This is a genomic window from Vibrio rhodolitus, from assembly GCF_003350325.1.
Classification (GTDB): domain Bacteria; phylum Pseudomonadota; class Gammaproteobacteria; order Enterobacterales; family Vibrionaceae; genus Vibrio; species Vibrio rhodolitus.
This window is the reverse complement of sequence record NZ_QLYZ01000004.1, coordinates 170,603-228,273: the sequence shown is the minus strand read 5'-3', so window position 1 is coordinate 228,273 and position 57,671 is coordinate 170,603. Positions and strand designations below refer to the sequence as shown.

54 protein-coding genes, 1 other RNA gene and 1 riboswitch (2 of these 56 running past the window's edge) are annotated in these 57,671 nt (G+C 45.5%); of the genes, 25 read left to right on the top strand and 30 right to left on the bottom strand.

The features are described 5' to 3' along the window. The 5 genes from DPF93_RS06325 to DPF93_RS06305 all read right to left on the bottom strand — a co-directional run. Nucleotides 1–891 carry the 5' end (the start) of a Mu transposase C-terminal domain-containing protein gene (locus DPF93_RS06325; protein ID WP_114765366.1) on the bottom strand. Its footprint begins 975 nt before the window's first position, so the window shows 891 of its 1,866 coding nt (coding positions 1–891); its start codon is at nt 889–891; its stop codon lies off the left edge, out of view. Nucleotides 892–893: 2 nt separating this feature from the next. After that, nucleotides 894–1,517, bottom strand: coding sequence for a TnsA endonuclease N-terminal domain-containing protein (locus DPF93_RS06320; protein WP_114765365.1), 624 nt, complete (start codon nt 1,515–1,517; stop codon nt 894–896). A gap of 120 nt (nt 1,518–1,637) precedes the next feature. Next, nucleotides 1,638–1,734, bottom strand: an RNA gene (ffs, locus tag DPF93_RS06315) — signal recognition particle sRNA small type. 159 nt (nt 1,735–1,893) lie between these two features. Then, nucleotides 1,894–3,921 (bottom strand): GGDEF domain-containing protein, encoded by a 2,028-nt coding sequence (locus tag DPF93_RS06310; RefSeq protein WP_114765364.1) that lies wholly within the window; start codon nt 3,919–3,921, stop codon nt 1,894–1,896. Between the two features lie 132 nt (nt 3,922–4,053). Further along, entirely contained in the window at nt 4,054–4,794 is a 741-nt protein-coding gene (locus DPF93_RS06305) for a VP0952 family biofilm-associated protein (protein ID WP_114765363.1), read from the bottom strand. A gap of 194 nt (nt 4,795–4,988) precedes the next feature. Here DPF93_RS06305 and DPF93_RS06300 point away from each other — a divergent pair, with 194 nt between their 5' ends. Beyond that, nucleotides 4,989–5,291, top strand: coding sequence for a DNA base-flipping protein (locus tag DPF93_RS06300; protein ID WP_114765362.1), 303 nt, complete (start codon nt 4,989–4,991; stop codon nt 5,289–5,291). Between the two features lie 33 nt (nt 5,292–5,324). On the opposite strand, the gene DPF93_RS06295 is transcribed toward DPF93_RS06300, so the two are convergent. Next, nucleotides 5,325–5,750, bottom strand: a complete 426-nt coding sequence (locus DPF93_RS06295; RefSeq protein ID WP_114765361.1) for a YbaY family lipoprotein — start codon at nt 5,748–5,750, stop codon at nt 5,325–5,327. Nucleotides 5,751–5,995: 245 nt separating this feature from the next. Between DPF93_RS06295 and tesB the strand changes: the two genes are divergently transcribed. Beyond that, nucleotides 5,996–6,856: an acyl-CoA thioesterase II gene (tesB, locus tag DPF93_RS06290; protein WP_114765360.1), complete on the top strand. Its 861-nt coding sequence runs from the start codon at nt 5,996–5,998 to the stop codon at nt 6,854–6,856. A gap of 179 nt (nt 6,857–7,035) precedes the next feature. After that, nucleotides 7,036–8,100 carry a PLP-dependent cysteine synthase family protein gene (locus DPF93_RS06285; protein WP_114765359.1) on the top strand — a complete coding sequence of 355 codons (1,065 nt, stop codon included), beginning with the start codon at nt 7,036–7,038 and terminating at the stop codon, nt 8,098–8,100. A gap of 74 nt (nt 8,101–8,174) precedes the next feature. Here the strand turns inward: DPF93_RS06285 and DPF93_RS06280 are convergent, their stop codons facing one another. After that, the gene (locus tag DPF93_RS06280) at nt 8,175–8,492 is read right to left on the bottom strand and encodes a DUF1244 domain-containing protein (RefSeq protein ID WP_114765358.1); all 318 of its coding nucleotides are present in this window, start codon (nt 8,490–8,492) and stop codon (nt 8,175–8,177) included. A gap of 113 nt (nt 8,493–8,605) precedes the next feature. Beyond that, nucleotides 8,606–9,481: a Tim44 domain-containing protein gene (locus DPF93_RS06275; RefSeq protein ID WP_114765357.1), complete on the bottom strand. Its 876-nt coding sequence runs from the start codon at nt 9,479–9,481 to the stop codon at nt 8,606–8,608. A 210-nt stretch (nt 9,482–9,691) separates the two neighbouring features. On the opposite strand from DPF93_RS06275, the gene DPF93_RS06270 reads away from it, so the two are divergent. The 3 genes from DPF93_RS06270 (at nt 9,692) to DPF93_RS06260 (ending at nt 13,257) form a co-directional block, all read left to right on the top strand. Beyond that, nucleotides 9,692–10,282 (top strand): TetR/AcrR family transcriptional regulator, encoded by a 591-nt coding sequence (locus tag DPF93_RS06270; RefSeq protein WP_114765356.1) that lies wholly within the window; start codon nt 9,692–9,694, stop codon nt 10,280–10,282. Nucleotides 10,283–10,297: 15 nt separating this feature from the next. Continuing rightward, nucleotides 10,298–12,172, top strand: coding sequence for an MFS transporter (locus DPF93_RS06265; RefSeq protein WP_114765355.1), 1,875 nt, complete (start codon nt 10,298–10,300; stop codon nt 12,170–12,172). A gap of 161 nt (nt 12,173–12,333) precedes the next feature. Beyond that, a complete protein-coding gene (locus DPF93_RS06260) occupies nt 12,334–13,257 on the top strand; it encodes a YeiH family protein (RefSeq protein WP_114765354.1) in 924 nt (307 codons plus the stop codon). 28 nt (nt 13,258–13,285) lie between these two features. Here the strand turns inward: DPF93_RS06260 and DPF93_RS21280 are convergent, their stop codons facing one another. From DPF93_RS21280 to DPF93_RS06230, 7 genes are all read right to left on the bottom strand, one after another. Continuing rightward, nucleotides 13,286–13,459 (bottom strand): hypothetical protein, encoded by a 174-nt coding sequence (locus DPF93_RS21280; protein ID WP_164675324.1) that lies wholly within the window; start codon nt 13,457–13,459, stop codon nt 13,286–13,288. 79 nt (nt 13,460–13,538) lie between these two features. Next, nucleotides 13,539–14,951 (bottom strand): o-succinylbenzoate--CoA ligase, encoded by a 1,413-nt coding sequence (gene menE, locus DPF93_RS06255; RefSeq protein ID WP_114765353.1) that lies wholly within the window; start codon nt 14,949–14,951, stop codon nt 13,539–13,541. Nucleotides 14,952–14,962: 11 nt separating this feature from the next. Next, nucleotides 14,963–15,949, bottom strand: coding sequence for an o-succinylbenzoate synthase (gene menC / locus DPF93_RS06250; protein ID WP_114765352.1), 987 nt, complete (start codon nt 15,947–15,949; stop codon nt 14,963–14,965). A 180-nt stretch (nt 15,950–16,129) separates the two neighbouring features. Then, on the bottom strand, nt 16,130–16,996 hold the full coding sequence (gene menB / locus DPF93_RS06245) for a 1,4-dihydroxy-2-naphthoyl-CoA synthase (protein WP_114765351.1): 867 nt from the start codon (nt 16,994–16,996) through the stop codon (nt 16,130–16,132). A 17-nt stretch (nt 16,997–17,013) separates the two neighbouring features. Continuing rightward, nucleotides 17,014–17,808, bottom strand: a complete 795-nt coding sequence (gene menH / locus DPF93_RS06240; protein WP_114765350.1) for a 2-succinyl-6-hydroxy-2,4-cyclohexadiene-1-carboxylate synthase — start codon at nt 17,806–17,808, stop codon at nt 17,014–17,016. Beyond that, a complete protein-coding gene (menD, locus tag DPF93_RS06235) occupies nt 17,795–19,510 on the bottom strand; it encodes a 2-succinyl-5-enolpyruvyl-6-hydroxy-3-cyclohexene-1-carboxylic-acid synthase (protein WP_208638770.1) in 1,716 nt (571 codons plus the stop codon). Before menD ends, menH begins: the two co-directional genes overlap by 14 nt. Further along, nucleotides 19,507–20,817: an isochorismate synthase gene (locus tag DPF93_RS06230; protein ID WP_114765348.1), complete on the bottom strand. Its 1,311-nt coding sequence runs from the start codon at nt 20,815–20,817 to the stop codon at nt 19,507–19,509. The genes menD and DPF93_RS06230 overlap by 4 nt, the downstream gene beginning before the upstream one ends. Nucleotides 20,818–21,068: 251 nt before the next feature. On the opposite strand from DPF93_RS06230, the gene DPF93_RS06225 reads away from it, so the two are divergent. Then, a complete protein-coding gene (locus DPF93_RS06225; protein ID WP_114765347.1) occupies nt 21,069–22,283 on the top strand; it encodes a pyridoxal phosphate-dependent aminotransferase in 1,215 nt (404 codons plus the stop codon). Between the two features lie 87 nt (nt 22,284–22,370). Here DPF93_RS06225 and mukB read toward each other — a convergent pair whose 3' ends face one another. Genes mukB through cmoM form a run of 4 tightly spaced genes read right to left on the bottom strand, consistent with a single transcriptional unit; the run spans nt 22,371 to nt 29,686 of the window. After that, a complete protein-coding gene (gene mukB / locus DPF93_RS06220; protein WP_114765346.1) occupies nt 22,371–26,828 on the bottom strand; it encodes a chromosome partition protein MukB in 4,458 nt (1,485 codons plus the stop codon). Further along, nucleotides 26,825–27,574, bottom strand: a complete 750-nt coding sequence (gene mukE, locus DPF93_RS06215) for a chromosome partition protein MukE (protein WP_114765345.1) — start codon at nt 27,572–27,574, stop codon at nt 26,825–26,827. Before mukE ends, mukB begins: the two co-directional genes overlap by 4 nt. Continuing rightward, a complete protein-coding gene (mukF, locus tag DPF93_RS06210) occupies nt 27,555–28,892 on the bottom strand; it encodes a chromosome partition protein MukF (RefSeq protein ID WP_114765344.1) in 1,338 nt (445 codons plus the stop codon). Before mukF ends, mukE begins: the two co-directional genes overlap by 20 nt. Nucleotides 28,893–28,894: 2 nt before the next feature. Further along, nucleotides 28,895–29,686, bottom strand: coding sequence for a tRNA uridine 5-oxyacetic acid(34) methyltransferase CmoM (gene cmoM, locus DPF93_RS06205; RefSeq protein ID WP_114765423.1), 792 nt, complete (start codon nt 29,684–29,686; stop codon nt 28,895–28,897). A 379-nt stretch (nt 29,687–30,065) separates the two neighbouring features. Between cmoM and elyC the strand changes: the two genes are divergently transcribed. Beyond that, complete coding sequence (gene elyC / locus DPF93_RS06200; RefSeq protein WP_114765343.1) at nt 30,066–30,869, top strand: envelope biogenesis factor ElyC; 804 nt, start codon at nt 30,066–30,068, stop codon at nt 30,867–30,869. 86 nt (nt 30,870–30,955) lie between these two features. Here the strand turns inward: elyC and torR are convergent, their stop codons facing one another. Beyond that, nucleotides 30,956–31,666 carry a two-component system response regulator TorR gene (gene torR, locus DPF93_RS06195; protein ID WP_114765342.1) on the bottom strand — a complete coding sequence of 237 codons (711 nt, stop codon included), beginning with the start codon at nt 31,664–31,666 and terminating at the stop codon, nt 30,956–30,958. Nucleotides 31,667–31,905: 239 nt separating this feature from the next. Here torR and torD point away from each other — a divergent pair, with 239 nt between their 5' ends. The 5 genes from torD to DPF93_RS06170 all read left to right on the top strand — a co-directional run bounded on the left by torD (nt 31,906) and on the right by DPF93_RS06170 (nt 35,870). Beyond that, on the top strand, nt 31,906–32,559 hold the full coding sequence (gene torD, locus DPF93_RS06190; RefSeq protein WP_114765341.1) for a molecular chaperone TorD: 654 nt from the start codon (nt 31,906–31,908) through the stop codon (nt 32,557–32,559). A gap of 203 nt (nt 32,560–32,762) precedes the next feature. Then, nucleotides 32,763–33,767 (top strand): HTH-type transcriptional repressor PurR, encoded by a 1,005-nt coding sequence (gene purR / locus DPF93_RS06185; protein WP_114765340.1) that lies wholly within the window; start codon nt 32,763–32,765, stop codon nt 33,765–33,767. A gap of 150 nt (nt 33,768–33,917) precedes the next feature. Beyond that, nucleotides 33,918–34,014: riboswitch (cyclic di-GMP riboswitch) on the top strand. 111 nt (nt 34,015–34,125) lie between these two features. Continuing rightward, on the top strand, nt 34,126–34,716 hold the full coding sequence (locus DPF93_RS06180) for a TfoX/Sxy family DNA transformation protein (protein WP_114765339.1): 591 nt from the start codon (nt 34,126–34,128) through the stop codon (nt 34,714–34,716). A 143-nt stretch (nt 34,717–34,859) separates the two neighbouring features. Continuing rightward, nucleotides 34,860–35,549, top strand: a complete 690-nt coding sequence (locus tag DPF93_RS06175) for a TVP38/TMEM64 family protein (RefSeq protein ID WP_114765338.1) — start codon at nt 34,860–34,862, stop codon at nt 35,547–35,549. A gap of 12 nt (nt 35,550–35,561) precedes the next feature. Then, entirely contained in the window at nt 35,562–35,870 is a 309-nt protein-coding gene (locus DPF93_RS06170; RefSeq protein ID WP_114765337.1) for a putative signal transducing protein, read from the top strand. Here the strand turns inward: DPF93_RS06170 and DPF93_RS06165 are convergent. The 4 genes from DPF93_RS06165 to topA form a co-directional block, all read right to left on the bottom strand. Continuing rightward, nucleotides 35,867–36,664 carry an alpha/beta fold hydrolase gene (locus tag DPF93_RS06165; protein WP_114765336.1) on the bottom strand — a complete coding sequence of 266 codons (798 nt, stop codon included), beginning with the start codon at nt 36,662–36,664 and terminating at the stop codon, nt 35,867–35,869. The two genes, DPF93_RS06170 and DPF93_RS06165, sit on opposite strands and share 4 nt — an antisense overlap. A gap of 168 nt (nt 36,665–36,832) precedes the next feature. Next, nucleotides 36,833–38,296: a glycogen synthase GlgA gene (gene glgA / locus DPF93_RS06160; RefSeq protein ID WP_114765335.1), complete on the bottom strand. Its 1,464-nt coding sequence runs from the start codon at nt 38,294–38,296 to the stop codon at nt 36,833–36,835. Continuing rightward, nucleotides 38,286–39,503, bottom strand: coding sequence for a glucose-1-phosphate adenylyltransferase (glgC, locus tag DPF93_RS06155; RefSeq protein ID WP_114765334.1), 1,218 nt, complete (start codon nt 39,501–39,503; stop codon nt 38,286–38,288). The genes glgA and glgC overlap by 11 nt, the downstream gene beginning before the upstream one ends. 461 nt (nt 39,504–39,964) lie before the next feature. Beyond that, nucleotides 39,965–42,586: a type I DNA topoisomerase gene (topA, locus tag DPF93_RS06150; RefSeq protein WP_114765333.1), complete on the bottom strand. Its 2,622-nt coding sequence runs from the start codon at nt 42,584–42,586 to the stop codon at nt 39,965–39,967. A 454-nt stretch (nt 42,587–43,040) separates the two neighbouring features. Between topA and DPF93_RS06145 the strand changes: the two genes are divergently transcribed. After that, entirely contained in the window at nt 43,041–43,289 is a 249-nt protein-coding gene (locus DPF93_RS06145) for a YciN family protein (protein ID WP_114765332.1), read from the top strand. Between the two features lie 348 nt (nt 43,290–43,637). Here the strand turns inward: DPF93_RS06145 and aroA are convergent, their stop codons facing one another. Further along, on the bottom strand, nt 43,638–44,921 hold the full coding sequence (gene aroA / locus DPF93_RS06140) for a 3-phosphoshikimate 1-carboxyvinyltransferase (protein WP_114765331.1): 1,284 nt from the start codon (nt 44,919–44,921) through the stop codon (nt 43,638–43,640). A gap of 157 nt (nt 44,922–45,078) precedes the next feature. Next, nucleotides 45,079–45,537, bottom strand: coding sequence for an outer membrane lipoprotein (locus DPF93_RS06135; RefSeq protein ID WP_114765330.1), 459 nt, complete (start codon nt 45,535–45,537; stop codon nt 45,079–45,081). A gap of 16 nt (nt 45,538–45,553) precedes the next feature. Here DPF93_RS06135 and aat point away from each other — a divergent pair, with 16 nt between their 5' ends. From aat to infA, 3 genes are all read left to right on the top strand, one after another. After that, a complete protein-coding gene (gene aat, locus DPF93_RS06130; RefSeq protein ID WP_114765329.1) occupies nt 45,554–46,276 on the top strand; it encodes a leucyl/phenylalanyl-tRNA--protein transferase in 723 nt (240 codons plus the stop codon). Further along, nucleotides 46,273–46,971 carry an arginyltransferase gene (locus DPF93_RS06125; RefSeq protein WP_114765328.1) on the top strand — a complete coding sequence of 233 codons (699 nt, stop codon included), beginning with the start codon at nt 46,273–46,275 and terminating at the stop codon, nt 46,969–46,971. The genes aat and DPF93_RS06125 overlap by 4 nt, the downstream gene beginning before the upstream one ends. Nucleotides 46,972–47,052: 81 nt before the next feature. Further along, entirely contained in the window at nt 47,053–47,271 is a 219-nt protein-coding gene (gene infA, locus DPF93_RS06120) for a translation initiation factor IF-1 (RefSeq protein ID WP_001040192.1), read from the top strand. A 79-nt stretch (nt 47,272–47,350) separates the two neighbouring features. Here the strand turns inward: infA and DPF93_RS06115 are convergent, their stop codons facing one another. Continuing rightward, nucleotides 47,351–47,929 carry a thymidine kinase gene (locus tag DPF93_RS06115; protein ID WP_114765327.1) on the bottom strand — a complete coding sequence of 193 codons (579 nt, stop codon included), beginning with the start codon at nt 47,927–47,929 and terminating at the stop codon, nt 47,351–47,353. Nucleotides 47,930–48,250: 321 nt separating this feature from the next. Then, nucleotides 48,251–49,633 (bottom strand): cysteine--tRNA ligase, encoded by a 1,383-nt coding sequence (gene cysS, locus DPF93_RS06110; RefSeq protein ID WP_114765326.1) that lies wholly within the window; start codon nt 49,631–49,633, stop codon nt 48,251–48,253. Between the two features lie 203 nt (nt 49,634–49,836). Here cysS and DPF93_RS06105 point away from each other — a divergent pair, with 203 nt between their 5' ends. The 4 genes from DPF93_RS06105 to DPF93_RS06090 all read left to right on the top strand — a co-directional run bounded on the left by DPF93_RS06105 (nt 49,837) and on the right by DPF93_RS06090 (nt 53,028). Next, complete coding sequence (locus DPF93_RS06105; RefSeq protein WP_114765325.1) at nt 49,837–50,331, top strand: peptidylprolyl isomerase; 495 nt, start codon at nt 49,837–49,839, stop codon at nt 50,329–50,331. 46 nt (nt 50,332–50,377) lie between these two features. Next, nucleotides 50,378–51,109 carry a UDP-2,3-diacylglucosamine diphosphatase gene (gene lpxH, locus DPF93_RS06100; RefSeq protein ID WP_114765324.1) on the top strand — a complete coding sequence of 244 codons (732 nt, stop codon included), beginning with the start codon at nt 50,378–50,380 and terminating at the stop codon, nt 51,107–51,109. 79 nt (nt 51,110–51,188) lie between these two features. Then, nucleotides 51,189–52,406, top strand: a complete 1,218-nt coding sequence (locus DPF93_RS06095) for an EAL and HDOD domain-containing protein (protein WP_114765323.1) — start codon at nt 51,189–51,191, stop codon at nt 52,404–52,406. A 130-nt stretch (nt 52,407–52,536) separates the two neighbouring features. Continuing rightward, the gene (locus DPF93_RS06090) at nt 52,537–53,028 is read left to right on the top strand and encodes a YchJ family protein (RefSeq protein ID WP_114765322.1); all 492 of its coding nucleotides are present in this window, start codon (nt 52,537–52,539) and stop codon (nt 53,026–53,028) included. An 83-nt stretch (nt 53,029–53,111) separates the two neighbouring features. On the opposite strand, the gene DPF93_RS06085 is transcribed toward DPF93_RS06090, so the two are convergent. Beyond that, a complete protein-coding gene (locus tag DPF93_RS06085) occupies nt 53,112–53,399 on the bottom strand; it encodes a YeaC family protein (protein ID WP_114765321.1) in 288 nt (95 codons plus the stop codon). Nucleotides 53,400–53,503: 104 nt separating this feature from the next. Here DPF93_RS06085 and DPF93_RS06080 point away from each other — a divergent pair, with 104 nt between their 5' ends. Next, nucleotides 53,504–54,319 carry a DUF2989 domain-containing protein gene (locus DPF93_RS06080; protein ID WP_114765320.1) on the top strand — a complete coding sequence of 272 codons (816 nt, stop codon included), beginning with the start codon at nt 53,504–53,506 and terminating at the stop codon, nt 54,317–54,319. A gap of 115 nt (nt 54,320–54,434) precedes the next feature. On the opposite strand, the gene msrB is transcribed toward DPF93_RS06080, so the two are convergent. Continuing rightward, complete coding sequence (gene msrB, locus DPF93_RS06075) at nt 54,435–54,854, bottom strand: peptide-methionine (R)-S-oxide reductase MsrB (RefSeq protein WP_114765319.1); 420 nt, start codon at nt 54,852–54,854, stop codon at nt 54,435–54,437. Between the two features lie 336 nt (nt 54,855–55,190). Here msrB and gap point away from each other — a divergent pair, with 336 nt between their 5' ends. The 3 genes from gap to rlmA form a co-directional block, all read left to right on the top strand. Beyond that, nucleotides 55,191–56,186, top strand: a complete 996-nt coding sequence (gap, locus tag DPF93_RS06070) for a type I glyceraldehyde-3-phosphate dehydrogenase (RefSeq protein ID WP_114765318.1) — start codon at nt 55,191–55,193, stop codon at nt 56,184–56,186. Nucleotides 56,187–56,333: 147 nt separating this feature from the next. Then, entirely contained in the window at nt 56,334–57,215 is an 882-nt protein-coding gene (locus DPF93_RS06065) for a D-hexose-6-phosphate mutarotase (RefSeq protein ID WP_114765317.1), read from the top strand. Between the two features lie 127 nt (nt 57,216–57,342). After that, nucleotides 57,343–57,671: the start of a 23S rRNA (guanine(745)-N(1))-methyltransferase gene (gene rlmA, locus DPF93_RS06060; RefSeq protein ID WP_114765316.1), read on the top strand. 490 nt of this gene lie beyond the right edge of the window; only the first 329 of its 819 coding nucleotides appear in the window; its start codon is at nt 57,343–57,345; its stop codon lies off the right edge, out of view.

Sequence of the window (57,671 nt, the reverse complement as noted above, 5' to 3'; positions counted from 1 at the left end):
AGGCCATTCTTTCTTAATTGACGGATACTTGTCTTTGACCCAGTTTTTATTTAGAAGAGTGTTAAGCAGAGCTTTTCGGACAGAGTCAAAACTGGGTTCTCGAAAATTCACACTCAGACCAACAATACACTTGCTGAACCTGTCGTAAAGCATTGTCAAATACGGTCGTCCTAATGGAATGTCTAATTCATCATCAATCAATATAACGGGTATTGGAGTATGGTCTATTTCTACATACTCCATCGGTTTGGTCGCCGATATTTGCTGCCCAACAGAACGAAATTTCCTATCTGCGTAACGCTTGCCATACCTTTTCACTGCAACATCATAAGCCGGTAAGCGGTTCACCCGATTATAAAACGCTCGTTCTTGAAGCATTTTAATTTTGCTACCTACAATCTCTTGATTAGCCTTTATTACTCGGCTTTTATAATACCGGTATGTTTCAGCTACGCTTAGCCGCTCGCGCGTCAGGTACTTTTTTTCAATTGCTTCATCGATAAGGGATTGAGAATCAGTGAGGGAATTTCTATTACCTTTTTCTGAATGTTTGGGAACTAAAGAGAGCCATGTCCTTCCTGATTCAAAATAGGCTTTTTGCCAGTCAGCGAGCGTTCGCCAACTAGGGGGCGATAAGTTAAGTTCTTGTTCAACGGCATTCAGCAATGGATCCAGATTCTTTTCTGTCCACCCACCTGAAATACGCTTTTCCACAAACTGTATAATTTTAAGGCGGAGAAGTACTTCTTTTTGTGTTTTTTCAGGAAGGGTATCGAACGAGGAGGGCATCGTTTCGGTTTGAAATAACTCTTCTGGTATTCGGGACTGCGATAGAGCTTCTGAACTAGAAGTCTCCATTTCATCAAAAAAACTATCAAACTCTGAAGTCATTATTAGCACCAAACATAGCTATTTAAACTGAAATCGGCGCTCCTAAAATCAGTCTGAATCTTACCTGATGACAGCCAACAAAGCGTAGAGATTAAGGTTTCATGCTCAGACAACCCAAGGTATTGAGATACGTCATACAGCTGAACTCTTTGCTTACGTTGAATATAACCTAACACGCGTTTTTGTACTGCTGTCACCGAATGGAGACCAGAGTATCGATGCAAAAGCTTAAGGTTATTGAATATCGGATTGACTCTAATTTGCTTTTCCGTGACTAAAATCAGTCGTTTATCATATTCTTCTAGCGCAATCCGTTGCTTTTCTGCAAATCTAGCTCTGAAATCAGCTTTCAGTATCTGGCTAGAATGCTTTATTTCGATAAAAGAAGAGTGTTCTTGGTGATCAAAGACAAGAAAGTCAGGAGTGTAGCGACACTTACGGCCATTGAATCGATAATGATAACCGTGTGGTTGAGAAAGGTATTTTTTTACATCAGGGTTATATTCGAGATGGAAACAAAAATCGAACTCTAAAATGGAGAGGGTGCGAACGACAGCATCATTCTTCAAGCTCATAAACTTGCAGATGTTGTGAACATGGGATGATTTTTTGGTTTGGTCGAACATAGTGCGCATCATATTTGTTGTAAACCTACAACAAAAAATAGACTATGAAGACTTATGGTGCAAAATTGAGAGCGAATCTGCAGTTTATGCGAACATAAACTGCAAACATCAAATTGGGTGGAGACCCAGCCACATCCCGGCACACAAGTCACCCGCTGCGGCTGCTTCCTTCCGGACCTGACCGAGTTCACGAGCTATTGTTGCGGGAGGACCAGGCCTCCATAGTTCATCTCTGCGCTGCAGAGAGTGAGAGGATTATCTGGTATCACTGCTGGCTTTGCAACCCTCTAACCCAATAAATATGATGTTTTTAAATCAAGTGCCTAGCATTTAATCGATTTAAGGCTAAGTTTTCAACCAGACCAAAATCAGCGAGTTAACCTTGTGCCTCTCCGGCGACCATCTCACGCTGAGATTGCATAACCTGTGTTTCAACTTCTCTTGATTTACGCTTGTTAGAGTACATCGACAGATCCGCTTGATGCATCACTTCTTCCAATGACATTAACTCGCTTCTTGGATGTGACACGCCAAAGGCAAGAGAGATTTCTAGATGAATATCATCACTGTAAGAGGCAAATTCGATTTTCTGTAAATGCAGCAATGCGTGGCTCAATTCCACCTTATCGACCGCACCAATTAGAATAAATTCATCACCACCAATACGATAACTCTTCCCTTTCCAGTAATAAGCAATATTACGTGCAATTTCTTTAAGCACTTGGTCACCAATCTCGTGCCCATAAGTATCATTGATGGGTTTAAATTGGTTTACGTCTAGATAGACCAACGTGGAGTCTGCGGGGATCCCTTTACTGTAGGCACTTTTCAACGCGCGGCGATTCTTTAAACGAGTGAGATTATCCGTCTTTGATTGATGGTTTAGGTAAAAGCTCAGCAGCAATGAGGCAATCAAAACGAGCACGATAATCGACAAGCTTAAACGCGCCAACTTTTGCTCATTTTGCAGCGTGGCTTTCCAATCAGGCAAAATATAATGTTGATTTACTATCCGCTCGACATCGAGCATTGACATCGCTTGGGTGAAAAGAGGGGCTAGCGCCGCACCAAGCTGTGTTTTAGCAAAGCCAATCGCAATGTCGGTGGAATAAAACTCGCCAATCAAATTGTCTTCAACAATTGGTAGAACACTTGTCGCTTCACGAAGTACCTTGTTAAAGCTTGAGCGGCTTATCACCAGATAATCAATCTCTCGATTTAGCAACGCTTCAATACGCTCTTCATTGCTAGAGTATGTGTGGAGTTTTTTCTGCGGCAATAGTTCGCTTAGCACTTCATGGTAAATATCATCTTTAACCACACCAATCCTTTCCACAATCAGTTCAGAAACACTGCTATAAACATTATCTTTGTACCCTTCACGCTTCACCACGATGGCTGTTGATGTGTAGTAAGGAGCACTAAAATAGGCAATGTCTTTACGCGGCTCTGATATAGCCAGCGGCGAGATAATATCGACTTTCTGTTCAATAAAGTCACTTAACATTGACTCCCATGTTTCATCTGCATGGCTAGTCAGTTGACAATTGAGTTGCAAGATATCGCACGCGGCAAAGAGCACTTCCGGCGTTACACCTGTGATTTTGCCATCATCATGATAGGTTGCGTACTGCCCTACATGCTCAATCTTAACTTTCAGTGGCACGCTACGATCAATGCCCAGTTGCGCCACCATTGTGCGTAATGCTTCACGGCGCAGTTCAAACTGATACTGCTCTACTGACTCACGCAGCGCCTTTTGTACTTGAGCAGAATGAATAAACTCTTGGTAGTCACTCAATGCTGATTGATGTTTATGCTTAGTGGCAATTAATGAGACTGGTTTGATGGAGATTTGATGGTTAAGCAACTGCGCGTCATAGCCTGCTAGTAGCATGGGTTTAAGCTGATTAATTGCATCTACCACCCCATCAACTTTGCCTTGCTCTAACAATTGACGAGCTTCGCCATGCCCAGAATATTCAAGTTGTTTAAGATGAGGATAATGTTTAGCAATTAAGTCGCCATAAATCGTACCAAGCGGCACGCCGACGCTGCTAATGTCATTTAAGGTCACGCCATCAGGGCTATATAGATAGGTATATTCAATATTGGTAGGGCTGGAAAAATCAAATCGCTCTGCTCGCTCATCGGTGTAGGTAACATTGGCAGCAAAATCACTCTCGCCCGTTTCTACCGCTGTCAGAATGTCATTAAAGCTTGAGTAATACACATACTCAACCTCGGTATCAAAGTGATCTGCTACCGAGTTAAACAGCGTTCGCGTTACGATATCGTCCGCTTCCACACCTACTCGAATTCTATCTTCAGCGAACAGAGTAAATGAGCAGCAAGACAACAGAGCAAAGAGTAATATTTTTCTCAACAATCCTAGCCTAACCATAATCCTTGATTACGTTGCATCGCAGTCACATAACCACTGCCAATAACGCGCCATAACAAATCCATGTGAACATTTCGTAAACAATTGTGTCATACCATGGCATTTACAACAAACCAATTCGTATGGTGTGACTCATATTTCTTCATTGCACTCAACACTTTGCAGGATGTAATCCGTGATCCAGGCGGTGCCTAACAAACACAACCAAACCACAAAGACTGGGTTAGGAACGTCCACTTGAGGACTTATCACCAATGCGGCAAACCCCACTGTTGGCAATGTCCAGCAAAGTAACTTACCCCATTTAAAGCTTTTGACTTTGAGCAGATTTTCTAACGTAGACATGATGCCAATTGCCGATAAGGCAAACAAAATCCCATAGGTAAATTGTGCAACCCAAAGTGGTAGCAGTAGAAGCAGTACCCACCAGCGATGCTCTTTGCCCGGCTTCCAATGACTGGCAGACCACCACATCATCACCACGGCAAAGGTTTGAAAACCTGTCATTACCGCTGAACCTTCCAGTTTGCCAGCAGTTTGTGTCGACATGATGCCAACCTGCAATGTCAAAACAATCAAAGCCGAAATGGCCACGGCAAAATGGTTGGAACGCTTAGAAAAAATAACCATCAACAGAGGGAATAAGATCCAGACACTGACAGATAGCGTGATCGGTTGATGAGGCAAGGTTAAGCCATAGATAAGCGCAGAAACAAAAAACACCGCAGAAGCAAAGCTGCGCTTTTGGATCAGCCACAATGCAGGGACAATAACAGCGACTAAGGGGATTTCCCCATCGCTCACGCCAAGGACTCGCGCGCAGACTACTGCGAGCAACGCCGCGATAAAAAATTGTAGGGTAGAAAACAACATTCCCGCTCCTTATTCCTTCCTGGAATTATCGAAATCGGTGAGCCCAGTTGTTTGGGCATATTGATTTTAATTGCAATCATTGCAAAATAGCCTCGAAGCATCCCTTTGCTTTTCGACGGCTCAAATCAAATTTTATGTTCAAGTGATCTCAGCAGATTGCTTTTAACAAGATTACTATTGATACAGGAATAAGTATGGATCAGTTTTTGGTGCAAATCTTTGCAGTAATTCACCAAATTCCTTATGGGAAAGTAACAAGTTACGGTGAAGTCGCCAAATTAGCTGGATATCCGGGTTATGCCAGACACGTAGGCAAAGCCCTCGGTAACTTACCGGAAGGCTCCAAATTGCCTTGGCACAGAGTGGTAAATAGCCAAGGAAAAATATCGCTAAAGGGACGAGATTTAGAGCGGCAAAGAGAAAAACTAATAGCTGAAGGCGTTGAATGCAGCGAGCTTGGCAAAATCAGCCTGAGAAAATACAAATGGCAGCCATAGGGCTGCCATTAATCTATTCGTCTAGATGAGCGATTAGTGGCTTACGCCAACCAGAATAAGATCACGATGCTGTGTCTTTGCTTCATCGGTAATCACTGGGTAAACCGTATCGGTGATAAAACGCAGTTTACCGTTCACTTCAATGCGCGCGCTAACCGCGTAAGTGTGACCAGGCTGAATAGTGTTGGCATCGTAGTCTAGCGTAAAGGCAAAAGGCACTTGTTTACCTTGAGTCTCCATCACTTGCTCTGCAACCAACTTAGCTGGTGCATCCGCTAGAGAAATATCTTGCAAACGCACGGTAACCACTGCGTTTTCCGGCAGCATAATACGCTCACGATAAGCAACACTACCAGTGACAGATTGCTGCATTTGCACTTGTGAACTTGGCTCACTTTGACAACCCATTAAAGCAGCTCCAAATACAACCGACGCCATTAACATCAGTGACTTTTTCATAACGCCTCACTAAGAGAATAAGAATGATATACCGCAAAATTATAGTCGTGATTATGCATAGTGTCATGATAATTCGCTTAGTGCTGACCAAATTCTAACTCTGTTATCGCGAAGTAAATTTATACTCTTTCAATTGCTTGAGACGCACGTGATTACGACTGAAAATCAGTAAACAACTTGAAGCCACCGCGCATTTCACTATACGCTAATGTTAGATTTAATTATTTCGATTGGAAAACCACTGAATGAGTAAACCACTGAACGAATTGCTGAGCTTGCTGCAACTAGAAAAATTAGAAGAAGGGTTGTTTCGCGGACAAAGTGAGAACCTCGGACTGCCGCAGGTATACGGTGGTCAAGTGATAGGACAAGCCCTCTCGGCTGCTCGCTATACCGTTGATCCTGACCGTACTGTTCACTCATTTCACAGCTATTTCCTCTACCCGGGCGATCCTGAAAAGCCAATTATCTATGATGTTGAAAACCTACGTGATGGGCGTAGTTTCAGTACTCGCCGAGTAAAAGCGATTCAAAATGGTCGCCCGATTTTCTACCTCACTGCGTCTTATCATGGTGATGCGCCAGGCTTTGAGCATCAAAACACGATGCCCAATATTCCAGGACCAGAAAACTTTGCTTCAGAGTCAGAGCTAGCGGCAAAGATTGCCCATTTCTTGCCTGAAAAACTGCAAAAGACATTCTGCGGTGAAAAGCCTATCGAAATGCGCCCGGTTACCGTGGTCAACCCTCTCAAACCAGAGAAAACTGAACCAAAGCAATACCTTTGGATCAAAGCCAACGGTGAGCTGCCAGATAATCAGCTTATTCACCAATACTTACTTGGTTACGCATCAGACTGGGGCTTTCTCGTCACCGCCCTTCACCCACATGGCGTATCGCTGTTAACTCCGAAATTGCAAGTCGCAACGATTGATCACTCAATCTGGTTCCACCGCCCATTTAAGATGGATGAGTGGCTGCTATATGTGATTGATAGCCCAACCGCAAGTAATACCCGTGGCTTGGTTCGCGGTGAAATTTACAACCGCCAAGGTGACCTTGTTGCCACTGCGGTGCAAGAAGGTGTAATGCGCTTTACTGACTAACTTTTCCCCTAGTGATCCTATTTAGCGGTGCCACTCGGCACCGCAGATAAAAAACCAACACCCAAAACAGCAGAAAGAGAAAATATTTCCCCAAAACACCACAAACACAGTAAAGAAAGAAAACAAATTCTCCCAATTTATAGCTAAATTATATTTAAAACATAATTAGGAGAAAGATAATGAGTACTCAGCGTGAATGGACCAACAATGCGATCCGTAAAATTGAAGCCGACTATCAGCGCTCAGCCGATACCCATCTAATCAAACTGGATTTGCCGTGTATTGCGGGCATTGACCTCTACCTCAAGGATGAGAGCACCCACCCAACAGGTTCACTTAAACACCGCCTTGCTCGTTCTCTGTTTCTCTATGCGTTAAGTAATGGCTGGGTTGGTCCAGAAACCACCATTATCGAATCCTCATCTGGCAGTACCGCGGTTTCTGAAGCCTATTTTGCTCGCCTACTTGGTTTGCCTTTTATCGCCGTCGTACCACAAAAAACCGCGCGTAAAAAAATAGAACAGATTGAGTTTTATGGTGGTCAAGCGCATTTCGTGGAGCGTTCCGATCAGATTTATGCTGAGTCACGCCGCTTAGCCAAAGAGCTAAATGGTCATTATATGGATCAATTCACCTATGCAGAGCGTGCGACCGACTGGCGTGGTAATAACAACATTGCAGATTCAATTTTCAACCAGATGAAGCTTGAAGATCACCCGATTCCTGAGTGGATTGTAATGAGTCCAGGCACTGGCGGCACATCTGCCACTATCGGGCGCTTTATTCGTTTCCAGCAACACAATACTAAACTTTGTGTCGTTGACCCTGAACACTCCGTGTTCTTCGATTATTACCAAACTGGCGATACCGCGCTAACATCGGATACTGGCAGCAAAATTGAAGGGATCGGACGACCTCGCGTTGAGCCAAGCTTTATCTCAGGCGTAGTGGATGAAATGCGTAAAGTGCCAGACGCAGCATCGGTTACAACCGCACAATGGCTTGAGGCGAAACTAGGGCGAAAAGTCGGCGCATCCACCGGCACTAATGTCTATGGCGCGTTACAACTTGCCTCTGAGATGAAACAACGAGGTGAAACGGGCTCTATCGTAACGCTACTTTGCGATAGTGGTGAGCGCTACCTTGATACCTACTACAACCCTACTTGGGTTGCGGAAAACATTGGTGATATTGCACCTTACCAAGCGAAGCTCGAAGAGTTTGAAGCACTCGGTTGTATCTAACTGACAACCACTTATCTCTACGCCATAAAAAATGGGTATCGCACGATACCCATTTTCACGTCTATTAATTGAGCTTACTTCTTCTGGCGCGCTTCAAAAGCGGCTAGCTGCTCTGGTGTTGCTGCTGGCTGATGGTTTTGCTTCCACTCATCGTAGGTCATGCCATACACACGCTCGCGAGCATCATCGATATCAAGCGCTAAACCTTGGTTTTCTGCTTCCGCCTTATACCATTTGCTAAAACAGTTACGGCAAAAACCCGCCAAAATCATTAGGTCGATATTCTGCACATCTTTATTTTCATCAAGATGAGTCAACAGCTTGCGAAACACTGCAGCATCGAGTTTATCTTGTTGCTCTTGTGAAAGATTTTTATATTTGAATTCAGCCACTTTACTTTCCTTATTCTTAGTATCACTGCCAAAGTATACTCTATGTTGCAGATAAAAAAACGCCCAAGCAGTTGCTCAGGCGTTTCGTCATTTCACTATGTTTATCACAAAGATTAACCTTGGATACCCACAATTAACCATGGCGCGTTTGGCACAGTCAAATCACGCTCTAGATGCCAGATATCGGTAATATCTTCTTCGATACCTTCTACCGCATCACGGTAGCGACCACTAAATTGCAAACTCAGTTGAGCTTTGCTTGCATCGTGATCTGCACGAACGATTTCTGCATCAACGTACATTACGTCAGTGTGCTGCTCACCATCTAGCTTCGCACGCTCTTCTTTTAGATCGGCAAATAGGCTTGGTGATACATACTCTTCAATTGTTTCAAGCTGGTTATGGTTCCAAGCACCTTGCAGAATACGGTAGTGCTCACGTGAACCATTAACAAATGCTGCTTGGTCAAAACCCGGTGGGTAGTTATGCGGCACATCCGTTTGCGCACCAAAACCACCGAAACCGCCTTGGTTTACGTTTTGTGGCTGCTCAAAGTTATGCACGTTTGGTTGCTCAAACTTTGGCGCTGAACCGCCGTATGCATGTTGCTGGCGCTGATGATTGATGCTGCCCTGCTTCGAGGCAAGCAATGCGCGCATAAGCTTAAAGATAACAAAAGCAATCAAGCCCATGATCAGGATATCCATGAACTGGATACCTTCAAAAGCGCCACCGAAGAATGCCGCTAATAGACCACCAGCTAACAAGCCACCAAGAATACCACCCATCAAGCCTTTCTTGCTTGATGACTGTTTCGCGCCTTGCTCTTTACCGATGGTGTTTGTGTTCTGCTGTTGCTGCTTTGGCGCTGGCGCCGTCTTGAAGCTTTTACCAAAAGACTTACCACCACCGAACTTTTTAGCTTCCGCTACAGGCGTAATGGCAACTGAGACCATTAGCAACGCCACTAGAGAAAAAAGTCGTTTCATGTGTTTCCTTTAGGGTACTGGACTGAGTATTTTACTCACTCGCACTAATTATGAGTTGAGATCTTAATCTTAGCGGTATAGAGCCAAGAAAGATAGATTCCACAACCCAAATCATGTATCAGAATATTGCAAATTTGCAGGGTCGCTTAGTTGACGCTCAAATTACTCGCCCATAGAATATCGAACAATGTTCATTTTTACCTTTTCACTATGGCTCGCAGAAACGATCATACTCGAGAACAATTGGTCGCATTAACGCTTAATGCGGTTAAAGAGTTTCTCAATGAAAGCTCTCATCACGAATTGAGCTTACGCAAAATCGCCCAAATGATTGGCTACGTGCCAAGCACTTTGGTTAATGTGTTCGGCAACTACAACTTGTTGCTGTTGCATGCTGTGGCTCAAACGCTCGATGAACTTGCCAGCGAAGCGAAAAATGTCGTAGCGAAAAGTTCTGATTCAACTGAAGCACTCTATCAGTTAGCCGACTGCTATCATGAGTTTGCCCAGCGTAACCCTTACCGCTGGCAGTTGATTTTCCAGCACAATATGAACGGCGACCCTCTTCCTGAATGGCAAAATGCCCGCATCGATAACATGACTGGCATGCTTGAAGGGCTGCTGCGTAAACTCGCGCCAGCACGCTCTGATAAAGAAGTACTAGAAGCCAGTCGTGTACTTTGGGCAGGCGTGCATGGCATTACTTTGCTCAGTGTGGATGATAAGTTCTTCGCCGCTGAGCCGATTGATGGCAAAGAACTGATTAAAAACCTTCTCTCCAACTATTTGAAGAATTGGTAAATAAAAGGAATTGTAATGCCCCATCAACCTCAGGCGTCCCTATTAAAACAACGACGTTTTCTGCCCTATTTTGTTACTCAGTTCTTCGGGGCATTCAACGACAATATATTTAAGAACGTTCTGTTGCTGTTTGTGGCTTTTGCTGGAGCAAACGCGTTACCGGTTTCCAGCAACCTGTTTATCAATTTAGCTGCTGGTCTGTTTATTCTGCCATTTTTCCTTTTTTCAGCGTCTGCTGGGGTGTTGGCAGATAAATATGAAAAGTCTTGGTTTATCCGTAAGGTCAAACTGGCGGAAATTGCAATTATGACGTTAGGTGCGATTGGCTTTATTACTCAAAGCTATCTCATCTTGCTGTTGCTTCTCTTTTTGATGGGTACCCAATCCGCCTTTTTTGGTCCGGTCAAATACGCACTGCTACCACAGCAGCTAAAACCAAATGAGCTAGTGCCTGGCAACGCGCTAGTCGAAACCGGCACTTTCCTTGCCATTCTTCTCGGCACGTTGGGCGCGGGCGTGATTGCTTCTGCTGATAACGCCAACTATGTTGCGGCTATCTGTGTGGTGCTATTTGCCGTGTTTGGCTATGCCTCAAGCCGTTATATCCCAGAAGCACCGGCGTCAGCGCCCGAGTTAAAATTTCGTTGGCAACCTATTAAGCACACCAAACAGACCCTCGCCATTGCAAAAGCCGACCGCGTTGTATTTCAATCTTTAATGGCGATCAGTTGGTTTTGGTTCCTAGGGGCTGCTTATCTAACCCAGTTTCCTAACTTCACTAAGATCCACCTTAATGGCAGTGAGAGTGCGGTGTCGTTTTTGTTGGCACTCTTTTCCGTCGGTATCGCGGTAGGCTCTCTTGCCTGTGACAAACTCTCTAATCACCGCATTGAAGTCGGCATTGTGCCGCTTGGCAGCTTTGGCATCACCATTTTTGGTTGGTTAATGGCAAGTTCAATTCCAAGTGATTTACCGCAATTTGAAAGTTTTACTCAGTTCGTTAGCTACCAAGCGTTATGGTCGGTTTTTGCTTATTTACTCCTGCTCGGCGCATCTGGCGGGGTGTTTATTGTGCCTCTTTACGCGTTAATGCAACAACGTGCCAAAGTCTCCCAGCGCGCACAGGTAGTTGCCGCACTGAATATCTACAACTCGTTATTTATGGTAGGTAGCGCAGTATTAGGTATTGTTTGCCTATCCATCCTTGAGCTTTCTATCCCACAGTTGTTTTTACTTTTGGCAGCCCTTAACTTACTTGTTGCTGGCTACCTGTTTATTCAAGTACCTATTTTTGTGGTGCGTTTTTTAGTGTGGATGATCACTCACACCATGTATCGGGTGAAACACAAAAACCTGCACCATCTGCCAGAAAAAGGCGGAGCGCTGATTGTGTGTAACCACGTCAGCTATATGGATGCCCTGCTGCTGAGCGCAGTTTGTCCACGTTTGATCCGCTTTGTGATGGAAGAAGATTATGCCAACCTGCCGCCGCTGCGCCGTTTTCTCAAACGTGCCGGAGTGATCCCTATCTCTGCCGAGCGCCGCGGTAGCATCCGCCGCGCTTTTAATGAAGTGGAGCAAGCCCTGAGCGAAGGACACATTGTGTGCATTTTCCCAGAAGGTAGATTAACCGCAGATGGCGAAATGAATGAGTTTATGCGCGGTATCGATATTGTACTGCGTCGTAGCCCAGTGCCAGTGATTCCGATGGCGATTAAGGGTTTGTGGGGCAGTTACTTTAGTCGCTATAAGGGCAGTGCATGTAAAGGTCGCCCTTCGCGCTTTTGGTCAAAAATTGAAATTGAAGCCGGAGATCCGGTTGATCCACAACAAGCCAATACCCAGCGGATGCAGCAAAAAGTAGCTGAACTGCGGGGTGACTGGCGCTGATCTGAGCCAAGCGAAGCTTAGCCAGCAATAAGTTGTTCAGTTTAATTGAACTAATGTTCAGAACATTCAAACTTACTGACCTCTATTAGTCAGCTAAAATGCCATCCTTTATGTATGCGAGACACACTCTCGTATATCTCCCTTTTTGAATTCAGTAACCAATGATCATCAATAAACGAACTTTGCCTTTTTTCCTTGCGCTCGCGGTGTGCTTAACCCCGTGGGTCACCTCACCAACTGCGCTAGTGATTGGTTTTCTGCTTGCCTCGCTAAGTCTCGTACCAGAGCAGTTTGATTTAACTAAGATCACCAAAAAACTGCTCGCCTACTCGATTGTTGGCTTGGGTTTCGGTATCCAATTTGAGCAAGCCTTAGCAGTAACCTCCAATGGCATTGGTATTATCATCACCACCATTGTTGGCACATTAGTGATCGGTTGGTGGCTAGCTAAATTACTAAAGCTTGAGCAAAAGCTAGGATATTTAATCTCGGCAGGTACCGCGATTTGTGGTGGCAGCGCTATTGCAGCAGTATCACCGGCAATCAAAGCCAAAGATGAAGATATTGGTCTCGCACTAGCAACCGTATTTGTACTCAACTCCTTAGCGCTATTTATCTTCCCTGTGATTGGGCATGCGCTGGGACTCGATCAGCAAACATTCGGCACTTGGGCGGCAATTGCGATTCATGACACCTCCTCTGTGGTTGGCGCTGCGTCGGCTTACGGTGAGGAAGCACTCACAACCGCAACCACGCTCAAACTTGCTCGCGCGCTGTGGATCATTCCTGTGGCGTTTGTCAGCGCATTTATATTCCGTAATGATTCAAAAAAAATCACTATTCCTTACTTCATCTTGTTCTACTGCGCAGCAATTGCTTTCAGTGACTTGTTGCCTCAGTTTGAAGCGGTGTATGACGTGATTTTTGATATTTCGAAACGCGCTTTGGTGATCTGTTTGTTCTTGATCGGCTGTGGGATTTCAGTAACGAAATTAAAAGCGGCAGGGCTAAAGCCTTTGATGTTTGGCGTAACACTCTGGATCACCATCTCAGTTAGCTCATTGACTTGGCTGATGTTCGCTTAAGCAGATACACAAATTAAGAGCCTGAGGCTTACAGCTCTTCAGGCTCTATGACTAATTTACTTTTCTTCTCTTTACGGTAGCGCACCACTAAGGCAACAACCGCAACAAACCCGGCTAACTCGGCCAAAGCACGATACAATCCATCGGTTTGAGTCGCGATAGCAATTTGCACGATCGCAAACACAATTAGAGCAAGCTTCATTTCTATATATCCATATAAGCAAAATCCATGGTTAATTATGAATTAGCGTTATATGGATGAGAAATTCAGTTTTGCTCTATCAAATAACCTTAAACTCAGTTTCTGCCACCACCCAATCTTTAAGATCTTTACGCGAGACTTTAATTCCGCCGCTATGCAAACTCTCAGGTAGATAAAAGTATTGCCTTGGATGTTTAAATTTCACTAAGCGCGGCGCCAACCAAGTGGCAAAGTCGAGCTGCTCAATTGAAACTGAAGTTTGCACAAAAGCAATCGGGCGAGCGCCAAACTCAGCATCTTCAATTGGTACCACCAGCGCAAGTTGCACTTGAGGATGAGAATTGAGCGCCTGTTCAATCTCCTCACAGTGGATGTTTTCACCACCGGAAATAAACTGATTATCCGCACGACCTTTAATCACCAACTCTTGCTGCTCATTCCAAATGCCAAGATCTTTACTATCAAACCAGCCATCAGCATCTTTAATAGGCTTTAGTGAACCTTGATGAAAATAACCACTCGCTAGTGTGTCGCCACCGACAAAGATACGACCGTCGCGAAGTTCCACTTTTCGCCCAGTTAACACCTTGCCCGCACTATAATGAGCATCAATGCGTTTTGCCGTTACCGTCGATGCCGCTTCAGTCATGCCGTAACCAAGCCAAGTTTCAATGCCACGCTGCGCTGCTTGCTGCGAAAGCGCAAGTGGGACATGACTGCCACCAAGTAGCACATGAGTAAGTGATAGAGCTTGCCCAGAATCAAGCAAACGGCTCAGTTGAGTAGCAACCAGAGAAGCATGTGTAACATTATCGATATCACTGAGCAAATCACCGCAGCCCACCTTCAGACAGGCGCCAGCGTATAACCAGCGATAGATAATCGCCAACCCCGAAACGTGATACATAGGCAAACTTAACAGCCACGTATCTTGCGCATTGAACTGAAACGCATCGAGCAAGCCCGCTGCTGAAGCCAAATGCTGTTGATGACTATGCGCCACCGCTTTTGGCGTACCTGTAGAGCCAGAGGTGAAGATAATAGAGGCAAGCTCAGCCGCGTCATAACCATAGCTTAAAGTTTCGCGTTGACAGTGCTTTAGCGAGTGAAGTGAAATGGTATTAATGTGTGGCACATTGGAGACTGATTGCTCATCTGCTTGCCACACAAAAGCACGCTGCCCTTCTTGATAAAGCGTGCGCAGCTTAGCTTGCAAATTCGCGCTCGGTTGCGGCATGGTAATCGCGCACACCGCGCCTAACTCCATACACGCGAGATAAAGAAACACCAGCTCAGGGGAGTTCTTAGCTACGCAAGTCAGCACATCGCCTTTACCCAAACCGTTCTGCTGCAAAAGGCGCGCATAATCTTGCACGAATTGAGATAACTGCTGCCAAGTGTAATCGCCTGTAATAGTGGTGAGCGCTAAGCAATCTGGGCTCTTATGAGCCCAGAATTGAAGTGGAGAGAGGTTATTTTTCTCTAATGGCATCGCCGTTTGCCCTACGCTTGCCAAATCAAAGCTTGGTTTGACAATTTGCGCAGCGGAAGTGGCGATTCAGGCCAAGGAGTTTCTAGCTGCTCGGTGAACAAGCCGATAGTATCAAGACCTGGCACTTCGTCAGGCAATTGCCATTTTGCTATGCGTGCTAGCTGCGTTAAACCTAAGCTCGACTCAATGCTAGAGCTTATCACCGTTTTGATGCCAAGCTCTTTAGCTCGCGCAATCAGTTCTAGACAAAGCTGTATAGAGCCAATCAAAGTCGGCTTGATAATGATGGTTTTAACGCCGTTAAAGTCATCTAGCTTGAAGTCTGGTTTACGAACGGCGTGTTGCAGTGTTTCATCCCACGCAATCGCTATACCTGTGCTGATAGCAAATGAGAAACTATCACCCGGCACTTCGCATGGCTCTTCAATAAACTCAATGCGCTGACGGAAGGATGGCGTAATGTAACTGGCGAATTTAAGCGCTTTTTCTTTAGTCCAAGCGCGGTTTGCGTCAAGACGCAGATTAAGATCTGGAATCGATTCTAAAAACAGGTTGGCAACCATGCCATCACGAATTGGCTCATACAAACCAACTTTGATTTTAGCGACTTTTTTTCCTTCCATTGCCATTAGTTTTGGCAATAGCTCGTCAGGGTCCCCACTGCAAAGTGGAGCAGAGCGATAGATCCCTTCTTGTGGCAGCCCACCTTCTAGTTCAAGTAGCGCCATTGATAAGCCAAACGCCACCGAAGGTGCCAACAGCTCATAATCTGGTTGATTACCTTGTTGCCAACTTATCAGTTGTTCAACGATTTGCGTGTAAGCCTCATCCATGGTCTCAGTGCTAAAGCCCGGTAACGGAGCGATTTCCCCTCGACCAATTCGACCACCGTCGGAGAGTTCAACAACAAACCCTTCACGTTCTTTTAGACGGTTGTCGCGCAGGATCACGCCACTGTCCATTGGTAATGCGTAGCGATACAGTTTGGCAGTTCTCATACCAATCTTTCCCTTGTGTTCTTTATTATTGTTTTATTCGTTAACTAGTTTGTCGCATCAAATTCGAGACAGACTTGAACGCCATTGCAGTGAGAGCAAGGAACAGGCGCGCAGTTTGCAAACGCAAATGAGCACCTGTGACATAGCTATCGCAATAATGGCGACCAAGTCAGTTTAGAATTATGGGTTGCGAGGAAACTTATTAAAGTCCGGACGACGCTTCTCATTGAATGCGTTACGACCTTCCTGACCTTCTTCTGTCATGTAGAACATCATGGTCGCATTGCCAGCTAGCTCTTGTAGACCCGCTTGGCCATCACAGTCCGCGTTTAGCGCTGCTTTCAAACAACGCAGTGCCATTGGGCTGTGTTGCAGGGTTTCACGACACCAACGTACAGTTTCTTTCTCAAGATCTGCTAGTGGCACTACTGTGTTTACTAGACCCATATCCAATGCTTCTTGTGCATTGTAGAAACGACATAGGAACCAAATTTCACGCGCTTTCTTCTGACCAACGATACGCGCCATGTAAGATGCGCCCCAACCGCCATCAAATGAACCTACTTTAGGTCCTGTTTGACCAAACTGTGCGTTCTCAGCAGCAATCGTTAGGTCACACATCATGTGCAGTACATGACCGCCACCAACAGCCCAACCTGCTACCGATGCGATAACTGGTTTTGGACAAGTACGGATTTGACGTTGAAAATCCAATACGTTTAGGTGGTGAGTACCGCCTTCATCACGGTAGCCGCCGTAGTCGCCACGAATCTTCTGGTCACCACCAGAACAGAATGCATCCTCACCAAGACCGGTTAAGATAATCACACCTACTTGCTCGTCGTAACGCGCGTCAGCAAGAGCATTGATCATATCTTTTACTGTTTGTGGGCGGAACGCATTGCGAACTTGTGGACGTGCAATGGTGATTTTTGCGATACCATCTTCTGATTTGTGGTACTGAATATCTTCATATTCACCGCTGCAGTCATTCCAGTTTACTGGTGCGTATAGTTCTTCTTCTGAAATACCTACTGTTTTAGCCATGGTGATTCCTGTTGTTGTTAATCACTCGCCTTCGCGAGTTTGAATTGATTTATTATTTCGACCGCAAACGCTTGTGGGTGTTCATGATGAACGTTATGCCCAGCCCCTGCGATCTGGCTGAAAGAGAGTCCGCTTTGTTTAGCTAACTCACTAAACTTGCTGTCTTTCTCGCCGCAAATATAGTGGATATCGATCCCGCTTGTATTCAGTTCAGGCAAGAGCCAAGGCTGATTGGCAAGCGATGTCGCTTCAAGCATTCGACCAACTGCAGACCCTAGATTAGCACTGCGTTTGGTAATGAGGGTTTGTCTTTGCTCATGATTTAATGAACTAAATACCGCTTGCTGATACCAATCGGCTAAAACGCATTCAATCGGCTCACTGCACAAACGCTCTGCCCATGCATGGTCATTTATTTTACGCGCTTCTCTTTCGGCAAGTTCACGCAAACCAAAGTTGCCACCTTCGATAATCGCCTTGATTAGGTTTAGTTCATGGAAATGGTGTTTGGCAATGCCATACATGGCAATTCGCCCGCCAAGAGAATAACCAATCAGGATAATCGGCTTAGTTGGCGCAAGTAGCGTTTTAATCGTCTGATTGATTTGCTGACATACTTGATCAAAGCCATCGCATTCGATGCTTTGACTGCGACCATGCCCCGGAAGGTCAATGGTCAAAATAGGGAATTGATTAAGATGCTGAATGCATGCTTGCCAATCATCACCACTGCCCAGTAAACCATGCAGAAACACCAAAACTGGCGTCTCTGCATCGTCATTCTCTAGGCGGTGATAACTATAAGCTAGCATGAAGGTTTTGGATAACCGCTTTAATCTGTTGTGACGCTTGTTCTGGAGGCGTTTGCACTTCAATGAGCAGACAGCCTTGACCATGAGTTAAATGCTGTTCGAGCGTCATTTGGTACTCTTCAAACGTAGTCGATAAGTAATACTCAAGCTTGAACTGCTGCGCGGCAGCAGCAAACTGATAGCCATGTGGCATTTGATACAAGCTCTGCTTCTGCGCTTGCGGTACAGGCAGCAAATCAAAAATAGCACCACCATCGTTATTGGTGACCACAATCACGCAAGGTGTGGTTTGCAGAGTAAACAACGCCAGCGAGTTAAGATCGTACAGTAGCGAAGTGTCACCAATATAAAGCACACTTGGCTTATCTGTGACACGCACAGTTCCGGCAGCCGTTGCCACTAGCCCATCAATGCCCGATGCGCCGCGATTGGAGTAGACTTCACTATCCACTTGACCAAACATATCCACCATACGCACAAACAAACTGTTACCAAGAAATACATTGACGTCATTAGCATGATTTACCAGTGAAGTTGCAAGCATCAGTTCTGTTAATGGCACTTTTTGACCATTAGTTTGCGTTACTTGCTGGAATTGCTTCGCTATTGACGTTAAGACTACCTCGGAAAGCGATTTGCCACCTCTTGCCCAGTTTTCACTTGGCTGGAATGGCGCTGATATGGCTTGCTCCAACCACTCGGTAATATCGCCCGCATGATGCACTTGCATCAAATGATCTTGGTTATTACGTGCAAGGCTGTCACTAACATAGTGATAGTCAACGTCTGTCTGCGCTAACCATTGGTTAAAACGCTTAGAGACAATGCGCGAGCCAATTTGCAACACCAGATCCGTTTGGTTGATCAGCTGTTTTCCAGCCTCGGTTTGCAGCCAAGTATCATAATATGCCCACTCGCTACTCACCCCTGATTGTGGGTCACACAAGACTGGCCAAGCTAATTTGTCCGCCAACTGTTTAGCCAGCTCAGCTTGGTGTTTAGAAACGCTGCCAACAATGATTAAGCCTTGTCGCCCTTGCCACTTCAACACATCAAAGGCAGGGTTTACAACCGAAAAGCGTTGCTCGGTGTAACAAACACCACTTTGTTGCCATTTAGCAATCGTGTCTAGGTAAGCTTGATAGATAGATTTCGGCTGATCAGAATAAAGCGGCTCAGGGAAAGCACAGTTAATATGCACTGCACTGCCCTCACGCGCTTGCTTGTGCATCACTTCATCAATAGAGGTAAGTAACCAACGCAGCGGCACTTGTTCTGATGGGCTTGGCAACGCAAGCTCAGCACAGACATGACTCGAATAGATGCCTTGCTGCACAATTGCTTGGTTAGCACCACAGCCAACCAACTCAACCGGGCGGTCGGCGGTAAGCACCACCAGCTTTTCACCGGTAAGCTTCGCTTCAGCAATCGCAGGTAAAAGATTCGCTACTGCCGTGCCCGACGTAACCACGACCGCAACAGGCTTTTGACTAGCTTTAGCCATGCCAAGCGCCAAAAAGCCTAATCCACGCTCATCAAAATGGGTGTGTAGCGTTAACTTGTCGTTGGCATCCGCTTCCAAAGTAAGAGGCGTAGAACGCGACCCCGGCGCAACACAAATGTGCTCAACACCAAAGCGCGTTAACTCTTCAAGCAAGGCTTGGCACCAAATACGATTTAATACAGCTTGGTTATGCATTATGACGCCACTCCCAGTGGCGGATGATCAGAGATAAGCGATAGCAGCGTCGCCATCTTCTTATCTAGCTCTTGCCATTCATGTTCAGCAATTGAACCGGGAACAATGCCAGCACCGGCATAAAGTGAAATCTCGTCATCCACGACTTGTGCACTGCGGATTGCAACACAGAACTCAGCGCGCGCTAGGCTAATAAAGCCCATTGAACCGGCGTACCAGCTGCGTTCAAAAGGCTCATGCTGCTGAATAAAGTCCATCGATTCACGACGTGGTAACCCCGCCACTGCGGCAGTTGGTTGCAGAGCACCAAGCAATTGTACGCCATTCACCCCGTCATTAAGATGAGCATGGATGCTGCGCTTTAGGTGCTGCACTTTGCGCAGACGCACTAAGCGCGCTTCTGGTTCAACTTCAACTAAGTCCGAGTATGGTTTAAGGCGGTCAATAATATCGTCAACCACATACTGGTTTTCGTTGAGGTTTTTACTATCTTGTGTGAGCCAGTTTGCTAGCGCCATATCATGGCTAGCGTTATCGCCACGTCCAATCGTGCCCGCCAGCGCCTCAGTGTAGAGATCTTTACCTTGACGGAAATACAAACGCTCTGGCGTTGAGCCAATAAAGCTATGACGAGCATTTTGCGCCAACATAAAGTGGAAACTGTGTTGGTTGTGCTGTGAACTTGATTTGAGAAGTTGCGAGGCACAGATAGGCGTATGCAGCTCTAATGTCGTGCGGCGAGCCAGCACCACTTTTTTAAACTCATCGGCTTCAATACCAGACAATACCTTTTCTACCAATGCATGCCACTCAGGCTGACTTGGCGTGTGCTCTATATGGTCAATATGGGCAGATAAAGGCAGCAGTTTAGGCACTTCGCTACGCAGCTGCTGTAAACTTTTTACGACTCTAGGTTTAGTGCCTGCGATAATATTGACAACCAAAAACCAAGTTTGGTCTTCACGAACCAACTCAATTTGCGGTAAAAAGAAGAACGACGCAGGGCAATCAGGATTTTTGGCACTTTGACCATCGAATGATTTACCACCCCAGATCCTTTGCTCACCAGAAAGGTACGCATAAGCAGGCGCTGGGTCATCAAAAGTGCGCAGTTGTCCTAACGCGACCACTTCTTCGCGTGTATCACGTGATTGCCAATAAAACTTAGGGAAAAGAGGCTGAGCTTGCAACCAATCAATGAAAGCAAAATCAGGCTTGTACTCCAGAACTTGAACCAGACGAGTCACCTCGCCTTTTGCATCCTTTACTCGTTCAATCAGTTCGGTAATGGCTTGCTGAAAATATGACAAATAAACCTCGTTCACTGGAGATTTTGAACTATACCCACGCAAGTTAACATTGCTGGGTCTAACAAATTAGTTGAGTAATGTATTTCTACCGCGAGTCCAAATCAAGGATGTCCTCAATCTTTTACAAAATCCTGTGATTACACACATACCTGACATGATTAAAAAAAGCGAGTTTTACAGATTTTAATTCTACCAAAGGTTATTTTGGTGTAATTTAGTAAAGGATTTTAATTATTTTTAGGTTTTACACAATGCAAAATATCGGGATGTCGTCAAAACTTGATAATGTCTGCTACGACATTAGGGGACCAGTACTCAAACATGCTAAGCGCATGGAGGAAGAAGGGCATAAAATACTAAAGCTGAATATTGGTAACCCTGCCCCTTTTGGTTTCGACGCCCCTGATGAAATTCTAGTTGATGTTATCCGCAATTTACCAACTTCACAGGGTTACTGTGATTCAAAAGGTATCTACTCGGCGCGTAAAGCGGTAGTTCAGCACTACCAGAAAAAAGGTATTCGCTCTCTCGACGTTGAAGATGTTTACATCGGTAACGGTGCGTCAGAGCTGATCGTAATGTCGATGCAAGCGCTACTGAACAATGGCGACGAAATGCTGGTCCCATCACCTGATTACCCGTTGTGGACAGCGTCTGTGGCGCTTTCTGGCGGTAAAGCAGTACACTACATGTGTGATGAAGAAGCCGATTGGTATCCAGACCTTGACGATATCAAACGTAAAATCACGCCAAAAACACGTGGTATTGTGTTAATCAACCCGAACAACCCAACGGGTGCGGTTTACAGCCGTGATTTCCTACTGGAAGTAATTGAAATTGCGCGCCAGCACAAACTGATCATTTTTGCTGACGAAATCTACGATAAAGTACTTTACGATGGCGCAACTCACACTTCAGTGGCAACGCTAACAGAAGATGTTCTCGTAGTAACCTTTAACGGTCTGTCTAAAGCATACCGCGTATGTGGCTTCCGTGGCGGCTGGATGTTCCTAACCGGTCCTAAACAATACGCACAAGGCTACATCGCTGGTCTTGAGATGCTCTCGTCTATGCGTCTGTGTGCCAACGTGCCGATGCAACACGCGATTCAAACTGCACTGGGTGGCTACCAAAGTATCAATGAACTTATCCTGCCTGGTGGTCGTCTGCTTGAGCAGCGTGACCGTGCATGGGAACTGATCAACCAAGTGCCTGGCGTTTCATGTGTGAAACCAAAAGGCGCGATGTACCTATTCCCGAAAATTGATACCAAGAAGTACAAAATCCACGATGACCAAAAAATGGTGTTGGACTTCCTGATCCAAGAAAAAGTACTGCTTGTGCAAGGAACGGGCTTTAACTGGCCAAAACCAGATCACTTCCGTATTGTGACATTGCCACACGTGGAAGATCTCGAAACAGCAATCGGACGTTTTGAGCGTTTCCTATCGACTTACAGTCAGTAATTGTTCTGCAACGCTAAGCTTAAATGCGGAGCGACAGATAGCAAAAAGGCACTCATTGAGTGCCTTTTTCGTTAGTGCTGATAAAGATTACAACTCTTCGATCAACTCTTGAACTTCGCTCTTAGGTTTGTATGTTTGACCAAAGCCGCGCAGACCCACAACGTGTACATGTTCGTGGTCTTTAAATACCTTACGAACCAGTTTGTAAGTAGTACCTTTCTCTGGGCTGATGTTCTCTGGCGCTGCAATAAGAAGCTGCATATCCAGACGGTCACACAGTTCGAACAGCGTCGAGATCGACTTACCATCCAGACGAGCCGCCTCATCCAAGAACAGTAGACGACAAGGCACAATGTCTTTACTGCGTAGACGACGTGACTCTTCTTCCCAGCTCTGTACAACCATCAATAGAATTGACTGACCGGTACCGATCGCTTCACCAGTTGATAGAGCGCCCGATTCCGCTTGTAGCCAGCCATCAGAACCACGGTTTACTTCTACGCTTAGCTCTAGGTAGTTACGGTAATCCAGTAGCTCTTCACCCAGAACTTGTGGTGAACGTTGACCCATATCGATATGTGGGTTCACACGTTGGAACAGCTTCGCCATCGCTTCAGAGAAGGTGTAACGCGTCGTTTCAAACAAGTCTTTATGCTGCTCTTGCTGCGCCGCTAGACCGTTAAGTAGCACTTCGTGACTTTCGCGGATCTTCACGTTTAGACGCACGCCTTTTACCTGACCGAACGAGATGTTCGACAAGCCTTGGTTTAGCATACGGATACGGTTTTGCTCGCGCTGAATCGTCTTCTTGATGATGCTTGCTACCGAATCTGAGCTGATCGCTAGACGGTTTTCACGTTGCGTTAGCTCTTCAGTTAGACGTGCTAGCTCCACTTCCATCTCTTCGATAGCTTCAACCGGATCATCGGTACGGATGATATCTTGGCGAATACGCTCACGTAGGTGTTGGTAAACAGCAATGTAGAACAGAACCTTACGCTCTGGATGCGCGGTATCTTCCGATAGGCGCAGTGAATCACGTAGGTCGTCATTGTCCGCCACAGCAAGACGCAGTGCACCCAGTGACTTATCCGACATTGAACGCAGTTCAGCCGCTGACATGTAAGCCAGTTCACGCTTGTGTAGTCGACGCTCAACGTCGTTTTCACGCGCAAGACGCAATACTGAGCACCAGCCCGCTTTTGCTGCCACGACGAAAGTACGTAGCTCGGCATAATCTTTCTGAACTTTCTTCATGCGCTTCGCCAGCGCTTTCATTTCAAGCTCAGTAGAGGTGATGGTACGCTCGTACTCACTCTTACGGCTACGTGAGGTGTGTAGGCGCTCGTTCAGCTCGTCACGACGACGTTGTGCACGCTCTGCTGCACCTTCATCAGCGGTTACACCGTACTCTTGTAGCTCTTGCTTAAACTCTTGAACCGTTTCCAGTTTCGCTTGGTGTGAGCTCTTCAATGATGCCAATACTTGGTTGTATTGGTTCATTTGGTCTTGCAACTGTTTTAGCTCATTACGGCTACGAGTACGAAGCTGTTCCGCTTGGACCAGTTTCGCTTTTAGCTGTTCACTAAGCTCACTGCTCTTACTCAATAGATCCACTGAGTCAGAGTAGGCAAAGTAGTGGCGACGCTCTACCAGATCAGACAAGGCAAAGATCTGAGTTTTTAGCGTTTGTAGCTGTTGGTCAGCCGCTTGGTATTCCGCTTCTAGCGCTTCAAATTGCTCAGGGTCAGCATCAAGCGCACCAACCACTTTCTCTAGTGACTCTAGCGCTTTGGCGTGTTGCGTTAGGAAGGCTTTCGCTTGAGAGACTTGTGCTAGTTTCTCTTCAATTTCAGCAAAACGTGCTTCTAGTGTGTCATCTTCGATAAAGCGCATGGTTGGCGCGAGTTTATCCAGCAGAGCAATCGCTTGTTTGCTACCAAATAGCTGGGCACGTTGCTGCTGCTCTTTGCCATCTAGCTCAGCAAGCAAACGCACAAACTGGTTACGCTTATCACGTACTTTTTGTAGTGCTTGCTCAGGATCCGCTTCGAACGCCACTTGAATGTGCTTAGCAACAAAGTTGTTGAACGCTTGGTACAGACGCTGCAGTTTTTGTGAATCGAATGCCGCTTTCGCATGCTCTTCCACCACTTCTTCGCGTTCGCTGCGTAGCAGTTCCAAACGTTGCTCGCGCGCTGCGCGACCAAACAATGGAATTTCCGGCAAACGTGAGTAACGCATTTGGCGATCGTTCAGGCGAACGCACACTGCGCCTTCTAGTTCTTCTGCATTGAATGAGCTGTCATCAAAGGCATCGATATCACCTTCAATGATGTACAAATCTTCTGGGCAGTCATCCAGTTCAACCAGCTTCTCTTCGATGCCAGAAAGATCAGATACCACAATCGCATGACGTGCTGGACCGTACATCGCACTGAAGTATGGCGCGTCATCAATCGTGATGTCGTCGTAAATTTCAGATAGCAGCACACCGCCTAGCGTGTCAGCCAAACCTTTTAAGCGTGAGTCATTTGAGCCACCTGGCGAGGCGAGGCGTTCGATTTCGCCGTCAAGGAAAGTGCGACGCTCAGCCAGCTTGTCTTTAGCAATCGACTGTTGCTTCTCTTGCTCAAGCACTAGCTGCATTTGGCTCATAACCGCTTGGCTATCAACCAGCTCTGCCCCACTTTGCTCACGTAAGCTTTCTAGTGCATCGTTCGCTGCAATCCAAGTTGGCGCAATGCCTTCAAGCTTAGCAATTTCTGCGGCTGCATCTTGCTCTAAACGACGCTGTTCACTGCGCTGCTCGCGTAGTTCTTCTTGCGCGTACTCAAGCGATTCGATCTGCGCACTGTGACGCTCACGCTCTTGCTCAAAGCTCAGTTCATCAGCCAATTCAACATGGTGCTGCTTTTGGTACTCTTGCACCAATTCACGCGCTTGACGCTGCTGGTTTAAGCTACGCTCAAGGTCACGGTGCTGCGCGCGCCATTGTGGCTCGTTGTCATTCAGTTGCTTCGCTTCACGACCTTGCGCAAGCGCACTTTTCGCTTGCTCAGCGGCTTGGCTGCGTTCAACCGTACCAACGATGCTCGTCACCAATTGTAGCGCGGTCTCAAACTGCTGCGCGGCTGCCGATGACATGTCTAGCTTATGCTTTAGTGCAAGTAGTGTGGTGGTGCTGTCTGCTTCACGCTGCTTGAGTTCTGCTACCAAGGCTTGCGCTGATTCCGCGGTTAGACCGTCATTACTTAACAGTTGCTTCGCTTTATCTAACGCTTGAACCGCTTGTTGATATTGCAGTGCACGTGTTTGCTGCATATCCAACGCTTGTTGGTAATCAGCAAGCTGAGTTTTTAGGCTATCAACCTCTTCTTCTGCAACCGTCGATTGCTCTTCAGCCATGAGGACGCGCTCTTGCGCTTCTTCCACTACCATCAACTGCTCTTCTAGACGCTCGCTTAGCTGCTCTAGATCTTCTTGGTAGCGTTCGATCTTCTCTTGTTGGCGCAGTGCGTTTTGCACTAGCTGCAAGTGGTCAGATGCCGCTTGGTAGTCTTGCTCAAGTGCCGCTTCACCTTCCACCAGCATTTCCAGCTCTTCATGAACGCGGTTTAGCAGAGAGTTTTGCTCAATCAAGCTTTGACGCGAACCAAACAGTTCGCCACGCAGAGTCATGGTTTGCTCAAGCTTGTTACGACGATCGTTCGCGTGACGCATGTAGTCCGCCGCCACGTAGTTGGTCGACTCAGTGATCAAGTGTTTAAATAGATCACGGTCCGCCTGAGTGGTTTTGATCGCTTCAAGCGTCATGCGGTTTTCACGCAGCGCCGATTCCATATCTTGGAACGCTTTTTTAACCCCGCCATTTTGTGGCAGTAGGTAGTCACGTAGTGAGCGTGTAATTGCGCTCGAGATACCACCGTAAAGCGATGCTTCGATCAAACGGTAGAATTTTGAACGATCTGAAGAGTTACGTAGCTTCTTAGGGATCACGCCAAATTCGAACATTTGCGCGTGGTAATCCACCACTGAAGAGAACGCTTTGAATTGCACGCCTTCGTACTGAGCGATGCTCTCTTTGACTTCGTTAATTTGACGTACACGTGCTTGAGTATCTGATACGCTTTCGATCAGCACGTCCGTTGGTTTTACGTGGCTTGGCAGACCTTGGATAACGAAAGGTTTGATGTCGACTTTCTTATCACGACCCGCCACTTGCTGCAGTTTTACCGCAAACAGTAGGCGTTGGTTACGTGAGTTCACAACATCTAACGCTGCGTAACAGGCACCCGGCTGCAATTTACCATACAGACCTTTATCGCGAGACGATTGGCTACTGCCCGCTTCTGTGGTGTTACGGAAGTGCAGTAGTGTTTGGTCAGGAATAAGCGCTGTGATAAACGCCGCCATGGTGGTCGACTTACCAGCACCGTTACCACCAGATAGTGTGGTGACTAGACCATCGATATCAAAAGTACGTGCAAAGAAGCCGTTCCAGTTGATCATGGTCAGCGATTGATATTTACCGCGTTGAATCATGCTTCGCCCTCAATGTCTTCGTGCACGTGTTGATCGTGTTCTGCGTCTTGGTGATCGATGTCTTGCTGCTCATCATCGTTTAGCAGGCTGCCTTGGCTTGGCTCTTTAGTATGCACAACCGCTTCACCATCACGGATCAGGCGTAGCTGTGCTTCACGCATGTCGTCACCAACACGCACATCTGCACCAAAGCGGAATACCGCTTCGCTAATACGGAATTTACCGGTTTCACCGATATTGATGATCATGCCAAGACGACGCAGGCGACGTAGCGAGGTACGAACTTTCTCGAACAGTTTTTCTTTATCCAGATCTGAACCCGTTGCGCGGTTGGTCACCAGCTTCATTAGCTTGGTTTCATCGGTCAACTGGATCAGTTCTTCATACAGCTCTTGGTTGGTAAAAATACCTTCGTGAGCCAAACGCTCAGGGCTTAAGTAAAGGAAACACAACACCTTACCCACCAGCATATCAAGCTCAGATAGCACACTGCGGCTAATCAATGAGGTTGAACGTGGACGTAGGTAGAAAAAGCCTTCAGGTGCTTTTACCAATTCAGTGTTGTAACGCTGGTAAAACAGCGCTAATTCGGTTTCGAAATCCGCCAATAGTGCATGGTTGTCCAAATCTTCAGTTGAGATGTGGCGACCCGCACGCAACATGCTATCCAGTGCTGGAAACAGCGGATTAGAAATTGCTTTTGCCAGATTCTCTGACATGTATTCGTTAGTATCTGTCGATGACATTTGCTTGTACCTTTGCACCAAATTCGTTGATCGCTTGCCAGTCCGGCTGAATCGCTTGGTAATCCGCTTCGGAGTAACCAAGTCTTACTGCTTGATCGACGACAATTCGTGCTAAATCAAAATGATGAGTTCTTGGGTGTGTCGCTAGGTAATCGCGTAGCACCGAGCCAAGATCGATTGGCATGCCCTGATCTTTATGAGCTCTAAGCATCTCGCCAATGCGCTCGGAAAGCTCATCATTGACTTGTTGAAACTCTTCGTATTCCACTTCCATTGGCACTTGACCCGTTACCTCATCATCACGCAGCACTAGGGCTTCGTCACGCAGGTCAATCAAGCGCTCAGCATCGGCATAAGTTAAGTACCAAGGCATCTCGAAGTAGTCTTTCAGTGATTGGCGCAGACGCGTACTGAAGGCACGGTTTTTATCCATATCAATTGCGGTACGGATAAACTTGTGCACGTGTCGGTCGTAGCCAATCCATAGGTCAATCGCTTGCTGACCCCAACTGGTGATGCGGTCGAGCTTCATCTGCAAACCAAACAACGTCTCTTCGATAAACTCTAGCTCGTCATCACCATAGACAATTTCTTGAATATCGAGGATCTGAGTTTGCAGTTCATCACCTGCCGCTTGCAGCGTATCTTGCAGTTCACGTAGGGTGGTCGAGGTTTCAGACAACAGCGCTTCACAGTTATTGATCGCTTCGCGCCAATCTTTATTCAGCAGTTCTGCGATCTGCAGTTTTACCGATTGCTGCTGCTCATCCATCACACGTTGGTTAAGGTCGATCTGATCGAAGATCTCGCCCACTGAATATTTCAGTACGCCGTAAACGTTTTTCTTCCAGTGACCTGGTGTGCCACCTTTTTGCGCCGCTTCAATCGCTTTTGCCATCTCATCTGCCACCATAGACAGCTGAATTGAAAGCTTAAGCTTTGAGAACTCACGGTGACGAACGTAGTAATCGGTAATACCAATGGCTAGTGGTGATAGACGGTAAATACTCGCGCCATCGGTAATTTCACTGGTAAAGCGGCTAATAAGGCGCTGCTTAACCATTTCGTTGATGGCGTTGTTGGCACGAAATGCCGACGCCTCACCGGTATCTTCAAATAATCGAGTGACGATTGTGAACGCATCATGGAGTTCACCTTCACCCAATTCTTCATCAAACCTTTCATTACTTAACACTGCAATGGCGATAAGAAAAGCCAACCTTTCGCTTGTTAGGTTCAATGAGAAATCGTGCTGCTTGACCCAACCTACCAATTCATCGATAGGTTGATCGGCAACATTGAGAGTCATCTCACTCATTGTTATTCCTGTTTATCTTTCTTTTGTGCCCATACATGTATGTATCGACCTAATGAGAGGTATGGCTCTTGTCGACAAAGTTTCTCTTCAAGTGCCAGTACATCTTCAAATTGGTAATCGCCCATGTTCATTCGGTTGCCAATGTAATCACTGAAGCAACGAATGCCGGATTTACCGCAGATTTCAAACCCTGCGTCTTCAATCCACTGATACACATCTTGTGGCACTAAGCCTTTCTGTGGTTGCAGTTTAAAGCGCTTGCGATGAGGCATACCTTCTAACACATGAGGAAGGTTGCCACAAACAACATTCTTATAAACCAAGCCATGATGGTTGTAGAACATGATGGAAGCGATGCCACCAGGCTTCACTTGATCCAATACCGTTTCTAGGGCGGATTTCGGGTCCACCAACCACTCCATCACTGCGTGAAACATCACTAAGTCCACTGGTGCGGGCATATGCTGCGCAATATCCTGCACAGGAGAATGAATCAGGCGATAGTTATCAAGCAAGCCATTAGACTCAATATCCTGCTTGGCTAGCTGAAGCATTTCAGAAGATAGATCACATAGCGCTACTTGGTGTCCGAGTTTGGCTATTTTTTGTGACATTTGTGCCAGACCACCGCCTGCATCAAGGATTTCTAGGCGTTGCTGGTCACTCTGTAGCATGGTGAGAGCTTGCTCAAGATCTTGCCAAACAATGACTTGGCGGATCTCCCCTTTATCGGAACCATAGATATTTTTTGCAAATTTGTGGGCAATATCGTCGAAATTGCGGTCTTCAGTCACAGCGGCTTGGGTTATCATGTTAAAGGTCTGCTGACCTTTTGTGGTAAATAATGTTCGAGCAAACAGCGTTTTAGTCGCGACGAGAGGTTTGTAGCCTAGCTATTCTAAGCACCATACCTCTTGCCGCAGCATAATACATTGTTACATCGAACCCTTCAGACAGCGTTTGTTGCTTACTTCTCGTGCGTTTAAGGCAGTTAAACTGCTTTTAAAGCCCGCATGTGTTCATAAAGAGTGGAAATAAGTCACCAAGCACTGTAAAAATCATCTCAAAAGGTCAATAGACCCTTCGCGCCGCTATTCTGTCACAAGAAAAGCAGATATAAAGAGCGATTCTCTTAATTTATAATCAACTGGTGTTTTTTCGGACTATTTTAGTATGTTTGAGCTGAAAAAAATCGTTTCTTCTTTGCTCATGCCATTGCCAGCGTTGCTGATCATTGGTTTTTTGGGCTTAATGTTCATTATGTTTACCCGTAAGCAGAAGACGGGCTGCTTCGTGGTGCTGTTTTCCTTTGTGGGAATTTTCTTGATTTCATTCCAACCAGTCTCATCACGTTTATTGATGCCACTGGAGCGCCAATACACTGCCTTTTTACCAGTCGATAAGTCTATCGATTATGTGATGGTTCTCGGTAGCGGTCATGTGGTAGACGACCAAATCCCACCCACTTCAGAGTTAAGTCGCACCGCTTTGATGCGTCTATCTGAAGGCATTCGCATCATGCGTATCTACCCGGGCTCAAAGCTTATCTTATCTGGTTATGCAGCTGGCACCGAAGTAAGCAACGCACGTATGATGGCAAAAGTGGCACTCGCATTAGGCGTATCTAAATCCGATATTATTTTGCTGGAAACCGCCAAAGATACGTGGGAAGAGGCGCGTCAAGCCGCAGCGTTTGTTCAGCGTAAAGAAGTGGTTTTGGTGACTTCTGCTAGCCATATGAAACGCGCGCTGAATGAGTTCCACTCGGCGGGCTTAGATCCATACCCAGCGCCGACCAACTATCTGGCTCAAAATGAGATCCATCAGTTCTGGAGTAAATACACGCCAAAGTCGACTTATTTAGAGCAAACAGAGCGTTACTGGCATGAAACCCTAGGACGTATCTGGCAAAGCCTGCGCAATTGGGCATCAGATTATGAAGAGACGGCGATTGAAGCCTCGCAAAGCAACGTCTAGTCACTAACATGTATAAAAAACCGAAGCCTACGCTTCGGTTTTTTATTTACTTATTCTGATGTAAGCAGCTTTTTATTACCCGCTGATTAGTCACCAGCAAACATGTAACCTTCGCCATGAACGGTGACAAAGATTTGTGGGTTCTTTGGATCGAATTCCATCTTAGCGCGCATGCGTCGAATCAAGACGTCGATGGTACGATCGTTTGGCGCGTCAACACGATGGCTGATCATATTCAAGATACGCTCACGACTTAGCACTTGGTTCGGGTACGAAGAGAGTGCTACCAGTAGCTCGTATTCTGCTTTAGTGAGTTTAACAGGCTCACCGTTGCGGCTTAACGCGCGACGTTGAATATCAAACATCCACTCACCAAAACGGACGATGTTTGCATCGTTCTTTTGATCAATTACACTGCCTGCATTTCGCGCTGCAGAAATGCGCCACAATAGGTTCTTCACACGAACAAGAAGCTCGCGAAGCTCGAACGGTTTTGTCACATAATCGTCTGCACCCATCTCTAGGCCAACGATTTTATCAATGCTATCCGTGCGTCCTGTTACCAGGATAATTCCAATGTCCGATTGACTGCGCAGCTCGCGAGTTAGCATCAGACCATCTTCACCAGGAAGATTAATGTCTAACATAACTAAGTCGATCGAATGATTTTGTAGGGTGTCGCGCATCTGCTCGCCGCTTTCTGCTTCGCTGACTGTGTAACCTTCATTTTGAAAGTAGCCAACTAGCTTACTGCGAGTCACCGCATCATCTTCTACTACTAATACGTGATAGCTCATCTAAACCACTTAATTTACATTGGGAATTAATTTCAAGTGTATTCTATTCATAAATCGTAACATTTCTAGTATTTGTTATATTAAAATCAAGAAAGATGATTTTTTATTGATTCAAGACAAACCTAGCCCAATCATTAACATAATTCCATTTTCTGACCCATTTATTCACAATATACGTTATCGCTATTCATCTTTGTTCGCTAAAATACTAATAGTACTGAAACTTGGAGCATTGCGAGATGCAAGAACTAAAAGCGTTTAATGAAAAGCGAGCAGAGATTTACTGGTGGTTTTCGAGCCTGTTTGCAAAAGAGCTAACTGAAGCAGAACTTGAACAATATCAAAGCCCTGAAATTCGAGGCTTCCTTGCTGGTTTAGGTGAAAACCCAACGTTGAAACCTGCTGTTGATCGTTTGGTGGATGCCCTTAATCGTCAACTTGACCGTGAAGATGGTCAACTTGAGCTCGCGGCAGATTTCTGTGACCTATTCTTAAAGTCCGACAAAGAATCTGCTTTGCCATATGCATCAATGTACGTGGGCACCACAGGTCTACTGCATGATGAGCCGGCAAATGAAATGGAAGCGTTACTGGCTAAACACGGCGTTGCTGTCAACCAAGATCTTAACGAGCCTGCAGACCACATCGCTATTGAACTTGATCTGCTAGGTAACATGATCATCCGCTCAAATGAGTTGGAACAGGAGCGTCACCTTAATGATGCCCTGATTGAGCAAGAAGCGTTTATTCGTCAGCACATCCTTAACTGGATACCTAAGTTTAGCGCGAAAAGCCAAGCCCTAGATTCATTCGGTTTTTACTCTGCCGTTGCATCGCTTTTGGTCGCTTTCCTTGAGCTGGACTGCGAATACCTAGTCGGCGAAGAGAGCTAATTATCCATTCTCATTTGGCAAGAATGGGTTTTTCGTTTGCTACTGGCGACGATGCGGTCTAAAATCGAACCCGCAAACGATAAAAAAGACAAATCAAGTACAAACCGCTGTAAAAAAGCGGTTTTTGTATTTCTATTACTTCCTGCCAGTTTTATTCAAAGATGTGAATAGCCATGTGGCAGCTATAGATAGGATCATACCTTATGGCCACTATAAAAGACGTTGCTCGCCTAGCTGGCGTATCAACCACAACAGTCTCACACGTAATTAACAAAACTCGCTTTGTTGCTGAAGCAACGCAAGAGCGCGTAATGGAAGCGGTTACTGAATTAAACTACGCGCCAAGCGCCGTTGCTCGTAGCCTGAAATGTAATAGCACCCGCACTATCGGTATGCTGGTTACTCAGTCAACTAACCTATTCTTCTCTGAAGTAATCGATGGTGTAGAGAGCTACTGCTACCGTCAAGGTTACACTCTGATCCTTTGTAACACTGGTGGTATCTACGAGAAACAGCGTGACTACATTCGCATGCTGGCTGAAAAGCGTGTTGATGGCATTTTGGTTATGTGTTCAGACCTGACTGAAGAACTAAGCGAAATGCTTGATCGCCATAAAGACATTCCAAAAGTGGTAATGGATTGGGGTCCTGAAAGCTCGCAAGCAGATAAGATCATCGATAACTCAGAGGAAGGTGGCTACTTAGCGACTAAATACCTTATCGAGCATGGTCACAAAGACATCGCTTGTTTGAGCGGTCATTTCGAGAAAGCGGCATGTCAGGAACGTATTCTAGGCTTCAAACGCGCAATGAATGAAGCCAATCTAGTGGTTAATGACGACTGGATTTTAGAAGGCAACTTCGAGTGTGACACTGCGGTACTCGCGGCTGATAAAATTGTTGCAATGGACAAGCGCCCAACGGCAATTTTCTGTTTCAATGACACCATGGCACTCGGTCTCATGAGCCGTTTGCAGCAAAAAGGCATCCGCATTCCAGAAGATATGTCTGTAATTGGTTACGACAACATTGAGCTGGCTGAGTACTTCTCGCCACCATTGACGACTGTTCACCAACCAAAACGCCGTGTAGGTAAAAACGCATTTGAAATCCTACTTGAGCGCATTAAAGACAAAGAACACGACAAGCGTGTTTTTGAAATGCATCCAGAAATCGTTGAACGCTCAACCGTCGCTAAAATTAGCTAACTCAATGATTACTATAACAATAGCTGATGGTTAATCCGTCAGCTATTGCTCACCATATTCAACTTAATTCTTGCAATAAGATCACAATTATTTCATAGTGTAGGAATACTTCTACACAGAAGTAGTTAATCTTTAGCAAGGCAAATTAAGTCACGCACAGGGCAAACCATTCTGAAAAGATGGGACGCAAAGCCACCGGCCTAAACAGTTTGTATAACCAAACTTGTATGGTAGCGGGGTTGCCGATGGTAGAAATGCGCACGTTAACGGATTATTCTCCTATTCCTGCTCTAACTACTATTCTTTCGGACCTGATTTGGTGGCGTATTAATATACACATACACCGAGAAAGTACTGAATGGACAAACCAATTCTAAAAGACTCAATGAGGCTATTTGAGCCACTAGGTCGTATTAAATCTCGCTCTATGTTTGGTGGGTTTGGGATTTTCGCAGACGAAACAATGTTTGCGTTAGTGGTGCAAAATAAGCTTCACATTCGTGCCGATAGCACGCTCGCTAAGCAGTTTAAACAACAAGGATTTGAGCCGTACGTGTATCACAAACGAGGATTCCCAGTTGTTACCAAGTACTTCGCCCTGAGCGAAGAGTGGTATAACGATAGTGAGAAAACGCTGCAAGTAGCCAAAGAGGCTCACGAGCAAGCAAAACATGAAAAATCAACTCAAGCAGATACCAAACCAACGCGAATTAAAGATTTGCCTAACCTTCGTTTGGCAACTGAGCGTATGTTGAAGAAAGCTGGGATTGATAATGTACAACAACTTGAAAGCGCAGGCTCTGTAGAAGCCTACAAGGCGATTCGTGACACTCACACGAGTGATGTTAGCCTTGAACTGCTTTGGTCCCTTGAAGGAGCGATTAAGGGCACACACTGGTCTGTTGTACCACAAGCTCGCAGAGAAGAACTGCTCTCTCGACTCCAATAAATATAAGCCAGCATCATCTGCTGGCTTTTTTTTGAAAGTTTTTCTTTGCTTTAAGGTTCTTATCTAACATTGAAGAGCGTTCACCTTGTGCTTGAACCATTATTATTAAAAAAGCGTAAACAAGGGATCAAAGGAGAGCAAAGATGAATAAGAAAGTAATTATCGGATTAGGACTGGTTGCGCTAATTGCGTTACTCATTACTCAATTTGGCGACCAATTAACGCTAGAAAATGCCAAAGCGCAGCAAGCTGCGTTAAGTTCTTTTATTGAGCAAAACTTCGCTCTCGCGGCTATCACTTACTTTGCCGCCTATGTCGCTATTACCGCCTTTTCAATTCCAGGCGCTGCCGTGGTCACCTTGCTTGGCGCTGCATTGTTTGGATTTTGGACCAGTCTATTGTTGGTATCATTTGCCAGTACTCTTGGCGCAACCCTTGCTTTTCTCAGCAGCCGCTTTCTGCTTCGAGACTGGGTGCAAGGCAAATTTGGCGATAAGCTCAACGCAATTAACCAAGGCGTAGCCAAAGACGGTGCCTTCTACCTGTTTTCTCTACGCCTAATCCCTGTGTTTCCTTTCTTCTTAATTAACTTGTTGATGGGACTGACCCCAATCAGTACCGCTCGATTCTATCTGGTTAGCCAAATTGGTATGCTGCCTGGTACTGCTGTCTACTTGAACGCCGGTACCCAGTTAGCACAAATTGATAGCTTATCAGGTATCGTGTCCCCTTCGGTATTGATTTCTTTTGCACTGCTTGGCGTGTTCCCAATCGTGGCAAAATGGGCAATGAAAAAGTTTCGTGGTGAACCACAGTCACCGAGCAAAGCATAATGGAGCAATAGAGTGAAGATTTTCAGCGCAGCCAACCCACCCCAAGCTCACATCGTTTGTGAGCTATTGCGCGCAAATGGCATAGCTTGTGAAGTTCGAGGTGAAGGGATCTTTGGCTTACAAGGCGAAGTGCCATTTGGAGAAGCGAGCGAGCCTCATGTCTGGTTGTTCGATATTGAGCAAGCGGGCGTCGCAAAACAGTTGGTAGCGCAGTTTGAACAACCACACTCTGAGCCATCTTGGCAATGTATCGAGTGTGGTGAGGTCAATGAAGGACAATTTGCCATGTGTTGGCAATGTGGCTCAGCAGCGGAAGCTTAGCCTATTTGCTGCTGAATAAAACGAATCGAATGTTGGTTAAACTCATCCGGTCTTTCGATATTGCAGACATGTCCACAGTTGGCGATTTCCAACAATTGGCTTGTACGATGTACAGCTACCATCTCTTTGACAGGTTTGATAAACATATAGTCCCTATCCCCCATCAAATAAAGCGTTGGGATCGGTAACTCTCTCTCTTTAAAGTAGCGCATCAGTGGATTGACTTCAGAAGCTAATCTAAACCAGCGCTTAAACTCTTTCTGACAGAGCTTTTTGGCTTCTCTGATAAACATGTGGCGCGATTGTTTTTGCGTTTTCTGCGGCATCACAATATAAGCAAACAAGCTGTATAGCCACATATAAGGGACGATATGCTTGAATGCGTTCCCTACCGTCACCAACAACTGTGAGCGGGTATTTAAACGCGTCACTGCGCCACCCAATACCATCGACTTCACGCGGTCTGTGGCAAGCTCTGCCAAGTTTCTAACGATAATGGTGCCTAAAGACATACCGACAAAGTGCGCCGATTGAATCTTCAAATGGTCCAGTACCTGGAGAATATCTAGCGTTACTTCTTTAAAAGTATAACGACTTGAAATCAGCTCTTTGAGTAATTGGTTTGATTTCCCGTGACCACGCAGATCAATCAACAAAAGATTGAAGTGCTCTTTATACGCTTTGATCTGCTTAAACCAAATCGATGAACTACCACCCGCGCCGTGGACAAACACCACCCATTCAGAGCTAGTTGGGTGCATATAGGTTTTATGAAACAGCAAGGCATTACTCATTTAAATTAATAGTTAGATCGATATTACTAAAGGGAGAGAAGCCTACCACAAGTTGACTTCAGCTTAATGAAGCTTATATCACTTTATATGAATTTGAGACGAGAAAAGTGTAATAAAAGGCATCAAATGATGCCTTTTATTAGCGGTTGTTAACTTTTTATACCGGGATTAAGTTTCATGTAGCGCGCTGCGATACAGGGCTAAATACTGTTGAGCCGCTTGACGCCAACAGAACTGCTTTTGCATCGCAAACAACTGTACCTGAACCATCTCTTCCCGCTGCTGCAGGTAAAACAGCAAAGCGCGCTGCATCACACTCAAAAGCTCAATCGGCTCTGGGTGGACAAAAGCAAAACCCGTTGCGTTTTCTGGATCTTGGTCATAATCGACCACACTATCTTTTAACCCGCCCACCGCACGTACAATCGGCAAAGTGCCATAAGCCATGCTGTATATCTGGTTAAGACCGCAAGGTTCAAACTCAGACGGCATAAGGAAGAAATCTGCTCCCGCTTCAACAAAGTGAGCCAACTCGTTGCTGTACGCTTCAACAAACGCAAACTTATCGCTATGACGAGCAGCAATCTCAGCCAATTGAGTGGCAAGAATTGGGTCGCCTGTTCCAACAATCACCAATTGCGCATCAAGTTGTAAGAAACGCTCAAGAATAGGTAGAAGGTAGTGAACCCCCTTCTGATTGGTCAAACGACACACCATGCCATAGACCGCCACCTCTTTCTCAGGCAAGTTGACTCGTTGCTGCAACGCTTGCTTACACGCCTTCTTACCTGCCAACATACTGGTCGCATCGGCGGTGTAACTCACTGGCAGAAACACATCATTGGCTGGGTTCCAATCGCTGTAATCACAACCATTGAGAATGCCAACTAAATCATGTTCACGCGCGCGAAACTCCTTTGCCATACCATGGCTGCCGAGCTCCGTTTTTAACTCTTCAGCATAAGTCGGGCTAACAGCATTGATCTTATCGGCTGTCATCACTCCTGCTTTGAGCATGGTGATATGAGTTGGGCTAACCGCAGCATCAGGTGCGTAATGCCCCTGCATCTCGGCTAAGTTAGGCAGCTCTCCATAACTGAATACGCCTTTGAACACCGCATTGTGAATTGATATCACGCTGCGAGTCTGAGCAAAGAACGGAAATTCGGCATAACGATGTTTGAGCAGATAAGGGACAAAGCCAGTGTGCCAATCATTGGCGTGAATAATGTTTGGTTGAAATTGCAGTTTAGGCAGCATATCCAAACAAGCCGCGCTAAAAAACGCAAAGCGTTCACCGTTGTCAGCGTATGCTTGATTGTATTCCGAATACATTTCATCGCGGGCAAAGTACTGATCGCACTCTATCGCATATACGCTTACATCGCCCACTTTGAGTTCGCGGACTTGATAAGGCGTATGTGGCCAGTGCTCGAGTTTGGTTTGCAACGCTACGGGCGCCTCTTGCAAGGCTTGAATTTTACGGTAGCCCGGCAGAGCAATTCGCACATCATGTTCTAGTGAGTGTAAAGCTTGTGGAAGGGCTTTAGCCACATCGGCCAGCCCCCCGCTTTTGATCAAACCTTCAACTTCCGATGCAACGAAAAGGATAGATAAGTGATCAGTAGCCAACGCGAGCTCCTTTAGGAATCACAACAATGCCCTCTTCCGACACATGGAAGTTTTTGCGGTCTTCTTTCAGGTTAACACCAATTTGCGTGCCCGGAGCAATGTCGACATCTTTATCAATGATCACGCGGCGCAATACGCAACCTTCACCAATCTTAACGTCACCGAGCAAAATACTTTCACTAATATCACACGCTGATGCGATATTGCTGCGAAAGCCCAATACCGATTTTTCAATCCGTGACCCGCGAACTAAACTGCCGTTACATACTAGGCTATCAATGATCTGTACACGCCCGTTGTCTGAGTCGGTAAAGGTTGCAGGCGGTAATGGTGGATAGTAAGTATGCAGAGGCCACTTACGGTTATAGAGAGAAAACGGTGCATCTTTCTTCAAAAGATCCATGTGCGCTTCCCAGTACGCGCAAATCGTACCGACATCGCGCCAATAAACTTCTTCTTTCTCACCAGTAATGCGATTACGACTGAAGTCATACACAAATACATCCCCACGCGGGAACATCTTTGGAATGATATCTTTACCAAAGTCATGAGAAGAATCAGGGTTGTCGGCATCTTCGATCAGCTCAGCAAACAAAGTTGGAGCTTCGAAAACATAGTTACCCATCGACACTAATGCGTGCTCAGGATCACCAGGAATTGCCTTTGGATTCGCTGGTTTTTCTTCAAAACCAACCATACGACCTTCCGTGTCGACTTCAATAACGCCAAACTGTGACGCTTGAGACAACGGCATACGCAGCGCAGAAACCGTAAGAGCTGCTTCTTTCTCTTTATGGAAATCAAGCATTTGTTTGATATCCATTTTGTAAATATGGTCTGAACCAAAAATGCAAACTTGATCTGGCTCTGCCAACTCCATAAAACGTAAGTTTTGATAGATTGCGTCAGCGGTCCCCTCATACCAACGCTTGCCTGTTCTCATTTGAGCTGGGATCGGATCGATAAAACGATCTGTAATACCATTGATGTTCCAACCTTTTTTTAGGTGATGGAACAAAGATTGTGATTTGAACTGCGTCAACACGTAAATTCGCATCAAATCCGCGTTAACAAAGTTGTTAAGTGCGAAATCAATTAGGCGATAACTTCCCCCAAATGGAACCGAAGGTTTACTACGAGACTCAGTAAGCGGACGCAGTCTCGAGCCCTCTCCACCAGCAAGGATCATACCTAAAACACCAGCCATTCATTATTCTCCATATTATTTTTTATCAATCGGTGCCAATTGCTGACACCTTAATCCCTAGATAGGCATTACCTAATACTCGAAAGTATCGGTATAGCGGTCGGCGTTATTATTTGGATTGACTCCATTATTATGTGCATGCCGTTGGTTATAAATTATCGTATCCAACAGAGATTACAATTTGAAATACCCTATTGTGTCGAATCCTCACAGGTTACTTAGTCATCACCTGATCTAGCTCACACTAACACCCAATCAAGACACAATTCGGTAACAGTCACAAAACAGACATATGACTTCTCGTCATCATGGTGACACTCAGAGTAACGCAAGCAAATGTCACTTTTGTGACTTCGCAACAGCCCAAACTAAGTGCTGGTCATTGCCAAGCCATCTGGTAAACGATAGGCATAAAAAAAGCAGCGATATTTCGCTGCTTCTTATCTAATCATTGACCAAGGTTATTTGTTCTTACGCTTGTCAGTCACTTCCCATTTACCATCAATGTAAAGAGCAGTGTAACCTGAAGGCTTGCCATCAATCTCTGAACGAACATAGTTCTCTTTCGATTTACGGCTAAAACGCACAACCATTGGTAGACCATCTGGGTCTTTCTCTGGTGCTTCGGCTAAGTAATGGAACTTAGCTGAAATACGATCTTTAAAGCGTTTTAACTCTTCCACTAATGGCGCACGAGTTTCGCGCGATTTAGGGAAAGTGCTTGCCGCAAGGAACAGACCTGACGCGCCATCACGCAATACAAAGTACGCATCTGAGTTTTCACAAGGCAACTCAGGGAAATGCACTGGATCTTCTTTTGGTGGCGCAACTTCGCCATTCTTTAAGATCTTACGGGTGTTTTTACATGTTTCGCTGGTGCAATCCATGTACTTACCAAAACGACCGTTTTTCAGCACCATGTCGCTGCCACACTTGTCACACTCAACAACTGGACCGTCATAGCCTTTAACTTTGTATTCGCCAAACTCAACCACGTAACCTTCACAATTCGGGTTATTACCACATACGTGTAGTTTGCGTTTGTCGTCGATTAAATACGCGTCCATTGCTGTTTCACAAATAGGACAACGCTTCTTCGCGCGCAGTGCTGCGGTTTCAACGTCTTCTTCTAGAACGTTGATGATACCTTCTTCATCGCCAAGGTTGATGGTTGTCTTGCAACGCTCTTTCGGTGGCAATGCATAGCCAGAACAGCCCAGGAATACGCCTGTTGAAGCAGTGCGAATACCCATAGGACGTGAACATGTCGGACATTCAATATCAGTGTACACGATGTGGTTTGGCTTCATACCACCGTGATCTTCTTCTTGTTCGGCTTTCTCAAGATCACCTGAGAAGTCGTTAAAGAAGTTGTCTAGCACTGATTTCCAGTTCGCGTCACCTTCAGCGATTTGGTCAAGCTTCTCTTCCATGCGTGAAGTGAACTCATAGTTCATTAGCTCATGGAAGCTACCGTCAAGACGGTCAGTAACAATCTCACCCATCTTCTCTGCATAGAAACGACGCTGCTCAACTTTTACATAACCACGATCTTGGATAGTAGAGATGATTGATGCGTAAGTCGATGGACGACCGATACCACGCTTTTCAAGCTCTTTAACCAATGCCGCTTCAGTAAAGCGTGCAGGCGGTTTAGTGAAGTGCTGCTTAGGATCGAGCTCAACAAGATCAATCTTATCGCCAACTTGTACCGCTGGCAGAATTTGGTCTTCGTTTTTACCTAGAGGACGTTGAACGCGAGTCCAACCATCAAACTTCAAGATACGACCTTTCGCTTTTAGCGTGTACTCAGCCGCTTTTACGCTCACTGTGGTTGAGTCGTATTGCGCTGGCGTCATTTGACAAGCAACAAACTGATTCCAAATAAGGGCATATAGTTTGTGCGCGTCTGCTTCCATACCTTGTAGGTCTTCCGCTTTAACAGTCACATCAGAAGGACGAATCGCTTCGTGCGCTTCTTGAGCGCCCTCTTTGCTACCGTAAACATTCGCTTTCGCTGGCAAATAGGCATCACCGAACTCACTACCAATATAGCCACGTAGTGCTTCTACAGCCTCCGCACTTAGGTTAGTCGAGTCAGTACGCATATAGGTGATGTAACCCGCTTCATACAGGCGCTGAGCGAGCATCATGGTCTTTTTAACGCCGTAGCCTAAGCGAGTACTTGCCGCTTGCTGCAACGTTGAAGTAATGAACGGCGCTGACGGTTTGCTTGACGTTGGACGGTCTTCACGTTTACAAACTTCGTAGGCTGCTTTTTCAAGCACGGCTACTGCCGCTTGAGTTTCAGCTTCATTAACCGGTTTAAAGGCTACGCCATCTTTTTGTGATACTTGCAGACGAAAATCTGTTTTATCTTGTGTCTTAGTATCAGCGTGAATATCCCAAAACTCTTCTGGAATAAACGCTTTAATTTCGCGCTCACGCTCAACCAATAGCTTTACCGCTACCGATTGTACGCGACCTGCAGACAATCCACGCGCCACTTTTTTCCATAGTAGTGGAGACACCATAAAGCCCACTACACGGTCCATGAAACGACGTGCTTGCTGCGCATTAACGCCATCCATGCTTAACTCGCCAGGCGCCTGGAAAGCTTGTTGGATCGCGTTCTTAGTAATTTCGTTGAACACTACGCGTTTGTATCGCTCTTCATCGCCACCGATGATCTCACGAAGGTGCCAAGCGATGGCTTCTCCCTCGCGGTCCAAATCGGTTGCGAGATAAACGCAATCTGCGTCTTTCGCCAACTTTTGCAGTTCGGCAACCACTTTCTCTTTACCCGGAAGAACTTGGTAGTTTGCTTCCCAGCCATTGTAAGGGTCGATGCCCATCTTTTTGATCAGCGATTTGCGATCTTTTTCTTTTTTGATGCGCGCTTTATCTTCGGCACTTAAGCCTTTGGTAGATACAGCTGCCGCTTTTTGGCCGGTACTTTGACCCGCTGTCGGTAGATCACGCACGTGACCCACACTAGACTTTACGATGAAGTCCTTACCGAGATATTTATTGATGGTCTTCGCTTTGGCTGGCGACTCCACAATAACGAGTGACTTACCCATAACTGACTCTAGTGTCCTTAATGATTGATGCGAATTTATCGCACAACATACTTAAAACATTGCTTCTTTTTTTACTATTGAGCGAGATTGCTAGAAGATCAATATCTTTTTTGAAATTCAATTTTGACTGCTCGACAAATCATCGATCTTAGTGCTTTCACTGGCAGTTCGTTTGTCTACCAAGCTTAGACTCTATCGGGCGATGGCTCTAACACTCAATCTTAAAAGAGCAAAGCCATGCATGAAGTGCCACATACTAAACGCGCCAATATCAAATCCGCCAATGGATTAAACAGATTTATGTAGCCCGTCACAAAACAATTTCTCTCTTTTATTACAAAAGGATACCAATATAGAAGACAAATAAATTTCTGTAAGCCATTGGCATTTTTATTTTCTTCGCTTTAAAATCCGTGCCGATCTCGCCCAATAATCACAGCGTAAGGTATCTACCATGAGCGATAAAAAAGTAATTTCTACATTCGACCTACTACTGATCGCCAACCAAATTATCCAAGAGCATGACGATTACATTGAAGGCATGCGTGCAGATAGCGTACAAGAAAAAGAAGGGGTTTTGGTTTTCAGGGGTAACTACTTCCTTGATGAAAACGGGCTCCCGACGAGCAAAACGACCGAAGTTTTCAATATGTTCAAGTACCTAGCGCATCACCTTTCGAAAGAGTTTACGATCGAAAAATAATGAGCAGAGCTTCGCTCCGAGAGTCGAGACCGCAAAGCTAAGCTTTGCTTCGGGAATCGGGAACGTAAAGCAAAAGCTTTACTCCGAGATGCGAGAAAAACCAGATTCCCTACTCGCGCTAACGCGCTCTATGGAATGACAAAAACAACAAAGGCTGACACACTGTCAGCCTTTCTTTTCCATTTCAGAACTCATTGCTTTTGATCAGAACGTAAAGCAATTGCTTTACTCCCAGATGCGGGACCGCAGAGCATAGCTCTGCTTCGGGATGCGGAAAAATCAATCCGTCATCCGTAAGTAAAACCCCGTTTTACGTTCCGTCATCCACAGCCGAAAGGCGTTCCATCATTAAGCTACGCTTAATGATTCCAACTTCTCAAAATAATCTGGGAAGGTTTTTGAAGTACATTTCGGATCGTTGATCGTCACTGGTGTATCGCTTAGCGCCACTAGCGAGAAGCACATTGCCATGCGGTGATCATCATAAGTATCGATTGCTGCATGCTTAAGTTGCGCAGGAGGAGTTACGATAATGTAATCGTGCCCTTCTTCTACTTCTGCGCCTACTTTGCGTAGCTCTGTCGCCATTGCTGCTAGACGGTCGGTCTCTTTTACACGCCAGTTGTACACGTTGCGGATTGCCGTCGTACCTTGCGCAAACAATGCGGTAGTCGCAATTGTCATCGCCGCATCAGGGATGTGGTTAAAGTCTAAATCAACCGCTTTTAGCTGACCAACACGCGAGATAACGTAATCGTCACCCCATTCAATTTCTGCGCCCATTTTTTCAAGCGCATCAGCAAATTGAATATCACCTTGGATACTGTTTTTACCAATACCGGTAACTTTGATTTCGCCGCCTTTAATCGCCGCAGCCGCTAAGAAATAAGAAGCCGACGAGGCATCACCTTCAACTAAGAAATCACCTGGTGCGACATATTGTTGCCCCGCTTTAATGGCGAACTCTTGGTAATTACGATTTTCTACCTCAACACCAAACTGCGCCATAATATGCAGCGTGATATCGATATAAGGTTTTGAAACTAAATCACCGACAATTTTAATGGTGACATCATCTTGAGCCAGCGGTGCTGACATTAAAAATGCGGTTAAGAATTGGCTAGAAATCGAACCATCGATCTCGACTGTACCACCATTTAAACCACTGCCGATGATCTTAAGTGGCGGGAAATTTTCATTTTCAAGATACTCAATTTGCGCACCCGCTTGACGCAGCGCATCAACCAAGTGACCAATTGGGCGCTCTTTCATGCGCGGCTCACCAGTTAAGACAAATTCGCCTTCACCAAGGCAAAGCGCAGCCGCCAAAGGGCGCATTGCCGTACCGGCATTACCCAAAAATAGCTCTAGTGCTTGAGATGAATGGAACGCCCCACCTAAGCCTTCTACTTCGCACACTGTTTTATCAGCTGATAGCGTGTAGTTAACGCCTAACTTAGTTAGCGCATTAAGCATATGACGAATGTCGTCACTATCAAGAAGGTTGGTTAGACGTGTTGTGCCTTTCGCTAAAGCAGCTAACAGCAGCGCGCGGTTTGAGACACTTTTTGAACCCGGTAAGTTGACCTCACCATCGACTTTATTGATTGGTTGTAACGTAAGGCTTTCCATTAAAAACTACTATTCCTTGCTCGCACTCTTCCATAGGAGCGATGAAAAATTCTTCATCGCTTCAGACTATCGAAAAAGTGTGAGTAAAACCAGACCTAATCTGGTTTTAGCTCGAATTAGCCGATAGGCAAATTAAATAGCGTTTTTAAGGTTGTTATTAGTATTCTTTATCGACTCTAACCCCATCATTAAAGTAGAGAATACGAACACGATCACCGCGCTGGAAGATCATGTTGCTATCCACATCTTGAATCACATTAATCAACCGCTTGTCTTCGGTTTGGATCAATAATTCCACTAAGCGATACTCAACGCGATAACTCTGATTGGCTCGATTGCGCGCTACACTTGCGCCGGCAACAGCGCCAACGGCAGTCGCGACTTCACGCCCCGTACCACCACCAAACTGATTGCCGATCACGCCGCCGACAACCGCACCTAAAAAGGTTTCCCAGCCGTTACTTTCCGCTTTAACAATATCTTGCTGCGTCATGTAGCGCACTGAATCTACTTTGCCAAACACCACTTCATTAACTGGGCGCGCAACATTACGTTGGTATGCTGCATTGGCAAACAGTGGAAAAATCAATAATATCCATACCCACTTCTTCAACATAAACCTGACTCCTCTGATGGCGATATATCTGACAGAACTCGACAGTGAAAACTTAAGCTTCCCTTCCCCTTTTGAGGCGTTAGAAGATCCAAATGGTCTGCTTGCTTTTGGAGGTGATCTGTCAGTTGCACGTTTACTTACAGCTTACCACAATGGCATCTTTCCATGGTACGGACCTGGCGAGCCAATTTTATGGTGGAGCCCTTCTCCGCGAGCAGTGTTTGATCCTAAGACCTTCAAACCAGCGAGAAGTGTCAAAAAGTTTCAGCGCAAACATCAATATCGAGTGAGCATCAACCAAGCATTTGACCAAGTGATTGATCAATGTGCGGCGCTGCGTAGCGCAAAAGAAACTTGGCTAAGCCCAGAAATGCGCGCAGCCTACAAGCAGCTTCACGCTCTTGGACATAGTCATTCGGTGGAGGTGTGGAAAGAAGATGTGTTGATTGGCGGTCTGTATGGCATCTCGGTGGGGCAACTGTTTTGTGGTGAGTCAATGTTCAGTTTGCAAACTAACGCTTCAAAGATCGCCCTGTGGTATTTTTGCCATCACTTTGAACACCATGGCGGGCAGCTTATTGATTGCCAAGTACTTAATGATCACACACAATCATTAGGTGCGTTTGAATTGCCGCGCGAGGATTTTATTAAAAGCCTGCTATCATTAAGACAAGAAGCTGTTAATAAACAGTGCTTTCTACCGCAATGGCTTGCATCTCCAGTTGAGGAGCAAAAATGAGCTCGGACTTACAACACATCCGGATCGGACTGACAGATAACCACCCTTGTAGCTACCTCCCGGGTCGCCAAGAGCGGGTTGCAGTTGCGCTTGATCCTACCCTGCACAGCTCATCCAATTACGAGGTGCTGCTGGCTAATGGTTTTCGTCGCAGCGGCGATACCATCTACAAGCCTTTGTGCGAGCAATGCAACGCCTGCGAGCCGATTCGAGTTTCCGCTCAGCAATTTAAAGCCACACGCAGCCAAAAGCGTTTGTTAAGTAAAGGCAAAACAATTAGCTGGCAACTAAAAGAAGAATTAGATAGCGATTGGTTTACGCTCTACGCTCGCTATATTGAATCGCGCCATCAACATGGCTCTATGTACCCACCTAATAGGCAGAGCTTTGAGCAATTTACCCACTGCAACTGGCTCAACACGCAATACATGCATCTCTATGAAGATGAAAAGTTAATCGGCATTGCGGTGACCGATATTTTGTCTAACAGCATGAGTGCATTCTACACTTTCTTTGACCCCGACCATCCGTTATCGCTTGGTACACTGGGAGTATTGTTGCAACTCGAATACTGCCGTCAGCAAGGAAAACAGTGGCTCTATCTTGGCTATCAGATAGATGAATGTCCGGCGATGAATTACAAAGTCCGCTTTCATCCTCATCAAAGGCTAGTAAATCAGTCTTGGCGAGGGTAGAATACGCCCCAACTTTGCTTAATTCATTTTTATCAGCTGATCACACCTGATAAAAACGCCCATTTATTTAAAGAGGATTAGATGGCTAAAGAAGACGTTATTGAGATGCAAGGCACTGTCCTTGATACTCTTCCAAACACAATGTTCCGTGTTGAGCTTGAAAACGGTCACGTAGTTACTGCTCACATCTCTGGTAAAATGCGTAAGAACTACATCCGTATTCTTACTGGTGACAAAGTAACTGTAGAGATGACTCCATACGACCTATCAAAAGGTCGCATCGTCTTCCGTGCTCGTTAATCTCAGATTACCGAATACAACAAAAAACGGAGCCAAATGGCTCCGTTTTTTGTACCTGTGATTTGGCTAGCAACCTAGCCTATTTACCAAGCGCTTCTTTATAGTGCTGACGGCAGACCGAAACGTAGCGGTCATTGCCACCAATCGCAACTTGGTCACCCTCTTTAATTGCATTACCGTCTTTATCAGTGCGGATCACCATGTTCGCTTTGCGACCACAATGACAGATGGTTTTAAGTTCTACCAATTTATCCGCCCAAGACAGTAGGTATTTACTGCCTTCAAACAGCTCACCCAAAAAGTCTGTGCGTAAACCGTAACACAATACTGGAATATGCAGCTTATCGACCACTTCCGTTAATTGATAAACCTGCTCTTTCGACAGAAACTGACACTCATCAATTAGAATACAGTGGCGTTTTTCTTGTTCATTCAGTTCTGCAATCGCTTTAAACAGATCCGTCTCTGCTTGGAATAAGTGCGCTTCAGACTGTAAACCAATTCGAGAGCTCACTTTACCAACACCGTAACGATTATCTAATGCAGCGGTAAAGATCAGTGGATTCATACCACGCTCTTGATAGTTAAACGATGATTGTAGAAGCGTGGTAGATTTCCCAGCGTTCATCGCTGAGTAATAGAAGTACATCTGTGCCACAGAGAGATTCCCGTAAAAATTTAGAAAAAAGGGCTGACAACTCAGCCCTAAAAATTTGCTTTATCTATTCGCTGCTTGATGCTGCAAGCAACACCGCTAAGAAGGACCAACTACTTACTTTCATTAGTTTCATCTACAACATCAAGAAGGGCGTTTATACCAGTACCATTGACTGAGTGTTCATCAAATTTCGCAGTAAAAATCGCTTAGAACAAGGCATAGACCGCAGCGAGTTAGTGGTGCTAACTTCAAGGTCTATAACGCCGTTATCAGCGATTTTAACCAGAAAGAATGAACAATCAGTTGATTGTATTGGTATCTCTATTTGCGACGCCAGGTTGTACCTTCCGCACCATCTTCCAGCACAATACCCATTTCATTGAGCTTGTCGCGCGCCATATCAGCGTTCGCCCAGTCTTTTGCTGCGCGAGAATCGTTGCGTAGTTTAATTAGCGCTTCGATTTCTGCGACTTCATCGTCGCTGCCTGCGTCGCCTTTTAGGAACGCCTCTGGCTCTTGATGCAAAATACCAATCACGTCTGCTAGCTCACGCATTAGAGCACCTAGTGCGCTTGCTTGCTCAAGGTTTTCTGTCTTCAGACGGTTGATTTCGCGCGCCATATCAAACAGCACTGAGTAGGCTTCTGGCGTGTTGAAGTCATCGTTCATCGCTTCAGTAAAGCGAGTTAGGTACTCTTCGCCACCAGCAGGTGCAACAGTTAGATCCAGACCACGTAGAGATGTGTATAGACGCTCTAGTGATGCTCGCGCTTGGTTTAGGTTTTCTTCACTGTAGTTTAGCTGGCTACGGTAGTGACCAGACATCAGGAAGTAGCGAACCGTCTCTGCATCGTAGTGACCTAACACATCACGAATAGTAAAGAAGTTACCTAGAGACTTAGACATCTTCTCTTTATCAACCATTACCATGCCGCTGTGCATCCAAGTATTTACATACTGAGTGTCGTGCGCACAGCATGACTGAGCAATTTCGTTTTCATGGTGAGGGAACTGTAGATCTGAACCGCCACCATGAATATCAAAATGGTTACCTAGGATTGATGAGTTCATCGCTGAACATTCGATGTGCCAACCTGGACGACCAGCGCCCCATGGCGATTCCCATGTTGGCTCACCTGGTTTAGACATTTTCCACAGTACGAAATCTAACGGACTGCGTTTTGCTGTTTCAATATCAACACGTGCGCCTGCTTGTAGCTGCTCAAGATCTTGCTTAGACAGCTTGCCGTATTCGTCAAACTTACCAACTTCAAACATTACGTCACCGTTGTCAGCAACGTAGGCAAAGCCGCGCTCGATCAGCTTTTCAACTAGGTCAATGATCTCTTGAATAAACTGAGTTGCGCGTGGTTCAACGTCTGGGCGTTTCATGTTTAGTGCATCAAAGTCAGCGTGCATTTCACCGATCAGACGCTCTGTTAGTGAATCACACGTTTCACCATTCTCGTTCGCGCGCTTGATGATTTTGTCATCGATATCCGTGATGTTACGAACAAACGTCAAATCGTAACCTAGGTAACGTAGATAGCGAGATACCACATCAAAAGAGACGAAGGTACGACCATGACCAATATGACAGAGATCGTAAATGGTTACCCCACAGACGTACATGCCGACTTTGCCAGCATTGATTGGTTTGAATTCCTCTTTCTGTCTTGTGAGTGTGTTATATATTTTTAACATGATCTCTGTGCTTCATTTTGGCTGAAATAAAATAGTGTCTCAGTATATCAACAAGCGCCTGTTTAGGTAATCCCTCAAACGCTCAAAAAGCCATCATTAACACCTATACTCAAGTCTGATTCACTGCTTTTCGCGTATGAATGTCAGAAAAGTTAAGTTAGAATCTTACGCTCAAATCAAAAACATAGGTTAAGGATATAATCATGATCACCCTTCACACTAATTTTGGTGACATCAAAGTAAAACTAGATACTGAAAATGCACCAGAAACAAGCGCAAACTTTCTACAGTACTGCCGTGATGGTTTCTACGACAACACGCTATTCCACCGTGTTATCGATGGTTTCATGATTCAAGGTGGCGGTATGGAGTCTGGTCTTCGTGAAAAGGCGACTCGTGCACCAATCAAAAACGAAGCAAACAACGGTCTAAGCAACAAAGTGGGTACACTTGCTATGGCTCGTACTATGGAACCGCATTCAGCGAGCTCTCAGTTCTTCATCAACGTAAACAACAACACATTCCTAGACTTCCGTAGCGAAAGCCTAGATGGTTGGGGTTACTGTGTGTTTGCTGAAGTAGTTGAAGGCATGGACGTTGTTAACCAAATCAAAGGCGTGAGCACTGGTTCTTACGGCATGCACCAAGATGTACCACTAGAAGACGTGGTAATCACTGGTACGACTATCGAAGAATAATCGTCATGAAAGGGCGCGTTGCGCCCTTTTTTGTATAGTTAGCATTATGACCACACTATTTATTTCCGACCTACATTTGTCGCCAAATACCCCAGAGATCAACGCTTGCTTTGAACATTTTATGCGCACCGAAGCAATCCACGCCGATGCGCTTTACGTGCTTGGTGACCTGTTCGATTTTTGGATTGGTGACGACGATAACAGTGACTTTGCCGCTCAAATTCGCAACGAATTTAAGCAACTGACTGACGCCGGTGTCCCTTGCTTTTTCACCAAAGGCAATCGCGATTTTTTGGTTGGTAAACGCTTCGCCAAACAAACCGGAGTAAGCTTGTTAGGCGATGAAACCGTGATTAATCTCTACGGACGCAACGCTGTCATTTTGCACGGCGACACACTGTGCACCGAAGATGTTCAATACCTTGCTTTTCGCGCCAAGGTCAATCAGCCATGGCTGCAGTGGCTCTTCAATCGCCTACCAATGGCAATTAAAACGCCGATTGTACGCAAAATTCAATCGGATGCTCGCGACACGAAGAAAAGCAAATCACTGACCATTATGGATGTGACGCAAAGTGAAGTCGAAAAGGTGATGCTTGAGCATAAGGTGGACTTGATGATTCATGGTCATACTCACCGTCCTAATGTACATACTTTTTCAGTCGCAGACCAAGAAATGACCCGCATTGTACTAGGAGATTGGTACGAGCAAGGCTCAATTTTGTGCTTTGACGCGAATAATTTCAGTTTACAAGCACGCCCATTCCCTAGTGAATAACGGGAGTTTGAAGTAGTTCATAGCAAAACTTATCTCGCCCACTATCATCTCTCGTGATAAGCAAAGAGTTGATGTAGATTTGAAGTATTCCTATTTCGCACGCCAACCGATCATGGACGTGGATAAACAAACCATCGGTTATGAACTGCTGTTTCGCGACAGTCCACAAAATAGTTTTCCCGACATTGATGCCGATTTGGCAACCATTCGTTTATTGTCTGATCACATATTAACGACCAAACAAGACACCTTGGGTGATTTGATCGGTTTTATCAATTTCCCTTATCAAAGCTTAATTGACGACATCCCTAGCCTGTTTCCACCCAGTAAAATGGTGATTGAGATCCTTGAAGATTGCCCACCAACCACCGAGCTACTTAATGTGGTTAAAGACTTAAAGCAGCGAGGCTACACGCTCGCCCTTGATGACTTTGTACCAAGCAGCGATTGGCAGGCATTTCTACCTTATATCGACATCATCAAGTTTGATATTCGCAGTGTTCCTATTGAACAAGCACGTAGTTTTATTCTGCGCATGAGCGGCTCGAAAATGCAGTTTCTGGCAGAAAAAGTTGAAACCATGCAAGAGTTCGAACTTGCCAAACAAGCAGGGTTTGATTTATTTCAAGGCTACTTTTTTAGTAAGCCAGAAATCATTCAGAAAAAAGCACTAGACCCTTCAATGCTGACGGTTATTCAACTCTTAACCGAAGTCTCCAAACCCGAACTTAATTTCCAACAGCTTGAAAAACTCATTTCACGCGATGTGACGCTGTCATATAAGCTCCTCACCTATGTCAACTCATCGCCTTCGGTAAACAGCAAGATCCTTTCGTTTCATCAAGCGTTAGTCTATTTGGGTGAAGACCGTTTACGCAAATTTGTCTCTTTGGTAGCACTGGCTGCCAATGACGATAGCAAGCCTGATTACTTGTACACGCTGTCAATTCAACGAGCAAAATTCTGCCAGCTATTGGCAGGAAAAATCAGCGCTCAAGTTTCATCAAGCCACGCCTTTTTAACTGGGATGTTTTCGCTCCTTGATTGCTTGCTTGATCGCCCGCTTGAGCAACTCGTTAAAGAGATGCCTATCGATCAGGTGATTCAACTGGCGCTGCTAGAAAAGCGCGGCGCGTTAGGTGGGTTATTGGTGTTGGCAAAAGCACTGGAACGTGCGCAGTGGGCACATGTGGAAAAAGTCGGCAACAAGTTAAAACTATCACAAGACGACATCTTTGCTGCCTATGACCAAGCCATGGTTTGGACAGCAGAGCTATTAGATGTTCATACTCACTAACGACCACCCGTGCTAGCTAAAATAGTCAAAGTGCTCGCTTGAACGAGAATGACCTGGCTATAAGGGCTTTACTGCAAGGGGTTGGCTCAATACACTTACCACAATTTCTGTTTTAGTGAGCTTAAACACCATGAGCCAGTGCCCTTGCGGAAGCGCTTCCGCTTATCATGACTGCTGTCAACCGATTCACCATGACCACGCAAATGCTATAACGCCCGAGCAACTGATGCGTGCTCGCTATAGCGCTCATGTGCTTGGCTTAGTTGACTTTGTAGTGGCAACTTACCACCCAAGTTGCGATGCCGAACAGCAAAGAGAAGAAATAGCAGACTCAGTCAATAGCGATTGGAGTCATCTAGAAGTGACCGAAAGTGACTACAGCCCCGACAATGATGAGGGTTTCGTCACTTTCAAAGCGTATTTCAATGAAGAGCAAAAGCAGTACTGCTTAGAAGAGCGCTCACGTTTTATACGCGAACAAGGACTTTGGTTTTACATTGATGGTGAGTTTCTTCCAGCGATAGATGAACGATTATCACAACCGGTACAAAGTCTCAAAATTGGTCGCAATGATCCTTGTATTTGCGGTAGCGGCAAAAAATTTAAGAAGTGCTGCGGATAATTAGACAAAAAAGGTAGATGTACAAGCATCTACCTTTTTATTATCTAGTAAAACAAAGTCGCTCCCGCTCATCGAGTAGGCAGCTACTCATTATGGTTAGGATTAACGCGCACAATATCGGCTTGCTGGGGTTGAAATTGCTTTTTCAATTCTGCTTTGGATTTAAAACTGACTTCACCGCCTTGAGCAACAGTCATATGTTGCGCCTCTGCGTTATGCTTTGATTGATATAGCATCACAGCTTGCATGCATGAGTCGCGTTGTTGTTGAGACAATTCAGTGCCTTCAGGCCATCTACCCGTTTCTACCGCGTAAAGAAGACGTTGGTAAGCTTCCGGGGTAATTGCATTGACGAGTTGCTCTACATCCATGATATATCCTTAGTATCACTTTTTTGAGCAAACATAACCGCCTCATAAGCTGAGTCAAGGAATGCTCTTAGAATAAGTGTAATTGATCACAAGCAGCGGGAAATATGAACAAACTACAACTAGCGACCCTCGTTGGTCTCAGTATTACTCTCACTGGCTGTTTTGAGAGCCGAAAAAACACCGAGCAACTCTGTGAGGCAAATGCAGCTCTGCGCTGCGATGCTCTTAACGTCAACGATGGTCAATGTCGAATCCCACGCACTGATTTAATTTGGCACCGTTTCGAAATATTGAAAAACCCTAGCGACCAAAACAGCATCAAAGAATATGGCATCATCGCCGAATATGAAAAGTGCTTAACGTTAGCCGCGCAGATTCAACCCTTGACGCAATCGGAGCGCAAGTCCAAACGCTTTACCACTGTAGTGCATCTTAAAGAAGAGCAGCAGCGCATCATTGCTGAGTTGCAAAATTCAACCTCTCCTCAGGCGCTCTACTTTCTTTGGAGCCAAGAAGGCGATACCGATGCTCAGCGCAGCTTTTTACAGCTAGAAGGTACACCCGCTCTTGAGTCGGCGGAAATGCAGTACGCTCTAGCCACGTTCTATACCAGTCGGGATGCAGATAAAACACTACGTTTACTCAATCGTTCTTTAGAGTTAAGCGATGGCAAAAACATCAATATTGATGCGATCAAATCGCTTGCCAGCCTAAACTTGCAGCAAAATAGACGTGAGCTTGCCTACATTTGGTCACAAATCGCGGCTGAATTTGAAGTACAAACTGCATCAAAAAATAATCACAGGCTGTTGTATGGCTTTACTGAAGACAAATATCAGCAACTTGATGATATCGCCAGTGACGTACACAACGCGCTTGAAGATGGCGTGTACCGCACCACTATGATTCCAGCTCTGTAACTCTATCTATAAAGACTTTCAAAATTGAAAGTCTTTATATTTATTACCATTTATCAATTTGCTAAGCCCGTCTACGACCTAAATGCAATGAAAGGATAAAACACAAAGCGGTGATTTAATCACCGCTTTTTTGTGGATTGTTGAAAATTAACGACACCGAATTAACGCAAAATCGTTCACCCGTTGTTGGCGGACCATCGGGAAAAACGTGACCTAAATGGCTATCACAAATCGCACAACGGATTTCTGTGCGCACCATTCCGTGACTTAGATCTTCTAAATAGCGGATCGCCTGTGAGTTAATTGGCGCATCAAAGCTTGGCCAGCCACATCCGGAGTCAAATTTGTTTGAGGATTGAAATAAATCAGCCTGACAGCAGGTACATTGATAGATGCCCGTCTCTCGATTGTGTAACAATTTGCCACTAAAAGGGGCTTCAGTGCCCTGCTGACGACAGACCCTAAATTCCTCTTCAGATAAGCGCTCACGCCAGTATTCATCGGACTTTACTAGTTTTTTTGGCGTATTCTCCATGGGCTTCTCCCTTATTTTTTTTCGTTATTCTTGTCTAAATTTTCGTTAAAAACTTGCGTCGAACAGGCTTTGTAGCACATACTTTCTCACCATGATAGAGTGGCAAATATTCGCTGGGTTCGATTTGCCCTCGCCCCTATTTTACGACAATAGTTGGGAATAAGATTTCAAATTCCGTGCAAAAGATAGCCATTTGCGACTAATTGTGAAAAAAAGCGTCGCTTTTTTTTGACTTTAAACAAGTTAAGACGGATTATCACTTGCAGATTGTTACTGGATTTTGTAATTTTACTACCAGTTATCTTTAATCAGAAATTAAGTTGTGGAGCAACTATAATGACTATCAAAGTAGGTATTAACGGTTTCGGCCGTATCGGTCGTTTCGTATTCCGTGCAGCGCAAGAGCGCAACGACATCGAAGTTGTAGGTATTAACGACCTTATCGACGTAGATTACATGGCATACATGCTGAAGTACGACTCAACTCACGGCCGTTTCAACGGTACTGTTGAAGTTGAAGGCGGTAACCTAATCGTTAACGGCAAAACTGTACGTGTAACTGCAGAGCGTAACCCAGAAGACCTAAAATGGGACGAAATCGGTGTTGACGTAGTAGCTGAAGCAACTGGTCTATTCCTAGACGACGCTACAGCTCGTAAACACATCACAGCTGGTGCTAAGAAAGTTGTTCTAACTGGTCCTTCAAAAGACGCGACTCCAATGTTCGTAATGGGTGTTAACCACACTTCTTACGCAGGTCAAGACATCGTTTCTAACGCTTCTTGTACTACTAACTGTCTAGCGCCTATCGCTAAAGTTCTTAACGACAAGTTCGGTATCGAATCTGGTCTTATGACTACAGTTCACGCAACTACAGCTACTCAAAAAACTGTAGACGGTCCTTCTGCTAAAGACTGGCGCGGTGGTCGTGGTGCTTCTCAGAACATCATCCCATCTTCAACTGGTGCTGCTAAAGCTGTAGGCGTTGTTCTTCCAGAACTAAACGGCAAACTAACTGGTATGGCTTTCCGCGTACCAACTGCTAACGTTTCTGTAGTTGACCTAACTGTTAACCTTAAGAACGGCGCATCTTACGAAGCAATCTGTGCAGCAATGAAAGAAGCTTCTGAAGGCGAACTAAAAGGCGTTCTAGGTTACACTGAAGATGCAGTAGTATCTCAAGACTTCATCGGTGAAGTTCAAACTTCAGTATTCGATGCTAAAGCTGGTATCGCTCTAACTGATAACTTCGTTAAAGTTGTATCTTGGTACGACAACGAAATCGGTTACTCAAACAAAGTTCTTGACCTAATCGCACACGTTTCTAAGTAATTATTACTGAAACAATGATTAGCGAGCTTATGTTTGAAACGTAAGACGATAAAAAAGGCGGCTCTCGAGTCGCCTTTTTAGTATCTGAAATTCGTGGTAAAGATAGATTTGCTATTCGTTCCACAAACAGATTTAAGGATTTGCTAGATGGATTTACTCTCTCTACCTACTATTGCCGTTCTCTCTGACAACGTCACTATCGTTGAGCAAGACCAAGTAAAAATTGTTCGTGTCATTCATGATAAAGCAACCGCTGGCATCGCTCTGTATGGTGGTCATGTCATTTCATACCAACCAGCGGGACAAGCTGATCTTATTTGGATGAGTGAAAAAGCCATTTTTGATGGTAAAGCTGCGCTACGTGGCGGTATTCCAGTCTGTTGGCCTTGGTTTGGTCGCATTGCCGCGCCAGCGCACGGTTTTGCTCGCACCTCTGAATGGGAATTGGTTGAGCATCGTGAAAATGATAACGGCGTTATCGTTGAACTTGCGCTATTTCCTACCGAAGAGATGCACGACATTTGGCCAAATATGTTTGATGCTCGCCTACTGGTGGAAGTCGGTGACGAGTTGAAAGTTACGCTGAAAGTGACCAACATTGACGATCACGAGTGGACTTTCTCAGGTGCACTACACACATACTTAAACGTCGGTGACATTCTACAAACCCGAACAACGGGTATGGGCGCAGAGTACATCGATAGCCTGCTTGAAAGCCAAGTATGCCAAGGCGGTGACACGCTAGTATTAACTGATACTATCGACCGCGTTTACACCCAACCTGAAGCGCAAATCAAAGTAGAAGATAAAGTACTAAACCGCACACTGACTATCGAAAACAGTGGTCATAACTCGGCAGTGCTTTGGAACCCTTGGTCACTAGGCGCGCAAGGTATGGCGGATATGGCTGATGATGGTTACCAAACCATGCTATGCGTGGAGTCAACCGTTCACGCACCATCAATTCAGCAAGGTATCACGTTACAACCTGACGAAAGCTACGAGCTAAGCACGATTATTTCAGCGTAACGCGGTTAAGCCAAGTTAATAAGCCTGTTTAAGAGTCAGCAAAATTGCTGACTCTTTTGTTATCCTCTTTTGCCTGCGGCGCTTTCTTGCTAGACTCTGCCGCCTAAATTCATCTGTTGAGCTTGCTATGTCTTATCAATGCCCTCTTTGCCATCAATCACTATCTTTTGCTGATCGTACCTATCGCTGTAGTAATAATCACAGTTTTGACCTTGCCAAAGAAGGCTACGTCAACTTAATGCCCGTTCAGCACAAGCGTTCGAAAGATCCAGGCGATAACAAAGAGATGATGCAAGCTCGTCGCCGCTTTTTAGAAAAAGACTATTACCAACCAATGAAGCTTGCAGTCGCGCAGCTGTGCGCAGACTATCTCAAAGGTAGCTCGCATCAATTGCTTGATATTGGTTGCGGCGAAGGCTACTACACCGATGAAGTTGCCAAGCAACTCAAGCTGCA

Coding starts and splice junctions, on each gene's coding strand:
- tesB (WP_114765360.1), top strand. CDS start 5,996: ATGAGTAAACCACTGAACGAATTGCTGAGCTTGCTGCAACTAGAAAAA.
- DPF93_RS06105 (WP_114765325.1), top strand. CDS start 49,837: ATGATCACCCTTCACACTAATTTTGGTGACATCAAAGTAAAACTAGAT.
- DPF93_RS06125 (WP_114765328.1), top strand. CDS start 46,273: ATGAGCTCGGACTTACAACACATCCGGATCGGACTGACAGATAACCAC.
- DPF93_RS06225 (WP_114765347.1), top strand. CDS start 21,069: ATGCAAAATATCGGGATGTCGTCAAAACTTGATAATGTCTGCTACGAC.
- torD (WP_114765341.1), top strand. CDS start 31,906: ATGCAAGAACTAAAAGCGTTTAATGAAAAGCGAGCAGAGATTTACTGG.
- menH (WP_114765350.1), bottom strand. CDS start 17,808: ATGCTAGCTTATAGTTATCACCGCCTAGAGAATGACGATGCAGAGACG.
- DPF93_RS06305 (WP_114765363.1), bottom strand. CDS start 4,794: ATGTTGTTTTCTACCCTACAATTTTTTATCGCGGCGTTGCTCGCAGTA.
- DPF93_RS06065 (WP_114765317.1), top strand. CDS start 56,334: ATGGATTTACTCTCTCTACCTACTATTGCCGTTCTCTCTGACAACGTC.
- DPF93_RS06165 (WP_114765336.1), bottom strand. CDS start 36,664: ATGAGTAATGCCTTGCTGTTTCATAAAACCTATATGCACCCAACTAGC.
- DPF93_RS06085 (WP_114765321.1), bottom strand. CDS start 53,399: ATGGATGTAGAGCAACTCGTCAATGCAATTACCCCGGAAGCTTACCAA.
- cysS (WP_114765326.1), bottom strand. CDS start 49,633: ATGTTAAAAATATATAACACACTCACAAGACAGAAAGAGGAATTCAAA.
- lpxH (WP_114765324.1), top strand. CDS start 50,378: ATGACCACACTATTTATTTCCGACCTACATTTGTCGCCAAATACCCCA.
- DPF93_RS06080 (WP_114765320.1), top strand. CDS start 53,504: ATGAACAAACTACAACTAGCGACCCTCGTTGGTCTCAGTATTACTCTC.
- mukB (WP_114765346.1), bottom strand. CDS start 26,828: ATGATTCAACGCGGTAAATATCAATCGCTGACCATGATCAACTGGAAC.
- DPF93_RS06135 (WP_114765330.1), bottom strand. CDS start 45,537: ATGTTGAAGAAGTGGGTATGGATATTATTGATTTTTCCACTGTTTGCC.
- DPF93_RS06090 (WP_114765322.1), top strand. CDS start 52,537: ATGAGCCAGTGCCCTTGCGGAAGCGCTTCCGCTTATCATGACTGCTGT.
- mukF (WP_114765344.1), bottom strand. CDS start 28,892: ATGAGTGAGATGACTCTCAATGTTGCCGATCAACCTATCGATGAATTG.
- torR (WP_114765342.1), bottom strand. CDS start 31,666: ATGAGCTATCACGTATTAGTAGTAGAAGATGATGCGGTGACTCGCAGT.
- DPF93_RS06260 (WP_114765354.1), top strand. CDS start 12,334: ATGATCATCAATAAACGAACTTTGCCTTTTTTCCTTGCGCTCGCGGTG.
- purR (WP_114765340.1), top strand. CDS start 32,763: ATGGCCACTATAAAAGACGTTGCTCGCCTAGCTGGCGTATCAACCACA.
- DPF93_RS06145 (WP_114765332.1), top strand. CDS start 43,041: ATGAGCGATAAAAAAGTAATTTCTACATTCGACCTACTACTGATCGCC.
- DPF93_RS06180 (WP_114765339.1), top strand. CDS start 34,126: ATGGACAAACCAATTCTAAAAGACTCAATGAGGCTATTTGAGCCACTA.
- aroA (WP_114765331.1), bottom strand. CDS start 44,921: ATGGAAAGCCTTACGTTACAACCAATCAATAAAGTCGATGGTGAGGTC.
- DPF93_RS06320 (WP_114765365.1), bottom strand. CDS start 1,517: ATGTTCGACCAAACCAAAAAATCATCCCATGTTCACAACATCTGCAAG.
- DPF93_RS06285 (WP_114765359.1), top strand. CDS start 7,036: ATGAGTACTCAGCGTGAATGGACCAACAATGCGATCCGTAAAATTGAA.
- DPF93_RS21280 (WP_164675324.1), bottom strand. CDS start 13,459: ATGAAGCTTGCTCTAATTGTGTTTGCGATCGTGCAAATTGCTATCGCG.
- infA (WP_001040192.1), top strand. CDS start 47,053: ATGGCTAAAGAAGACGTTATTGAGATGCAAGGCACTGTCCTTGATACT.
- DPF93_RS06310 (WP_114765364.1), bottom strand. CDS start 3,921: ATGGTTAGGCTAGGATTGTTGAGAAAAATATTACTCTTTGCTCTGTTG.
- glgC (WP_114765334.1), bottom strand. CDS start 39,503: ATGGCTGGTGTTTTAGGTATGATCCTTGCTGGTGGAGAGGGCTCGAGA.
- DPF93_RS06270 (WP_114765356.1), top strand. CDS start 9,692: ATGGCTCGCAGAAACGATCATACTCGAGAACAATTGGTCGCATTAACG.
- elyC (WP_114765343.1), top strand. CDS start 30,066: ATGTTTGAGCTGAAAAAAATCGTTTCTTCTTTGCTCATGCCATTGCCA.
- gap (WP_114765318.1), top strand. CDS start 55,191: ATGACTATCAAAGTAGGTATTAACGGTTTCGGCCGTATCGGTCGTTTC.
- DPF93_RS06295 (WP_114765361.1), bottom strand. CDS start 5,750: ATGAAAAAGTCACTGATGTTAATGGCGTCGGTTGTATTTGGAGCTGCT.
- menC (WP_114765352.1), bottom strand. CDS start 15,949: ATGAGAACTGCCAAACTGTATCGCTACGCATTACCAATGGACAGTGGC.
- mukE (WP_114765345.1), bottom strand. CDS start 27,574: ATGTCATCGACAGATACTAACGAATACATGTCAGAGAATCTGGCAAAA.
- aat (WP_114765329.1), top strand. CDS start 45,554: ATGGCGATATATCTGACAGAACTCGACAGTGAAAACTTAAGCTTCCCT.
- DPF93_RS06175 (WP_114765338.1), top strand. CDS start 34,860: ATGAATAAGAAAGTAATTATCGGATTAGGACTGGTTGCGCTAATTGCG.
- menE (WP_114765353.1), bottom strand. CDS start 14,951: ATGCCATTAGAGAAAAATAACCTCTCTCCACTTCAATTCTGGGCTCAT.
- msrB (WP_114765319.1), bottom strand. CDS start 54,854: ATGGAGAATACGCCAAAAAAACTAGTAAAGTCCGATGAATACTGGCGT.
- DPF93_RS06300 (WP_114765362.1), top strand. CDS start 4,989: ATGGATCAGTTTTTGGTGCAAATCTTTGCAGTAATTCACCAAATTCCT.
- topA (WP_114765333.1), bottom strand. CDS start 42,586: ATGGGTAAGTCACTCGTTATTGTGGAGTCGCCAGCCAAAGCGAAGACC.
- menB (WP_114765351.1), bottom strand. CDS start 16,996: ATGGCTAAAACAGTAGGTATTTCAGAAGAAGAACTATACGCACCAGTA.
- DPF93_RS06265 (WP_114765355.1), top strand. CDS start 10,298: ATGCCCCATCAACCTCAGGCGTCCCTATTAAAACAACGACGTTTTCTG.
- DPF93_RS06275 (WP_114765357.1), bottom strand. CDS start 9,481: ATGAAACGACTTTTTTCTCTAGTGGCGTTGCTAATGGTCTCAGTTGCC.